Genomic DNA, 56,934 nt, shown 5'->3' with positions numbered 1-56,934 from the left:
GTGGAGGAAGAAGGCTCCCGTTTTGGCGGCGGATTGATGGGTTCCCGAGGCATCACTGGTTTGCTGAGTGAAGCTGATTTTAACAGCTTAAGGGATAGGGATGGCATTTCCGCAGCAGAAGCAATGCAGCGGATAGGCTTAAATCCATCGCTGCCAAAAGGAAGAGATCCAAAAACAATGAAGGCCTTTCTGGAGTTACATATCGAGCAAGGGCCGATTTTGGAAGAAAAGAACATGCAGATCGGCGTAGTAGAGACGATCGTCGGTTTGACTCAATATGAAGTGACAGTGAAAGGACAGGCTGGACATGCAGGAACAACTCCCATGGACCGTCGCGCAGATGCCTTGGTGACTGCAGCGAAAATCATCAGTCAGCTGTCTGGACTGGCCGTTGAAGAGGGGAATGGCACCGTACTTACGACAGGGCGTCTGCATGTATTTCCGAATGGAGCGAACGTCATTCCCGATAAAGTTGTATTTACGGTCGATATCCGAGCAGGGAAAGAAGAAAGTGTTCAAAATGTGATTGCAAAAATGAAGGAATGCTTGGATCTCCATCAAGGGAATGGAATAGAAGTGCAGTCCGAGGAGCAGCTATATATGCAGCCTAAGCTGCTGAATGAAAAAATCCGTACGCTATTAAAGGATAGGAGCAGTGCATGCAATGCTTCCTATTGTTCCATCAATAGCGGAGCTGGACATGATGCAATGGTCTTTTCCGATTTTACGGATGTCGGCATGTTATTCATTCCTAGCAAAGCCGGGCTGAGTCACTGTCCGGAAGAATGGTCGGACTCAAGGGATATAGCTAAGGCGACGGAGATATTTTATGAGGCAGCGAAGGAATTGACGGAGGCCGAATGAAGCGTCAGCATTTGGGCTTCGGGTAAGGCAAGCTCTTTAATGGGAATAGGGATAAGCCGCACCTAAAAAAGAGTTAGGCATCATCTAAGTGATGCCTAACTCTTTTTTAGGTGACTATTGGTGATTAATTCTATGTTCTTACTTCGTACTCATCCATACAAATGCGCTGCGATTCAGCTTTCCAGCTCCAGCTCCATCGGATGAAGTGAGCTGATTCATCAAGTTCGCAGGGTCGTCTGTGCTATAACTGTATGGAAGTTTGCTGAATCCATTCCAGGAGAATGGGATCGCCGGCGCCGGCTCCGGAGCCAGCGGACTGCCGCTGGTTGTACTGTCGCCGCGGAATGTATCACCGTCATTACTGTAGATCGTATCCAGCGCTAGTATTTTTCCGGTATAAGAACTATCGGCGGCATCCTTCTGATTGTTTTTCACCGGCTGTGTGACATCCTTGATTACTGATTTCTCCAAAAGCAAAGCACCGCCTTCTGTGGAGATGGCACCATTACTTGTAACGGTAAAGTGATACCCTTTCGATTTGATGGCTTTACTCATGCTGGAGGTGATTTTGTTTTTGGCCTCCACAAGTCCTGTATTATGCATGACGATATTGTAGGCATGGGCATTGCCGCCCCGTAGGCGTGGTATCCTATCCTGTATATTTTCGTAATAATTATGATGAAGCGTGATTTCCAGATCGGCATTATCAGATGCGAAGGATGATGCTCCAATCAGATGGGATTTCTTTTGCCCGGAAGCAATATCGATGATATCGTCCTTGCTTAGGCCGACTGCACTGCTGCGAAGATAGGCATACATTGGGTAGGATGCTTTATTCTTCTCCATAGCATTGATCTGTTGTGTCACCCAGCTATCGGACCCCTTGTCATCCCCTTTGAATGCGGACCAAGAAATGGTGACACCATTGCTGCCTTTTTTAACATCGACGATGCCATCATAGGCTTTATGGAAGGTACTATGGTCGATCCAGACGCCTTTGCTTGCACCTTCAATCGTGATGTAATCCCAATCGTTCCTATCATAGTCTCCTTTTGTGGATTCATCCCATTCCCAGAGCTCATCAAATTCCAAATTGCGGATGATGATGTTTTTGCTTCGCTTGATAATGATGCCTGCGTGTTTTATCTTGGAGCCATTCTTTGAGAAAATCGTCAAGCCGTCGAAGCCGTCGATTGTAAGCTTGCTTACACCGCTCTCTTTCAACACAGGATGCGTCAGTGGTGCATTATGCTGAGAGAATGGCGATGTCTTGGCAGAAGAAGGAAGTTCATTCCACCCCAGATCAAGATCATTCATGATTTCGATGACTTTTACATCGGAACCTTTCTTAAGTGCTTTGGCAAGATCGGCCGCATTATACACTTTTCTGTATGATGGATCTGTCTCTTCCAGTACACCGCCCCCTGTCGTACCCTGGGCAAAGCCTGTCAGGCTATAGTTGTTTTCTGCATGGGCAGTTGTATTAAATGGCAGCAACCCTAAGATTGCGGCTAGACACGCCCAGGTCATCCACTTGACAACTCTTTTCAATCGAGCCACCTCCCTGTTTATGTAAAAAAATGTAAAATACAAATATTAAGTTATCATAATATCCATCAGCCTCATACTACTTTTTCTAAATTGCATAATGATAAGTAATATAAAATACTTATTTTATTGGTTATTAATTCCAATTATTTAGGATTTTAGAAGTTAACATCTGAATTTTTAAATATTTTCAGATATTCACAATCTCTTCATGATAAATTAATAGTAATTCTCTACACTGATAGGGAAGAGTCGACAAATGCAGCGAGGCGGATTTTGGTATCATCTGTCGGCTTTATTATTTATTTGGGGGTATCTGAAATATGGTGCATAAGAAGCGTTTAAGATTTTCACTTAGTGCTGCTGCAATCATTGCTTTTCTATCATCGATCGTTTTGCCAACTGGTACATATGCAGCCGAGGAGGAAGAAAACTTCTCGTTGACCATCATGCATATGAACGATACGCATGCGCATGTGGAGCCGCTGCCGAATATGATCACTGCGATCAAGGAAGTGCGTGCGGAGCATCCGGATGCATTGCTGTTTAACGCTGGAGATGTTTTTTCCGGCACCCTGTATTTCAATCAGTTCAAGGGACAAGCGGATTTGGCACTTTTAAATATGATGGACATTGATGCGATGACTTTCGGGAACCATGAATTCGATTTGGGTTCCAGTGAAAACGGGCATAAGTCGCTATCCGAATTCATTGCCGGAGCGGACTTCCCTTTCATCTCAGCCAATGTCGATTTTTCTGGGGATGCTTATGTAGGAAGCGAAGTGAGCGACACCTTCACGGAAGATGCACAGGACAGCATGATATATGACGGCATGGTGAAAGAAGTGAATGGGGAGAAGATAGGGATTTTTGGATTGACGACAGAGGAAACGCTGCAAACGTCCAGTCCTGTTAATGCGACAATCTCTAATTATGCTGCGGAAGCAGAGCGGGCAGTGGCTGCTTTTGAGGAAATGGGTGTCGATAAGATTGTGGCACTTACCCATATCGGCTATGACAGCAACCCTGCAGTGGGTAATGATCTGATGCTGGCAGAGCAAGTCGATGGCATCGATGTCATTGTCGGGGGTCATTCCCATACAAAATTGGAGCAGCCAACTGTAGTCGATACGGATGAAAACGGCGAGGCAAAAGATCCCACTGTCATTGTCCAGGCCTATCAATATGCTGAAAACCTCGGGGAATTGGATGTCGAGTTCAATGATCAAGGGCAAGTGGTAGGCTATGAAGGGCGTTTGATCGACGTCACGGAAAAGCAAGCAGATCCGGACGCAGTAAGTGTGCTTGCTTCGTATAAGAATGAAGTCGACCAGGTTTCCAACGAGGAAATAGGCGCTGTTGCCCTGAAACCTCTTACAAATCCAAGACTTTCCGATAGTGACGTGAGTGTCCGGGCCGATGAGACAGAACTAGGCAACTTGATCACGGATGCCATGCTTGCCAAAGCACAGGAGAAAATGCCGGAAGTTGCGATTGCCATGCAAAATGGCGGGGGCATCCGAGCACCGATTGATCAGGGTCCGATCACCGTCGGGGAAGTGATTGCTGTATTACCTTTTGGCAATGATCCTGCTGTGGTGCATTTGAGCGGTGACGAAATCAAGCAGATCCTGGAATATAGCGTTCGTTTGGCCCCGGAAGAAAGCGGCGGCTTCCTGCAGGTTTCAGGCATGAAGTTCACTTATGACAGTACCAAGGAAGCGGGTTCCCGTGTCGTAAGCATGCAAGTGAAACAAGGCGACGTGTATGCAGATATCCAGCCAGATCAGATGTACGCTGTGACAACAAATAACTTCACCGCAAAAGGCGGGGATGGTTATGATGTATTCGCCCAAGCATATGCAGAAGGTCGTGTGCAAGACCTTGGGGAAATAGACTGGGAGCAATTCCGTGATTATATGGTGGAGGATTTGAACGGGGAAGTGAACCCAGTGATTGAAGGACGTATTACGGATCTGGAGGGCAAAGAGCCAGAGGCGTCTGAACCGCCAGAGGAGCCGAAAGACGAAGCTCCGGAATCTCCAGAAACACCAGATCCGAATGAAGAAACACCAGACTCGAATGAAAAGACACCAGATCCGAAGGACAACGGTGATAAAGAGGAGGATCCAGGGGACGATAAGCCGCAGGAAGATCCGGAAGATGACAATGAACCGGCAGACCAAGACAAAAATGATCAAAATGATAAAAGCAATGCACCTTCGCCAAGCGGCCATGATAACGGAGGGAATAATAGCGGCCAGGGCGGCGGCAAAGCCTTTGACGGCGGTGCGGAGCAGGTCAGCGGAAATAAACTGCCTGACACGGCAACGAATATGTATACGTACATGCTGGCCGGGGCGGCATTGCTTGCTGCCGGAGCAGTTCTCTTTATCTTCAAAAGAAGGAAAGCAAAAGCCTGATCAATACAAATAAGGATGCTGCATCACGCAGCATCCTTATTGCTTTATAACTGTTCGGCTTCTTCTTTATTCATTTTATTCACCAAAGCTTCTTCCGCCATTTTAAATCCTTCAATGACAGTATCCTCTTCCACTTCGATCATGATGCAGCGTTTGTTGTTGAACACAACTTGCCGTACGTAACGCAGATCTTCCGGGCTGATGGCGATATTGGCTACCTTTGTTTTGATTTTGATGGATTTGGAGTTGTACTTTGGCAGTACGCTGGTTGCTTTCATTTCATATTTCTCATCGTCGATGACTTTTTGATAGGCGGTCTCCACTTTTTCGGGGGTCACGTCTTCCACACCGCTCATCGTCAGAACGCGTTGAATATCCTGCCGGTCGAGTTTCGGTGGTTCATCTTCTTCATTTTCCTCGACCACACGGTTGATTTCTTCATAGACATTGGCGAGTGTCGAGGTGTTCAGCTGGTCTCCTGTGATATCCTTGACGATTTCCTCGAAAACGCTCTTGTCATCTTTTGCTGTCATGATTTCTTCGGCATTCAATACATTTTCGATGAACGCTGTATCCGGTTCAAAGGCCTTTGCCGTTGAATAAAGGACGTGGTTGACATCAGCCGCGCTGTCATTAAAGCATGGGAAGAGGAAGCCGGATAACGGGGACTGCAGATTGATGACTGGATCGACTGTCACATTATACTTGAACTCCCGCTCCACATAATCGAATTGCAATTCCTTCTTCGGCTCCTGTGTCTTGTTGATGCTGCAAAGCAGGAATTGATGGGAATACATCGTGTCATTGGCGCTTTCCTCTGATTCCTCGCTTTGGCGTTTTTGGGCTTTCAGGTATTCCGCCTTGATGAAACTGATGACAACATCATGCTCATACTGCCTGTCCTGCAGCATTTTGGCAACAAGGCGGAGCATGTCATTGGCCCATTCCTCGACATCATTCGTGAGCAGGCCGCGATGCAGGATGAACTGACTGCTGTCCTCGGCATCCCGTTTGAATTTCAATTCGAATAATTTCTCATCGAGCTGTCCGGCCAGTACCTTCTTGAAATTGCCAAGAAAAAGTTCCTGCTGGTCTTCATCCAGCATATCGAATGGCATACGCTCATGATGATAAATGTCGCTTGATTCTTTCATGATATATACATTGAATATATCCGAGATTTTGAGCTTATCATTGCCTTTTTTGAATTGTCTTCGGATAGTTGCGATATCTTTTTTATTCATATTGATTCCCGTTCCTTATCGATAGAGTGAATTGCGCGTTCACTTATTTTAACATAGACATAGGCTGCGAAACGGCACTTTTATTGTAGAGTTTTGAATTATATTCTTATTGATATGAAGAAATCGATTAGCGATTTAGATGGACAGGGAGCTGTTCATCCCTTGTCTTTATATCATATGTATAGCCTGAAAGCCGACTTGATAAAGACTCCAATGCTGCTGGCTCTTTTGCAACCACCTCGCATCCGCGATCATCATAGATGAAAAAGATGATATCCTTGCTTTTGTTGATAAAAAAGATGTCGGGGTAGCCGGCATGCGCTTTGAATCTCGGTTTAAGGGGAGGGAAATCCTTATTGCATGCAGCTTTCAGCAGCGCTGGAATCCGGATATCAGCTGGTCTGCACTTGAGGGAAAACTGCTGGTATTCGAACAGACTTTCATCTTCAAACGGGTAAGGCAATGTGTGAGCCCGAATCTGATAGAGCAACTTTTTCCTTCTTATAAATGGTCTAAATAGATTTGTCTTCTTTATTCGTCCACGTTTCCCCTTATATAGATTGGCAGCTAGATAAAGCTCATCGTCTGAATCAAATAAATGCCTGAAAATGGTCAATGCTTGATGATAGACGAGATGGAACAGATCCATATTGAGCTGGTCATTGTCCAGTAATTGATGGCTATCTCCGCCGAGCGCTATATGCATGCCAGTATGCCATCGATGATAAATGCTTGGTACCAGTTCAAGATCGGCAAAGCAGACTGCGAGATAGTCTTTTGCATGCATGTCAATCACTCCTTCCTTGGAGAGCTAGTGTAGTATAATGATTATATAATGATATTGTTTGAAAATGGCAGGGGATGAATAATATGGACATTCACTTTACTGTACCACATCGAGAGGATTTAGAAGAACTGATGGATATTGAATATGCTGGCTTCACACCTGATGAAGCGGCGACGAAAGAAGCCATGCTGGAGAGGATTGAGATTATAGCAGATTCATTCATCGTGGCAAGAGATAGCCGCGATAAGATCCTCGGCTATGTCGTCGGTCCAGTCATACCTCAGCATTATATCAATGATGAATTGTTTGAACATACAATCCCTAATCCGCCAAGCGGGGGATTTCAAAGCATACTCAGTTTGGCGGTGCATCCTCACCATAGAGGGAAAGGGATTGCGGTAAAGCTGTTAAATGAATTGGAAAAAATGTGTGTGAGATATCAAAGGCAGGGAATCACCCTGACATGCTTGGATCATTTGGTGCCTTTCTATGAGGCAAGTGGGTACTGTAATGAGGGGGAATCAGCTTCTGAGCATGCGGGTAAAGTTTGGTTCAACTTGGTGAAAAGCTTAAAGTGATTGCTCCTGTGCATAAGTGAACAGCCCACATCAAGTGGGCTGTTTTGCATGTGTCAAAGCTGCTTCCCTTTCACGGACGAGCGGGATGACTTGACGACCGAAGCGCTCCAAATCCTCTTCATAATGGAAGTGGCCGGTCAGGACAAGGTCGACACCGATTTGTTTCAAGCGGATGATTTGGTCGGCTACTTGTTCGGCTGTACCGATCAGACCGGTTTTGAAGCCGTCATTATATTGGACAAGGTCCTCAAAAGAGGAGTCTGCCCACATGCCTTGCTTGCTGCGTGTTGCCTGGCCTGCGTCCTTGACGGATTCCCGGAATCCTTCCACGGCTTCATCATCGGCGTGCGCTACGATGTCACGCAGAAGGGATACGGCTTCTTCTTCTGTGTCCCGGACGATGGCAAAGCCGTTTACGGCGAATTTGACATCCCGTCCTTGTTTGGCTGCTCGGGCTTTTACATCCTGGATTTGCTGCTGGAACCCCTCCAGTGTATTGCCATTCATGAAATAATAATCGGAAACACGGGCAGCCATGTCCCTGGCAACCTCTGAATTACCGCCCTGGAAGATTGGAATCCGATTTTTGGGCTTTGGCTTCAATGGGGCATCCGTCAATCGATAAAAGTCTCCCCGATAGGTAGCTTGTTCTTCTTCCCACAATGCCCGAAGCACGCGGATGAATTCCTCGGAACGACGGTAGCGTTCATCATGATCGAGCCAATGCTCGCCGTAGCTGATGAATTCCTGCTTGAACCAGCCGCTGACGATATTCACAGCAGCACGGCCGCCGCTGATATGATCCAAAGTGGCAAGCATCTTGGCATAGACGCCTGGATGCCAAAGCCCAGGGTGGACAGCCGAAATAAGGTTCAGTTTCTCGGTGACACTGGCAAGGGCCGAGGCGAGTGTTATCGCCTCGAGCTGTTTGTCTGCACCATAGCTTGCGATGAAGCGTGTTTGCAGCAGGGCATATTCAAAGCCATTCTGTTCGGCGATTTGCGCATAGCGTTTATTTGCTTCGAAACTCCAATCCGTCTTTTGCGGCAGCTTGGAAATGACCAATCCGCCGCTCACATTTGGTACCCAATAAGCAAATTTCACATTCTTGGTCATGTTTACACTCCAATCAAGCTTGCTTATCAAGGCGTATACGAAAGCAGCCCTTCTCCATATAAAAGAGAAGGGCTGCCGGGTCTGTAACTATCCGTACACGCTTCTCATCTTCAGGATGCATCATCCTTCTGAAATTGGCACCGTGCTGCTGACAGTCGGTTGCCGAGGCTTCACAGGGTCAGTCCCTCCGCCTCTCTTGATAAGAAAACTATTTTTTTAGTGATTGTATCCAAACTTTTCAGACTTGTCAACCTAGTCTGTGCAATTCTTGATTCGTTCTGTTAAGCTGAAGGAAGATAGACACTTTTGCTTGGATAAGAGGAGGATGACCAATGAAGAAAATCATCAATCGCCCAGAGGATGTTGTCCTGGAAATGTGCCACGGGCTGGTATTGGCGCACCCGGAGCTCGAGTTATTGAAAAAGTATAAAGTGATCAAAAAGAAACGACCGCAAACGGATAAGGTGACGCTGATCAGCGGGGGCGGGAGCGGGCATGAGCCTTCGCATGCCGGTTTTGTCGGGGAAGGCATGCTGGATGCCGCGGTATGCGGTGATATGTTTGCTTCCCCTTCCCAAATCCAGGTGTATCAAGCGATCAAGGAGACAGCTGGTGAGAAGGGTACATTGCTCATCATCAAAAATTACAGCGGGGATATCATGAACTTCAAGAATGCAGCTCACCTGGCCAAGGAAGATGGACTGGAAGTGGATTATGTGAAGGTCGATGATGATATCGCGGTTGAGGATAGTTTATATACGGTCGGGAGGCGAGGTGTTGCCGGTGTCGTCCTTGTACATAAGATTGCCGGTGCAGCAGCAGCCGAGGGGCGCGACCTGCAGCAAGTGAAAGCCGCTGCCGAGAAGGCTGTTTCGCGGACACGCAGTATCGGCGTAGCCTTGACATCCTGCACCCTGCCTGGAGGCGAACCGACTTTCGAACTGGCAGAGGATGAGATGGAATACGGTGTGGGTATTCATGGGGAACCAGGGATAAGACGTGAAAAAGTACTGACAGCGGATGAATTGGCGAAACGTATGGTAGATGACTTACTGAAAGAAGGAGAGCCGGAAGAAGACGCGGCATTGCTGATCAATGGATTCGGCGGGACGCCATTGCAGGAGCTGTATCTGTTCAATCAGTCAGTCAATCGGGAACTGGCAGAGCGTCATATAAAAATAAACCGCATATTCGTCGGCAATTATATGACGAGCATCGATATGTCCGGTGTTTCGGTGACGATCATGTCACTTGATGAGGAGCTGCGCACGCTGCTTTCCAGCCATTCGGATACACCTGCTTTCAAGATCGACGGACCGGTCGAGCAGCCGCCATTTGAAGAGCGGGAAGAATCAGCGGAGGATGCGGTTGCTTCTTTCCGGGTGGAAACGGACAGTTCGTATGCACAAGTAAAAGAAGATTCCATCACGCTGGAAAATATCATCTACTTAGTCGATAAAATGAGTGAAATCATCATTGAGAATGAAGCGGCTTTCAATAAGCTGGATACACACGCGGGAGATGGCGATTTCGGAAATAGTGTGGCAAAAGGCTTCCGTCAATTGAAACGGGAGTGGAAGCAGATTCTCAGTCAAGATGATCTGACAATTGCACGCTTCCTCGACGACGCTTCCATGGTGATCATGGAGCATTGCGGGGGTGCTTCAGGTCCGATTTGGGGCGGAGCGTTCCGAGCTGCGGGTAAAGCGGCAGAAGGGAAAAACGAGCTTTCTGTACCAGCATTCGCTGATACGCTGCAGCGTATCGTCACGGCAATTCAGGATATCGGGGAACGTTCCTTCGGCCGCGGTGCGGAAGTTGGCGATAAGACATTGATCGATGCCCTCGCTCCATGTGCAGACAGCTGGCAGCAGAGTGCCGCAGCAGGTGAAGACGTGAAGGCTGCTTTCCGGAAGGGGGCGGATGCTGCGGTGAACGGAGCTGAAAAGACAAAGGAAATCGTTGCCCGGATGGGACGCGCCGGTACGGTAGGGGAGCGCAGCCTTGGCTATCCGGATGCCGGGGCGCATGCTCTGGGAGTCATCTTTACCAAGTTGGCGGAAAGTCTGGAATGATGGATAAACAGTCAAATTGGAAGAACCGAGATAAATGGAGATTAGAATAGGGCCGTGGAGAAAGTTCCACAGCCTTTTACATACGTCAGAATCAGTCATTCCCGGCAACATCTTTGCAGCATTTTAATTCAGAAGGAACTCTGGTCATTCGAGTTGCTGAAGCCCCTCATGGAAGGGCTTTTGGATTGACCTTATATCATTTGAGGAAGTTCTTTTAAAAATAGATGTCTATTATCATCAGTTGTCAAGTTCACCCTAGAAAAATTAATCCATTTAGTATGTTCGTTTTTAATTCCGAGATCAGCAAGAGTTCGATTTATGAAAACACCTTGAATAGCATTCCCTGCTTCATTTTCAAGATACTCTTTTTCCGATGTAGAAGTGGTGATGACGGTTGTTTTTCTTATGTTGGTCAATAATCCAGTCAAAGCACCTGTTTCTTTATTTTCTAAGATAGCAAAACCCGATAGCATTACTTTATCGATGAAACCTTTTAATATGGCTGGTAAATCCCACCACCAAACAGGAAAAATAAAAATCAACTCAGTTGCTTGGTTTAGTAGTTTTTGATATTGCTTAACTAATTCGTATGGCGTTTCACCCTTATTAAAAAACTTTAATTCTTCTGCGGTAAATGCTGGATTAAATTCATCTTTATACAGATCTATCACTTGGAATGTTTCTTTCTTTGATTCTAAATCTTTTGTGATCGAAGTTAAAATTGCATGGTTAAAGCTACCTTCCCAGGGGTGTGCATAAATAATTGTTTTCATTTCCTATTCCTCCTATATTGTGTTCTTTATATCTGCATTCATTTTATTTCGGGTTTTGACTCTAAACAAGTATGGTAATGAAAGTGCGATACTAACCAAAAGGAGAGTGTGAAATGGATATACGATCATTCGGATATAATGGGGATTTGAAAAATACTGGATTTGGATACACTTTGTCATTGATAGGTGGAAAATATAAAATGATAATTTTATATACCCTATATACAAGTAATGGACCGATTCGTTACAACGAGTTAAAACGTGTGATTGATAAAATCTCATATAAATCCTTGACCAATACGTTAAAGGAATTAGAAAAGGATCAATTGATAGTTAGAAAAGAATATGCGCAAGTTCCTCCAAAAGTAGAATATAGTTTATCAGAACAAGGAAAATCATTGATTCCTGTATTAGATGCGATTTGTTATTGGGGTGAAAAGCAATTGGAAGATAGAAAAATTAACTGAATAAATAATATATCGATACTAAATCATGGTGGGGTATGAATTATATCAGCATTTCTATTTTTAGTTGTTATATTCTGATTATACAATCAAGGAAGGAGTGTTTTATTTGATAGAAGGATTATATGAAGCACATCTGCCAGTAAGTGATTTAAAGGAATCCATTGCATTCTATGAGGGACTGGGACTCGAACTCTCCCATATCCATGAGGATAGATTGGCATTCTTTTGGATAAAAAAGGGCCACAGCTGGCTTGGTCTCTGGGAATCGGACAAGGCAGAGCTTGATTATCATCCATCGATCAGGCATGTCGCATTTCAAGTAAGCTTGGAGAATCTGAAACGTGCCTCGGAGTGGTTGAGGGAAAGAGGATATCGGCCAAGGGAGGCGTTTGGCTTCGGCCCTCATGAGCCTTTTGTGATGGCACATGATGGAATGGCACATGCGAAGATTCATTTCAATGATTTGGATGGGAATAGTCTGGAGCTTATCTCGAAGATGGAAAATCCCAACAATGTAACAGCAAGGATGTATTTGAGTGAATGGGAGAAAGACAATGCCTAGGGCAGGTACCGGGGAAAAGGCGGGATGGCCATTATTTGACGAATCAGCTGGCAGAAGCTCTATGCCAATTCTCCAAGCACCTATGGCATATGGCAGGAGGCAGGACGAAAACGTATCCGAAGCAGGCGGCTCAAGTGTTATCTGGAAGCTGACAGAACCTGCCATCAATCCCCCTTTAGTATCAGCTTATTATTCCGGCACGTTGAAAATCTGCAGCAGCGCAAGACAATGCTGGAGAAACAATGTATTTATGATGCGGGCAGCACCCAAATTCCGAAAGAGCCATCACTATTCAGGAACAGAAGCATAAACTAGTGGACGAAGCATAAATAAGATTACGGATGATAGGTGATAGTCTTGGAAAAATGGTTGGAATGGGCCAGGAGGATACAGGCAATTTCCCAGGCAGGGCTGCATTTTTCAAAGGATGTATTCAATCGGGAGAGATACGAGGAGCTGCAGCAGCTCAGCGCGGAAATCATTGCTGATTATAGTGTGCAGTCAAAAGAACAAGTCAGGGGGATGCTCGCAGCCGAAAAAGGTTATCCCACACCTAAGCTGGATATACGAGGAGTCGTGTTCCGGGATGGAAAACTGCTGTTGGTGAAGGAGAAGATGGACGATCGCTGGTCGCTGCCTGGCGGATTTTGTGAGGTGGGATTATCGGCTGGTGAAAATGCGGTAAAGGAAATCAAAGAGGAGTCTGGATACGACGTGATGCCAAAGAAACTTTTAGCAGTGCTGGATTCAGATAAACATACCGACAAACCGCAAATGTTCCATTACTACAAAATCTTCCTGCAATGCGAGATTGTCGGCGGGGGAGCGCAGGGAAGCGCGGAGACAAGCGAAGTCGGATTCTTTGACGAAACCAAGCTCCCGCCATTGTCGCTGAAAAGAAATACGGAGGCGCAGGTTCAAATGCTGTTTGGATTTCTGCGTAACCCTGACAAACTGAGCGTGTTTGATTAGACTGGATTTTGTCTGTGAAAATGAGGATCAGGGGTGTAAATATAACTACCATCATTTATGTGATAAGGCATGGCGAATCTCCCAAGGAAGGTAATCAAAGAACGAGAGCTTTGACTGATAAAGGTAGGCGGGATGCTTTAAAGGTTGCCAAATCCTTGAAGGGTGATGGGATGGAACTTTTTGTTTCCAGTCCATACACACGTGCAGTTGAAACAATCCGTTGCTTGGCGGAATATGCGGAAAAAGAAGTGGATGAAATCGAGGATCTGCGGGAACGCGTCTTTGCTCCGAGTGATACGCGGATCTTCGATAAGGAATTATCTCCTTCGTTAAAGGAATCTTTTGCCGACCCAAACTCCTCCTTTCCAGGAGGCGAGTCGAATGCAGACTGTCAAAAAAGGGCTTATGGCAGTATGGAGGATTTACTGAGAATCTATCAGGGATCTAAAAATAGGTACACATGGCGCTGTCACGACACTGATGATGGGCTATTATGATAGTCGGTATGGTTTGGATTTTTTATTACAATCAACTAAGCCAGATATATAATGAAATTCGAAGGTCGGGAATTGATGGGGATAGAAAGAGTGTGGAGCTGATCCGGGAAAAATGGTAAGGGTACATAAAAAGCAACCTGCACGTGCAGGTTGCTTTTCTTATAATGTAATCCTGGCATTCTCCTCCGCACCGACTGGAAAGAAGCAAGCTACTTCCTGTCCAGGAACACCGCGTTCTTCCGGGGCGGGTATGTTGGTTTTGCAGAATTCCGTCGCTTTCGGGCAGCGGGTATGGAACACGCAGCCGGATGGCGGGTTGGCAGGGGAAGGCAGTTCGCCTTTCAACACAATGCGTTCCCGTGCCCGTTCTTTATCGGGATCCGGCAAAGGCACAGCAGATAGCAGCGCATTTGTATAGGGATGCTGTGCATGCGTCTGGAATGTTTCGCGATTGGATTTTTCCATCACTTTGCCTAGATACATGACAGCGACGCGGTCAGCGATATGATTGATCACGGAAAGATCGTGTGCAATGAAGACATAGGTCAAATCCAATTTCTTCTGAAGATCCTGGAATAAATTGATGACCTGGGCCTGGACGGATACATCCAGTGCACTGACAGGCTCGTCGCAGACAATCAGCTTTGGCTCCAGGGCGATGGCGCGGGCGATTCCGATCCGCTGGCGCTGCCCGCCGGAGAATTCATGCGGCAGCCGGTGATAATGATCATCGGGATTCAATCCGACGAGCTCCATCAGCTCTTTTACCCGGGATTCCAGATTTTTTGTCTTTTTGTACGCCTTCAGCGGAGCGGCAATGCTTTCGCTCACTTTCATGCGCGGATTCAGGCTGGTATATGGATCCTGGAAAACCATTTGCATATTGCGGCGCAGCTCGTAAAGCTCCTTGGAAGACGCATCTGTATACGTTTTTCCGTTAAAGAGGATATCGCCGGAAGTGGGCTTTTGCAATCCGACGATGCTTCTGGCAAGTGTGCTTTTCCCGCAGCCTGATTCCCCTACAATCCCCAAGGTTTCTCCTTTATTGACAGTCAAATCGATACCATTCAAAGCCTTCACATGACCTGTCGTTTTCTGCAGGACTCCATTCTTGATCGGGAAATGGACGTGTAAATCCTTGATTTCCAATAATGCGGTCAAGATAGCAGCACTCCTTTCTGCTCTGCTACAGCTTGTTTTTCTTCATCGAATTGCGGCTTGCTGAGAACACAAGCGGCCCAGTGGTCTGTTCCGCGTTCTATGAGCGCAGGATCGGTTTGCAGACAAGCATCCCGTGCGAATGGGCATCGGGGATGGAAATTGCATCCTTTTGGCGGATGAATCAGATTAGGCGGATTCCCCTCGATATGCAGCAGCCGTTCGGAACCTGCCGCATCCAGTCTTGGAATCGAGCGCAGCAGCGACCATGTATATGGCATGGCCGTATCATAAAAAATATTTGCTGTACTGCCGGACTCGACGATTTTGCCGGCATACATGACAAGGATCCGATCTGCCAGATTTGCCACGACTCCAAGATCATGGGTAATCATGATGATGGCTGTTCCATATTTCTTTTGGATGTTTTTCAATAGTTCAATGATCTGGGCTTGGATCGTCACATCCAATGCTGTTGTCGGTTCATCCGCGATGAGCAGCTTCGGTCTGGCGGCGAGTGCAATGGCAATCAGGACGCGCTGGCGCATCCCTCCGGAAAATTGATGCGGATAATTATGCATCCGGCGTTCCGGGTCTGGGATACCGACATCTGCCAGCAGTTCGAGCGCTTTTTGGCGCGCTTCTTTTTTGGGAAGCTTTTGATGGGTCTGGATGGCTTCCATCAGCTGTCTGCCGATTTTGAAAACGGGATTCAGGCTCGACATCGGATCTTGGAAAATCATCGCGATTTCTTTCCCGCGCAGGTTGCGCAGGCGCTTTTTATCCATTGTCAGGATGTTTTCTCCTTCGAAGAGGATTTCTCCTTCAGGGTAGGTGGCTGGTGGTTCAGGGTTCAGCTTTGTCAGTGAATGAGCAAGGACGCTTTTTCCGCTGCCCGATTCCCCGACGATGCCGATGGTCTGCCCAGCTTCCAGCCGGAATGATACACCATCAACCGCTTTGACGAGGCCGGCTGGTGTATCCAGGTGGACATGCAGATTCTTTACTTCTAGCATAATGTAACCTCCTCTAGGCAGCTGGTGCTGTTTGTTTTGGTTTCCGTTTCCGCTTTCTCTTGATGCTATGCGGATCGAAGGCATCCCGGAGTCCGTCGCCAAGTATGTTCAGCGACAAGACGGTAATCACGATTGCGATGCCAGGGAAAATCGAGAACCAGGGAGCGATCGTAATATAAATCTGTGATTCCTGCAGCATATTTCCCCAAGTCGGCGTGGATGGATTGACACCGACACCGAGAAAGCTGAGTGCAGCTTCTGCTAGTATGGCTTTGGCAAAAATGAATGTACTTTGCACAATGATGGGGGAGAGTACATTCGGCAGTATATATTTAAATAAAATGACGATATTTCCAGTCCCTGTTGTCCGCGCTGCTTCGATATATTGTGCGTTGTTGATTTGCAGTACGGCAGAGCGGACCACTCGTGACATGACCGGGAAGAAAGCAATCGTCAGGGCGATGACGATATTCGTGATGCTTCCGCCAAGCGCCGCTACGAGCGCCAATGCCAAAAGCAGGGCAGGAAAAGCGAGAAATCCGTCCACAATCCGCATCAGGATAAAATCCGTTTTACGGAAATAGCCGGATACAAGACCGATCAATGTACCGATGACTGTCGCTATGATGGCTACAATGACACCGACAGCTAAAGACACACGGGCGGCGACGACCACGCGGGCAAAAATGTCACGGCCGAAATCATCGGTGCCGAACCAATGAGCGCCAGATGGTGCAAGCAGTCGCTGGTTGGCATCCATTGCCGCAGGGGAGACCGGCAGCCACCAATTGGCGGTGATCGTTGCCAAGGCAATCAATAAGAAAATCGTCAGGGCGATAATGTTTCGTTTCTTGGACATCATCGTTTATGTACCTCCTTTGGCTTCAGTCATAGCGGATCCTTGGATCCAGGAATGCATACAAGAGATCGACGACAAGGTTGACTAACACATAGATAGCAGCAATGAATAGCACGACACCTTGAATCACTGGATAATCCCGTCGGTGAATCGAATCGATCAGCAGCTGTCCGATTCCTGGGATGGTGAACAGCGTTTCGATGATGACCGTTCCGCCGAGCAGTCCCGCAACAGTGGCACCAAGGACAGTCGTTGTCGGGATGAGTGCATTGGCGAAAACATGTTTCATCAATACATCGCGTTCACGGACGCCTTTTGCCCGTGCCGTCTTTGTATAATCCTGGTTCACGGAATCCAGCATGCTGTCCCGGAGCATTCTTGCGATGATGCCGATTTCTACAAGCGCAAGCACAAAAGCAGGCAGAAGCAAATGATAAAGCCAGGCTCCGAAACCTTCAGAAAGTGGGATATAACCGGCGACCGGGAATATCGGGAACGTCACCCCAAACGCCAGCACAAGCAAGATGGCGAGCCAGAATTCCGGAACCGACACACCGAGCAGGGATGCGTTTGTGAATAATGGATCCAGGATCGTCTTGTGTAAAGATACAATCAGGATCGCAATCGGAATGGAGATGACCAAGATAAAGAGCAGGGACAAGGCCATCAAACTGAAAGTGGGGCCAAAATTGGCAAAAATCAGTTCCGTGACCGGCTGGGAGGAATACACACTTGTTCCAAGGTCGCCAGTGATGACTTGTTTGAGCCAGTCGAAAAATTGTATGTACAGTGGCTCATTCAGGCCAAGCTGTTCTTCCAGCTGCGCGACGGCTTCAGGTGAGGCATCTTCACCAAGGATGATGAAAGCCGGATTGCCAGGTGTCAGGTGAACGAGCAGGAATACGATGATACTGACCACGAGCATGACAGGTATGACAGACAGCAGCCTGCGGATTGTATAGTTAAGCACAAGCGTCACTCCTTTATTTGGAAATGGAAGAAAATCGCCAGCGGTAACGCAGGCGATTTTCTCGGGGCATTACTGGGATTTCCATGTATTCCAAAAGCGCGGACCATACCAATCTTCATAATCCTGCAGCTTGGAAGTACGTGCATCCAAAGTGGAAAGGTTGCTTACTTTTTCGAATGGAAGCTCATCATAGATTGTCTTGTTCAATTCAGCAAGGATTTCTTTTTGGGCTGCTTCATCTTCTGCCTCGCCCCATTGTGCGACAAGCTCCTGCCAGCGTTCGCTGTTATACCAGCCGCTGCTGTTGGAATCCTGGCTCACCATTCCGGCTTGGTTTGGCGAGAAGAACGGAGACCAGCCAACCACTACCATATCCCAGTTAGCACCATCGCTCCATTTTTCCAAGTAAGTTGCCCATTCATAGGACTCGAGCTCGACATTGAAACCGACCGCTTCCAGCTGCTGCTCGGCAATCTCCGCGATTTTCTTATACTCTGCATGGTCATTGGAGAAGATGATTTTCACTGGCTGCCCATCATAAGAGCTGTCCTCCAGCAGCTTTTTCGCCTCATCCGGATCATAGGCCTCGAAGTCATCGATGTTTTGATCTGAGTAAAGAGCTGTTTGATCCGGAGTGAACAAGGCACCATCCAGATTGTAGAATTCACTGTTGCTATAAGTTGCCTTGGCGATGGCTTCTTTATCAAGCGCGGCATGAAGTGCTTCGCGGACTTTGATATCATCAAATGGCGCTTCGGATTTATCCGGTGTGATGACGGAATAGCCATTGCTTGAGATGGCAGGTTCGACGTTCGGTGTCGTATCGACTACATCATACAAATCAAGCGGAATGGACTGTACATAATCATATAAATCTGTCTTCAATCCATTGAGCATGACTTGAGGGTCTTTGACGATCTTGAAATGAATCGTATCCAGATAAGCTGTCTTCTTACCTGTCAAACCGCCCCAGTCTTCCTCTTTACGAGATTGATAATCTTTGAATTTGGAAAGGACGATTTCATTTCCGCGCTTCCAGGAATCGAATTTGAAGGGACCTGTACCGATCAGCTGTTCATTTGTCAGCGGCTGTTCACCAGCGGCTTCTGCTATGTCGGCAGGAATGATGACAGCAGATGCTTTCGGAGCAGCCAGATCGGTGAGCAAAGCGGCATACGGGTCTTTCAGCGTGATGACCAATGTCAAGTCATCTGTTGCTTCGACAGCATCCACATGTGTTGCTGTGATCTTACCGACGGAAGAGACCTTGAGCCAGCGTTCGATCGATGCTTTGGCATCCTCAGCAGTCACGTCCTGGCCGTTGTGGAATTTCAGTCCATCACGCAGGGTGATCGTGTATGTTTTCTTGTCATCGCTGACGGTATAGTCGTCGGCTAGTAAAGGACGAGCCTGGTAATCCTTATCGAGGGCGAACAGGCCTTCATAGATATGCCAGCCTATTTTTCTCGCAGCGCTTTCACCGGAATACATCCAGTCCAGTGTGTCGGGATCCGCTGTCATGGCAACGTTCAAGTCGCCGCCTTCCACGGGTTCTCCGCCGCTTGCGCCGGAACTGCTGCTGGAATTGCCGGAGCATCCGAACAGTGCGATGGTAGCCGCCAAGCCTAATGATATAAGTGCAAATCTCTTCTTCAAGACATTTCCTCCTTAGCTTCCCAATAACGAGAATACGATTTTCGTGAACGCTTTTTCGGTGATGAGCAATGCGCGCTCATCGATGTCGAATTTCGGATGATGATGCGGATAGTGTGTGCCTGTATCCTCGTTGCGGGAGCCAACTTTAAAAAAGCTGCCGGGTTTTTCCTGCAGGTAATAAGCGAAATCTTCCGCTCCCATCCCGGTTTCAAGCTCTATTACCTGTTCTTCGCCGAATTGCTCGGAGAACAGCCTCTGCAAAAGAGCAGTCTCCTCAGGATGATTATAAAGCGCAGGATAGCCGTGCAGGTAATCGATGGAATAGGTTGCGCCGAATCCGCTCGTGATCCCCGAAACGATTGCTTCTATCTGCTGTCTGACCTGCTTGCGGATGTCGGCATTGAATGTCCGGACCGTGCCTTCCAATTTGGCTGTATCCGGAATGACATTGAACGCATTGCCGGACTGGAAGACACCCAGTGTCACAACCGCGGATTCCAGCGGGCTGACTCTGCGGCTGACAATCTTCTGCAAGGCGCTTACGATATCACTGCCGATGACGATTGGATCGACAGCTTCCTGAGGAGCGGCGCCATGCCCCCCTTTTCCTTGGATGGTGATCGAAAATTTATCCACTGCGGCCATTTTGAATCCTTCGCCGACACCGATTTTCCCGACAGGGGCAGCAGAGTTAAGATGTGCGCCGTAGACATAATCGACGCCGTCGAGTGCTCCATCTTCAATCATCGCCTTGGCACCGCCGGGCGGTACTTCCTCAGCAGGCTGGAACAGGAAGACGACTTTGCCTTTCAGGCTGTCCTTATGCTTGATCAATGCTTTGGCAGTCCCGAGCAGTGCAGCCGTATGACCGTCATGCCCGCAAGCATGCATCACACCAGGTATCTGGGAGCGATAGGCTGTTTCTTTCTCGTCCTCTATCGGCAGGGCATCGAAATCAGCCCTGAGGGCAATCGTCGGCCCAGTCTCTTTCCCTGACAGCGCTGCGACAATGCCGTAGCCGCCGATATTTGTCTGGATATCCTCATATCCGAAGCTGTGCAGCTTATCAGCGATGAAACGGGCTGTTTCTGTCTCTTGAAAACTCAATTCAGGATGCTGATGCAGATATCGTCTCCATTCGACGACTTCTGCGAAATCCTGTTCCAATTCCTTATGTACCTCCGCAAGGGTCTGCTTTGTGGTCTCCATCCTATAGCCTCCTGTAATAATCTTGATATCTCCAATGAAATTAATCGGATTTTGTCTTAAAAAAAGGCCCCTTCCACAAGAAGAGGGCCATTTTTCAAGCTTCCGCTCTTCTTATCTTCAGTGTCAAACACCTGGAATTAGCACAGTACTGCGGCTTGCAGCCTGTTGCTTTGGTTTCTTAGGGCCATTCCCTCCACCAATCTGGATAAGAAATATCAGTTGTAAGGAAAAGGATAGACCGAAAAGTACTGGGTGTCAATCCTATTTTTTTACTTTGACTGCCATCAAAAACGGCTTTGCCTAAAAAAATCAACAGAAATAATTGTATTTGATGGAAAATTATCAAAAATATCTTGACTGGATTTTCCTGTATGTTAACATGGCTATAATATAAAAAATGAATAGTGATTTTTCTTATCAAGAGAGACGGAGGGAATTGGCCCTATGATGTCTCAGCAACCAGTCTGTCCAGACACGGTGCTAATTCCAAAAGGTATCCGCCTTAAAGATAAGAAGCTGATTCGGTTATGACTGGACCTTCTTCCTTTTTGGGGAGAAGGTTCTTTTTTTTATATAGAAGGGTGAGAATCGATATGGGAAGTAGCTTAGAGACAACATTTGTACAGATAGGAAACCGAAGTGATGAAGTGACAGGTGCTGTCAATCCGCCGGTTTATCTTTCCACTGCTTATGCACATGGCGGAATCGGGGAATCGACTGGTTATGATTATACCCGGACGAAGAACCCGACTCGGGCTGTTCTGGAGGAAGGATTCGCAAAGCTTGAAAAAGGTGACCGGGCTTTTGCCTGCAGCTCGGGCATGGCAGCGATCCAACTCGTATTATCACTTTTCCGATCCGGAGACTCCCTGCTCGTGCCGGAGGATATTTATGGCGGCACCTATCGACTGTTCGATTTCTATTCGGAATCATACGGAGTGACGCCGATTTACGCTCCATTTCGGACAGTGGGAGAAACAGCAGCGATGATTACGGATGAGACAAAAGCGATCTTCCTGGAGACACCTACAAATCCACTGATGCAGGAAATCGATATGGATGCATATGCGCAACTGGCGAAAGCACACGGTCTGTTGCTGATTGTCGACAATACATTCCTGACGCCTTATCTCCAGCAGCCAATTACACATGGGGCAGATATCGTCATCCATAGTGCGACGAAATATATCGGCGGACATAATGATGTACTGGCTGGACTGGTCGTGAGTAAGGGCGTAGAGCTGTCAGAGCGCCTGTCTGTACTCCATAACGGCATCGGTGCCGTGTTATCCCCGCTCGATTCCTGGCTTCTCATCCGTGGCTTGAAGACGCTGCCGCTCCGAATGCGGCAGCATCAAACCAATGCCAAGCGCATCGCGGCATATTTGAAAGAGCAGCCAAAGGTGGAGGATGTCCTATACGCAGGCAAGGGCGGCATGCTTTCTTTCCGGGTCAAGGACAGTAAATGGGTCGATCCGTTCCTGCGCAGCCTGAAGACCATTACATTTGCAGAAAGCCTTGGCGGAGTGGAGAGTTTCATTACATATCCAACGACACAGACCCATGCCGATATCCCTCTTGAAGAAAGGGAAGCCAGGGGAATATGCGATCGGCTGCTCCGTTTCTCGGTCGGGATCGAAGAAGCGGATGATTTGATCGGAGATTTGCAGCAAGCATTCCAAAGAGTGGATCAGGAGGTCATCTTATGAGCGAACAGCATTTGGAAACGGCGTGTATCCAAGGCCGGCATAAGGAACAGCGGACAGGTGCGGTGAACGTGCCGATTTATCTTTCCTCCACTTACCATCAGGAAGGCTTCGATGCTTTCGGTCCGTTCGACTATAGCCGTTCCGGCAATCCGACACGGGAAGCGCTCGAGCAAAAGGCGGCAGAACTTGAGGGAGGGACATGTGCTTTCGCTTTTTCATCGGGCATGGCAGCGATATCTTCTGCATTCATGCTGCTGTCTGCGGGCGATCATGTGGTAGTGACCGAAGATGTGTATGGCGGTACGTACCGTTTTGTGACAGAGATCCTTCCTAAGTTCCAGATCAGCCATTCCTTTGTGGATCTAACCGATCTGGATGCGGTTGAAGCGGCCATCCAGCCAAACACGAAGGTCATTTATCTGGAATCACCCTCCAATCCTCGTTTGAAGGTGACGGATATCCGTGCGGTTGTACGGTTGGCCAAGCAGAATGGGTGCTTGACTTTTTTGGATAATACGTTTTTGACGCCATTGTATCAGCAGCCGCTTTCACTCGGTGTGGATGTAGCCATCCATAGTGCGACCAAGTTCCTTTCCGGGCATAGCGATATCATCGCCGGGCTCCTGATCACCAGGGACAACGATCTGGGAGAGCGGCTTGCCTTCATCCAGAATACATTCGGGGCCATCCTTGGTGCCCAGGATAGCTATTTGCTGCTCCAAGGCATCAAGACGCTGGGAGCAAGGCTGCGTCAGTCGACGGAGACAGCGGGAAGGATAGCATCCTACTTGCTGGAGCATCCGCTTGTGGAAGATGTCTTCTACCCGGGTTTGCCAACCCATAAAGGCCGCGATATACATACCGGGCAAGCCAGCGGGAACGGAGCGGTATTATCTTTCATCCTGCCGAGCAGGGAGCATGCGAAGGTATTCGTTGAACAGCTTCGCATTCCGGTTTTCGCCGTCAGTCTTGGCGCGGTGGAATCCATCCTCTCGTATCCTGCTGCGATGTCGCATGCGGCCATGCCGGAGGATGAGCGGAGAAAACGCGGCATCACAGATGGCCTCTTGCGTTTATCTGTCGGTTTGGAGCATGCAGAAGATCTTATCGGGGATCTGCACCAGGCTTTGGAGGCTGCTGGGCGATCAACAGAGATAGTGAAAAATTAAAATGGGAGAGATGAACATGACAATCAAGACAAAAACGGCACCATTCAGAGCAGATCACGTAGGGAGCTTGCTTCGTCCCGATGTACTGCACAAAGCAAGACAGCAATTCAACAATGGACAAATCACCAAACAAGAGCTGCGGGAAATCGAGACATCGGAAATCAAAAGAATTGTCGACAAACAGATTGAAGTCGGACTGGAACTGGTGACGGACGGGGAATTCCGGAGAAGATTCTGGCACACTGATTTTCTCGAACACCTTAATGGAATCACGGGGTATGTCCCGGAGACAGGTTATCTGTTCAAGGGCGAGGAAACAGAACGCTATAACATAAAAAATACAGGCAAAGTATCGTTCAATCCAGATCATCCATTCCTTGAGGATTATAAAGTATTCCAAGATATCGTCGCTGGCAGGGCAGTAGCCAAACAGACGATTCCAAGTCCGAATCAGCTCTTCCATACAGATATTCGAGATCATTCGATTTATCCGGATATCGAGGACTTCGCAGCTGATGTCATCCAGGCATACAGAGATGCCATCCAGGCATTCTATGACGCAGGTGTACGCTATTTGCAGCTCGATGATGTGTATATTGCCACATTATCTTCTCCTGATACGAAATTCGATGGGGAGCACTCCCGTGAATTCTTGATCGATCTGGCACGCCGTGTCATCAATGGTGTGTTGGAAGGAAAGCCGGAGGATCTTACCGTGACAACGCATCTCTGTCGCGGAAATTACCGCTCCACGTATATGTTCGGAGGCAGCTATGATTTGATTGCCCAGGACTTATTGGCAAAAGAGAAGGTGGATGGTTTCTTCCTGGAATACGATGACGAACGATCCGGAACATTCGAACCACTGAAGTATATTCCAAAAGATGGTCCAAGAGTCGTATTGGGCGTGGTGACTTCCAAGTTCGGGGAATTGGAGGATAAGGAAGCAGTGATCAACCGGATTAAAGAAGCGACGAAATATATCCCGCTTGATCAAATCTGTCTCAGTCCCCAATGCGGTTTTGCTTCCACGCATCACGGCAACAAATTGACAGAAGAAGAGCAATGGGAAAAACTGCGCTTCATCGTTGATGTAGCGAAGACTGTTTGGCCGAACCAATGAGAAAAAGCCGTCATTTTTGACGGCTTTTTTTATTCTATATCCTTTATATGTTTTGCCGGATTGCCAGCCACAATCGTATTCGCCGGCACATCTTTCGTTACGACAGACCCTGCTGCCACGATGGAGTTCTCACCGATTGTGACACAGGCAAGTATCGTACAGCTTCCGCTTATCCAGACATCATTCCCTATCGTGACAGGAATGGAAATTCCTTTTTGCCCTCCCTGTTGGCTGGATGGAATGACCAGCGGTATAAATCCCGACATTAGGTCGAAATGATAACCCATTGGGAAAAAGAGTAATATATCCTAGTATGATAGTCGGTTTTTTAGAAAGCGGTTGCGTACGTCGTAAGAAGAGGTCTAGAATAAAATTGTTAAGATTATTTGAACTTTCAAAAGAGAAGGTGACAGCTTGAGGAATTGGGTTTTCTGGGACGACGGTGATCATACCCCAGCCTTTAATATGGCGGCGGATGAAATGCTGATGCAATGGCACCGTGAGGGACGGATCGCCCCTGTATTACGTTTTTATGGCTGGAATCCTGGCGGCTTTTCCGTCGGCTATTTCCAAAAGACAAAGAAACGTTTCAATCTGGATGAAATCGAAAAGCGAGGCTTCGAGCTGGTGCGCAGGCCAACTGGCGGCCAGGCAGTGCTCCATCATCAGGAACTGACTTACAGCATCATTGTAAAAGAGGATCATCCTGGGATACCGTCAACGATCAAAGAGGCGTATAAGGTATTATCCGAGGGGCTGCTGCTAGGTTTTGAGAATCTGGGCATCCAAGCGGAATTCGCCATACCTGCTGACTCGAAGCCGAAGGGTACTGCCAATTGCTTTGAGGAAGCTTCTTGGTATGAAATCAATGTGGATGGAAAGAAAGCAGCTGGCAGTGCCCAAACCAGGCAAAAAGGTATCATACTCCAGCATGGTTCGATTCCGGTCTGGCTGAATCGCGAGGATCTGCTGGAATTATTCCTCTATCCAAGTGATCGTGTAAAAGAACGTGCTTACCAAAGCTTCGCAAACAAAGCGACCAGTCTGCAGGAATTCATTCCTGCGCAGACAACGATGGAGGATATACGGGCTGCCTTTTATGATGGTTTCCAAAAAGGACTTGATGTGACATTTGAAAGACTTGAACTGGATGAAGAACAGCTGGAAGCAATCGAACAGCTGGCCAAGGAGAAATATCGGGATGATGAATTCTTATATGCTCGTTAGGGAGGAACGAAAATGGTAAAGAAAACGATGGCACAACGACGGGAAGGAATGCTCCGCAAACCGGAGTGGCTGAAGATCGACTTCAATACGAATGAGGATTACATGGATTTGAAGAAAATGATGCGGGAAATGAATCTCCATACCGTATGCGAAGAAGCAAAATGCCCTAATATCTATGAATGCTGGTCAGTACGGAAAACAGCGACTTTCATGATACTTGGCTCCATTTGTACAAGGGGCTGCCGTTTCTGTGCTGTGACTTCAGGCAAACCGACAGAGCTTGATTGGGCAGAGCCGGAACGAGTCGCCGATTCCGTTGCGAAAATGGGACTGCGCCATGCCGTTGTGACAGCGGTGGCCCGGGATGATCTGGAGGATGGCGGATCTGCTGTTTTTGCTGAAACAGTCCGTGCGATTCACCGCCGGATGCCAAATACGACGGTTGAGGTGCTGCCTTCGGATATGAAAGGTACATATGAAAGCATCAAGACACTGATGGATGCCAAGCCGGATATTTTCAATCATAATATCGAAACCGTCAGACGCCTGACTCCAACGGTCCGCCACCGTGCAACCTATGACCGTTCACTCGAATTATTGAAACGTGTCAAAACCATTTCTCCGGACACGCCTACGAAATCCAGCATCATGCTGGGACTAGGGGAAACGAAGGAAGAAATCCTGCAGGCCATGGATGATTTGCTGGAACACCAGGTCGATATCATGACGATCGGACAATACCTGCAGCCGTCCTTCAAGCACTTGAAAGTACAAAAGTATTATCATCCGGACGAATTCGCCGAGCTGAAGGAAATCGCCCTGCAAAAAGGTTTCCGGCACTGCGAATCAGGCCCGATGGTCCGCTCCTCCTATCATGCGGACGAACAAGTGAATCCAGAAGCGAGACAGCGCCAGTTCGGCGGCTGCTCATAAGCGGGAAGGGGTCATGCTGATCAGGCATGACCTCTTTTATCAAAGCTGAAATTTTATCAAGACAACTTCACAGTCAAGGATCTAAAATTAATCGTTATACAATTTCAATAGTACTGAGGAGGAGCCTTGTTGAAACAAAATCAAACTGCCATTCTACTGCTTATATCCATCATTGCCATATCCTTTGCAGCCATCTTCGTCAAATGGTCCGATGCTCCTGCAACGATCCTCAGTATGAACCGGATGTATCTGGCTTGTTTGTTGCTGGCGCCGATTGTATGGATGAAAAGAAAGGAGTTCAAAAAAATCGGCAGGCGGGAAGCCCTTGCCTTTGTATTATCAGGAGCTTGTTTAGCAGCGCATTTCGCGCTATGGTTCAGTTCCCTTAAGCTGACGACTGTAGCGAGCTCGACCATCATCCTTTCGCTCCAGCCGATCGTCGCCATGATCGGCGGATTCCTGCTTTATAAAGAGAGGGCTTCCAGAGCCGTCATCATCACCATCGGCATTTCCATCATCGGAGTTGTCATGGTGGGGTGGGGAGACCTTGGATTGGATGATCCCTCTGCCCTCATCGGGGACCTATTATCCTTCTTATGTGTCATCGCGGTTGTCGGCTATCTGCTGATTGGACAAAACAATGTCAGGAAAGTGTCTCATTGGGTATACAGCTTCTGTGTCTTCCTGTCAGCGGGTGTATGGCTGAACATTTATAATCTCGCAGCCGGGGTGCCAATCAGCGGATACGGATTTGACGAATGGAAGATCTTTCTCCTGCTGGCTGTCTTTCCGACGCTGGCGCACGTCATATTCAATATGCTCCTGAACCATGTCAATACGACCACGATTTCGATGAGTGTATTGGGAGAGCCGGTCGGTGCGACCCTTCTCGCAGTCTGGCTGCTAGGGGAGAAAATAGCTCCTCTGCAGATAGTCGGGGGTGTGATTGCATTGATGGGAGTTCTCCTGTTTTTAATCCGGCAAAGCAGTGAGTATCGTGTATTGGAAGCAGAGAAGAAGGGACAGATTGAATGAGGAAATAACGGAAGGAACATACCTGGGTATGTTCCTTCATAAAGGATAAATTTATTTTTTTACAGCATGAATATAATGGATTGTCTCAAAAGCAGATAAGTAGTCTTTCCGGTCCGCAAAATAGAGCTCATTTATTCTGGATGGTGATAAATGTTCATATATCAACAAGCCTGATCGTTCCAACATACTCTCCATTTCTTCATAGGAAAAGCAGCCCTTCATCGTTTCCCCGCTGGCGGCAGCCATCTTCACCATGTTTTCGACTCTGGTCGAAATTCCTTTTTCTTCGAAGAGTTTTTCATCGGCATAATCGAAGACAATGGAACTACCAGGCGGAACATAGCTAAATAGATGATCGATTAAGTAAAAAAATTCCTCCTTCGCCAAGTAATAAGATACCCCCAGCAGACTGAAGAAAGTTTTTTTACCAGTATTAAATCCGGCCTTTATCAGATGATGGAAGGAAAATTTTTTCGACAAATCCATCGAAACAAAATGGAGGTTGGAAGGAATCTCAAAGTTGGCTTCAGCTAACCTTTTTCTTTTGAACGTTTGTGCTTCAGGAAGGTCGACCTCGAAAATATGCAGGCTTTTTTGTAATTCTGGATGACGGAAGCTGAATGTATCCAGCCCGGCACCTAGTATGACATATTGTATTGCTCCTAAGGCAATTTCATTATGAAGTACTTGTTCACAGTACGCAGCACGCGCTAACGGAGTCGGCGAAAGCTGGATCTGTATTATCCATTTGAGAATTTCTGCTGTATCATTATTGAGTTTAGCTGCGATATGTTCGTTAAAGAAATGAACGCCTTTTAGCATATTTGCCTTGATGGCCTCGATTTCCTCGGGAAGAATTAACTCTTTGGCAATGTAATCATCGAAGATCTTCGGTGTATCGTGCTGACTGTGATATGCCCGACTAAAAGCAGATATTAGCGAAGTTAAACTGGATTCCTTCTTATTCAACAAGACACACTCCTTAAACAAAAATAGGGTTCCCTGGCCAGGGAACCCTATTTTATACAATAAATAAATAATTGTAAATTATAGCATAAATAGATTTTTTTGTCAAATATTTATCGGTTTTTAGTTGTGTTGCCTTAACTGGATCGCAGGGCAGATTGTTATACTGAATCCTTGCGTGTTATACCCTATCCATATGTACAATATCCTCATCGAACTTTTCAGATAATAAAAGCAGGAGGAGTCAATATGGCGAAAACAGGTACCGATTTAGTTAAACGGGGTATGGCGGAAATGCAGAAGGGCGGCGTCATCATGGATGTCGTGAACGCAGAGCAGGCGAAGATCGCGGAGGAAGCCGGTGCAGTAGCGGTTATGGCACTTGAGTGTGTACCTTCTGATATCCGGGCTGCCGGGGGAGTTGCACGGATGGCGGATCCGACAATCGTAGAAGAGGTATTGAATGCTGTTTCCATTCCGGTGATGGCGAAAGCTCGAATCGGACATATTGTCGAAGCACGCGTGCTGGAATCCATGGGTGTCGATTATATCGATGAAAGTGAAGTACTGACACCGGCAGATGAAGAGTATCATTTGAACAAGCGGGAATTCACAGTACCTTTCGTGTGCGGAAGCCGTGATTTAGGTGAAGCTGCCCGCCGCATCGGGGAAGGTGCTTCCATGCTCCGTACAAAAGGAGAGCCTGGAACCGGTAATATCGTCGAAGCGGTTCGTCACATGCGTAAGGTGCAGTCTCAAGTACGAAAGCTTCTTTCCATGGATTTGGATGAAGTGATGACATTTGCCAAAGAGCTGGGCGCACCATATGAAGTCCTGCTTCAGATCCGTGAAGCAGGCAAGCTTCCAGTCGTGAATTTTGCAGCAGGGGGTGTGGCAACGCCAGCAGATGCTGCGCTGATGATGCAGCTTGGAGCGGATGGTGTCTTTGTCGGCTCTGGTATCTTTAAATCTGATAATCCAGCGAAATTTGCCAAAGCCATCGTGGAAGCAACGACGCATTACCAGGATTACAAACTGATTGCAGAGCTTTCCAAAGGACTTGGCACGCCGATGAAGGGAATCGACATCACAAGCCTCTCTCCGGAAAACAGAATGCAGGAGCGCGGCTGGTAAGAAAGGGGATTTGCTCGATGAAAATCGGTGTATTGGCCCTTCAAGGTGCGGTGGCTGAGCATGCACGAACAGTGGAGGCGGTCGGCGCAAAAGCTGTCTTGGTCAAACGTGTGGAACAGCTGGCTGACTTGGATGGATTGATTTTGCCTGGCGGTGAGAGTACTGCAATGAGAAGACTGATTGATCGGTATCATTTCCTGGAGCCATTACGGGCTTTCGGTGCATCCGGAAAACCGATTTTCGGCACTTGTGCCGGAATGATTTTGTTGGCAAAACGTATCAATAATCAGGAAACGAGCCATCTGGGCCTGATGGATGTGACTGTGGAGCGGAACGCGTTCGGGCGCCAGGTTGATAGCTTTGAGACGGGCCTTGAAATAAAGGGAGTGGCAGATGATTTTCCTGCAGTTTTCATTCGGGCGCCTTATATTCTGGAAGCCGGACCTGATGTCGAGGTGCTGAGTGAAGATGCAGGGCGTATCGTCGCGGCAAGAGATGGACATTATCTGGCAACAGCCTTCCACCCGGAACTTACCGATGATACCAGATTGATTGCTTATTTCCGCGATATGGTCGGGGAAGCTGCGAAAGCTAGGCTATGAAAGAAGGAAGCTGTCCCTGGGGCAGCTTCCTTCTTTGTCTGTCCCATTTTATAAAATATCAGCTCAGCTTGATACCGAGCTCTGGATAGATTAAAAATGAAACCTGCAAGATGCTGTCTTCGTATGAATGATAGAAAAAGAAAAAGGGAGCGTCGTTTATGCAACAGAGTGGCTGTATAAAATGCGGAGGTACAGATGTTTCACAAAAAGAAGTGGCAATGACGGGCACTGGCCTGTCGAAGTTATTCGATGTGCAGCATAATCAATTCCTGGTCATTTCTTGTACACAATGCGGGTATTCGGAATTATATAATAAGGAATCATCTAAAGGCAGTAATTTGCTGGATTTATTTTTTGGTTAAAAAGCTATCCCAAGAGGATGGCTTTTTTGCGTTTACTGAGATGATGGAAGTGAAATGAAGTCAGAAGGCTTTAGCAGGATTTCCGCATGCTAAAGCCTCCATTGTTTCCGATCTGATTACAAACTGGATCCCGAGTCAGAAGGTAGGCGAAGAAGAGCTGGATGGCTGCATCGCCTGCATGATATCACAAAGGATCTGAACACCTTCTTGCAATCGTTTTTCATTGGCATAGGAGTAGCTCAGCCGGAATGTGCTATGTTCATTTTCAATGGCAAAACAAGCAGAGCCAGTGAGGAAAGAGACATGACGCTTGTTTGCTTCATATAGCAGGGCGTTGCTGTCCAGCCAAGCAGGCAGCTGTATCCAGACATTCAAGCCACCCTTGGGATTCAGCCATGTCACACCGTCGGGGGCATGCTCTGCCAGGACTTTCAGCACCGTATCACGGCGGCTCTTCAAGGCAGCCCGAAGCCGCTTGGTGTGCTGTTCCATCTTGGTGGAATCGAGGAGCGGCAGAATCACCTTTTGCGGCAGCAATGGGCTGCCGAGATCCATATTCGCTTTTGCTGCATAAAGCCGCTTGAAGATCGAACCGGAAGCTGCTATCAGGCCGATACGGCAGCCAGGCGCAATCGTCTTGCTCAACCCTTTCAAGTAGATGACATGCCCTGTCTTATCCATGCTCTTGATCGGCAGCGGCGGCTTTCGGTCAAAGTAGATATCGCTGAATGGATCATCTTCCATGATCAGGCAATGATGGCTTTCAGCGATATCAAGCAATACTTTTCGACGCTGCAGCGGCATGATGGTTCCCGTTGGATTATGGAAAGTAGGTGTTGTATAAATCAATTTTGGTTTATGTTTCTCGCATAAGCCATGCAGCATATCCACTTGCATGCCATCTTGATCAATCGGAACAGTAAGGATGGTGGCGCCACGGCTGCGGAAAACATCGATAGCACCAGGATATGTCGGTGCTTCCATGATCACGACATCACCAGGACCGATGAATGTACGAGCAACAAGGTCGATACCTTGCTGGGAACCGCTAGTGATCAGCAGGTTTTCCGGTGCAGTGTTGATTTTTGATTTTTGCAGATTTTGTACCATTTTCTCACGTAATGCCAGGTCACCCTGAATGCCGCCGTATTGCGACAGTATGCGCGGATTCTGCATGAATACTTGTGCAATCAGCTGATCCATGTATTGATTCGGGAACAAAGCCGGATCGATCATGGAGGAAGAGAAATGGTAACTCGCATCCGAATCCTGAAAACGCGCATATTGGGAACGGTGCAGGTAATCAGGAATGCTCAGCTGCCAATCCAAATCGGATCCTGCAGGAAGGCTTTCCGGCTGCTGCTGGGCTTTGACATAAGTTCCTTTGCCTTTGCTCATTTCCAAAAAACCATCTTCTTCTAGCTGTTTGTAAGCCTTCATGACCGTGACGAGGCTAACTTCGAGATCTTTGGACAGCTGCCTTACTGTTGGGAGTTTTGTTCCGCCTATCAATAAACCGGAGCGGATTTTATCCACGAATGACATATATATTTGCTTGGAAAGCGGAATTGCTTCGTTTTTATTAATTGTGATCATCAGCTTGCTCCTATTTGTTATACATTGTTATATTATGATGCCAGTATAGCATCTTCTTGTATACTATGTGTAAGATGAACGAAGAAGCAGGTGAACAAATGACACAGAAACATTATCTGGCAGCCGGCAAGAGACTGAAGCAAGGAGAGCATGGAAGCAACTCGATATGGATGCGAGCTGAGGATATAGACGATTATATGCTTGAAAATGCTTACTTTAAACAAATGCATGAAATCAAGGGGGAAAAATACTGGCGTATCTGTCAAACTAAAAAAGATCATTCGAGCATTGTCATTGAGCGCCGGAAGGAATGCTACATACCTCATATTGCCAATGCATTCCTTTATGAGCTGGAATGTGAGGATGATGGGGCAGCCTATGAAGCATTATTTCGATTTGTGGATGAGCAGCTGGATGATGGAGATAAGATAGAGATGTACACATGCTGGGATGGGGAAGAAAATGCTGCCCGCCTGGAAGCATGTGATACGTTGATTCTTCTGGGAGCTGGCAGCTATCAATCTGGAGGAGCTTCTTTTCCGATCAGCCGGGAAAATCCCATCGCAGATCTGGCTCGCAAATTCCGCTGGTGTGATCGCCAGTATGTTGTGATACAGCGCTGATACAAATCATCATCTATATTTCAAGTCAAAAATCCTATTGATTGTCTTTACACCCTCCAAATGATCCGTAATTGCTTCCATGGCCTGTATCTCATCTATCCCATCTGCTCTGATCGTAAAGGAACTGTGTATACTGATGCCAAGATTCATAATCTGCAGGATGCAATCCGGGACATGCTTTACATCTACAGATTTTCCTTGGTGCATCATGATAATGGCAGATGAGAACCTTCCCGCAATATGGACCAATGCGGCCGCATAACGTGCAAACCCTGTTTCAACTGTCATACGGAAGTTTTTTTCAAGCATCCTTATCGGCTCCAATCCAAGGAGATTGATCTGGCAGAATGATGCAGCTGGAAATATGATGCTGTAGCTCCGAATTCATTAGATGACATCCTTTCCAAGATTGGTATGTCTTTCATTATGCGATGATTCGATAGGAGAGCGTTATCTTATTCGTATCATAAATTTGCCTGATCCTGCCACGCGGGAGGAAATGATTTATACTATTTAAGATGACATGGAGAAGGAGGAGGTTTTATAGTGAAAGCAGCTCCAGATAAGCAATCGACACTTGCCGAGGTGATCAAGCGCTTTGCCCCGAAAGAGGGAATCTGTGAAACAAGCATCCCTTCCTTATTTTTCATTCGGCATTCAAGTGCTTACGGACCTGTACACAGTGTCTACAAACCGTCTGTCTGTATCATCGTGCAAGGAGAGAAAGAACTCCTTTTAGGGCAGGAGCGTCTACTCTATGGACCAAATCATTATTTGGTGGCTTCGGTGGATTTACCAGTTTCCGGTCAGATTTTGGAAGCATCTGATTCTGCCCCCTATTTGGCTATGAAAATGGAATTTACACCAGCTGAAATATTAGAGGTGATGGAAGAAGGCACTTTGCAGTTCACTACAGATGAGGACCCGAAGCGAGGGATGTATGTGAGTGAAGTCGAGCATCCGATATTGGATGTTGCAGTTCGGCTGACAGATCTGCTTGCATCACCGGAGGATATCCCAGTGCTCGCCCCTTTGATCAAAAAGGAGATCCTTTATCGTGTACTGCAAGGAAAACATGGCAGTGCCCTGGCACAGATGGCTATCCAGGGGAGCTATGCACAGCGTATCCGGGATGTAATCCATTACATAAGAAGGGAATTTAATCAATCCTTCCGTATCGAGGAGCTTGCTGACATTGCAGGGATGAGTGTTTCGACGCTACATCGGCATTTCAGGGAAGTCACCGCGATGAGCCCGATTCAATTTCAAAAGCAAATAAGGCTGCAGGAGGCTCGCCATCTATTGCTGTATGAGGATGCAGATATAATGGAAGCGGCGCTTCATGTGGGATATGAAAGTGTGTCCCAATTCAGCAGGGAGTATGCCAGGCTGTTCGGTTTGCCTCCGCGCAGGGACATCAATCGTTTAAAAGAGGAATGGAGCGGCGTGACTGAGGACTGATGGATTCGGATGAATGAACGAGAAAGGATGGGGCCTTTCTCGTTTTTTTGTTTGCGAGCTGCGCTTGGTGATCATACTGCAGTCTCTTGCAATTCGTACTATCACCGGTTAGGGCTCATGGTGTATATAGAAGGTGACGTTCTTTCCTTTGTACCAGCATTTATGATGAAAAATTGGTAAACTAAGTACAGGACAGTATGAAGTCACTATCGCCGATCGGAAAGGAAATCAGATGATGCAGCCACTGACACAAGAGAATCTGACGCAGCTTAAACAATTGAGGACGGAACTGACAAGATTCACAGCCGTTTATAAGTTCGCCCTGGATGAAGTGAATACAAAAATCAACATTCTGAAAGATGAATTCTCCTATATTCATGATTATAATCCGATAGAGCATTGCAGCTCCCGGTTAAAATCACCAGAAAGTATCCTGAAGAAAATCTATAAGAAAAATATTGAATTTTCATTGGGTTCCATAAAGGAAAATATCAAAGATATTGCCGGTATCAGGATCATTTGTTCTTTTAAATCGGATATCTATGCATTAAGCGAAATGATCCAGAATCAGAAGGATATCGAGCTGATAGAACGGAAAGATTATATACAGAATCCAAAACCGAACGGCTATCAGAGCCTGCATCTGATCGTTAAGGTACCGGTATTCTTATCCGACAGGGAAGAAAAAGTATGTGTGGAAATCCAAATCAGGACAATAGCGATGGATTTCTGGGCCAGTTTGGAGCATAAGATTTACTACAAATATGACAAGGAAATCCCAAACCGGCTGGCAACTGAACTGAAAGAAGCTGCAGATTCAGCAGCTGCACTGGACGAGAAGATGGAAAAAATCCATAGTGAAGTAAAAGAGCTGAAAAATAAACAATTAAATGAACTGGATGAGGTATTTGATGTAAGCAGCATGACGGCGACCCGGGACAAGTTTATGCAGGGAATCATCCAGCAGTTGGTCAAAGAGCCGAAAAAACTTGAATAGATTCAGCATGATAATGGATAGAACCGTTCAGGCAAGGTGATGGACGGTTCTTGTTTTTTTAGGGGGGATTATAGTTACCTATTGCCATTTAAATAACGGATATACCTAGTAAAGGATAAAATGAATCTTTATATGGATGATGCCTCAATTAATGCACAGCAGCATGCTATACTCCCAAAAGTGTATCGCGATATTTGGGCAAAAATACAAAAACAAAATTGAAAGCGTTTACATAAACTGCTGTAAATCCGTTAAGGGGGTACAGCGATGAGTAAGGTGAACCAGTTCTTGGAAGGGAAAGTTATGCCCATAGCTGCAAAAGTTGCACAGCAGCGCCATTTGAATGCACTTCGTGATGGACTGATATTATCGATGCCGCTTATCATCATCGGCTCGTTCTTTTTGATACTTGCCAATTTCCCCATTCAGTCATATATGGACTTCTTAGCCGATCGTCCCCAGCTAAAGGAGAGCTTGCTTTATCCGTATCGGGGGACGTTTGAATTGATGACCTTGACTGCGGTCTTTGGGATCGGTTATCGGCTGGCGGAGTCATATAAGGTTGATCCGCTTGCGGCAGGAGCTGTATCTTTATCGGCTTATTTTGTCGGGACGCCGTATGTAACATACGTAATAGGGAAGACGCCGGAAGGATTGGATATTACAGAGACGGCTTATCAGACGGCGATGTTCACCAGCAAAGGTTTGTTCGTCGGAATGTTGATTGCCTTGATATGTACAGAAATATATCGTTTCATTGTACAGCGCAATATCGTCATCAAGCTGCCGGATGGGGTCCCGCCAGCGGTTGCCCGCTCCTTTACTGCTCTGATACCAGGTTTTTTTGCCATCATCGTAATCTGGGGCATCAGGCTGTTAGTCGAGAATGTCGGTTCTTTTGGAAGCATTCATAATGTCATCACTGTACTGCTGCAAAAACCGCTCACATCGATCGGCACGAGTCTTGCTGGTACAATGATCATTTTCTTATTGATCACATTGCTTTGGAGTACTGGTTTGCATGGTGCGACCATTGTCGGGGCAGTGACAGGTCCGATTTGGCTGACGTTGACAGCCGAGAATGCCAAATCCTTTGAGCTTGGCGAACCTGTACAGCATATCGTCACGAATGAAATCAATGATATCGTCTTTATCGGAGGTTCCGGTACGACGCTCGGGCTGGTGCTGGCAATGCTATTATTTGCGAAAAGCCAGCAGATGAAGCAGCTTGGTAGATTGAGTATCGGGCCAGGTATTTTCAATATCAATGAACCAGTATTGTTCGGTATGCCAATCGTCATGAACCCGCTTTTGATCGTTCCCTTCATCGTGACACCGCTTATTTCGGTATTGATTACGTATTTGGCCATGGACTGGGGCTTTGTTGCAAAGCCGATCGGGATCGTGCCACCCTGGACTATGCCGCCGATTTTGCAGGGATATATGATTACCGGCAGCATTTCGGGTGCGATATTACAAATCATCATCCTTGTCTTATCGTTTCTGGTTTACTATCCATTTTTCCGGCTATGGGATAAACAAAAAGCAGCTGAAGAATCGGGAGGAGAAGAGCAATGATTGCTCTTCTTCATACATAGAAAAGCACTATGTTAAGAAGGTGTGAAAAGATAAGGATGGTGGAATGATGACTATATAAATCTTTCAATATAGAAAAATTGAAATTCATGCAGGAAATAGTGCGAATAATAGAGAAACAAATAGAAAAAGGCTATGGGAGGGGAATCATGACGACATCTTACGAAGAACTAGTGGTGGAAATGGAACGTATATCGACAGTGATACAGAAGTTCCCGGAGAATCTGCAGGGCAAGGTTTTCGATATCATGGTGAAAAGCTATCTTGGGGAGCATGCCTTTGAAACGGCAGCTGCGGAAGAACCGGAGACAGAAAATGTACAGCATATTTCGGTTGCCGACTCCAATCGGGTTCAATCCATCAAAAAACGTCCGATTCGCCGGAACAAGGACTCCTATAGCATGGTGAAAGATCTGGATCTCCTGGGCAAGAGCGGTGTGGAACCATTCCGCGACTTCCTGGAACGATATGAAGTGAACTCCAATATCAAGTTCAACACAGTGGCAGTCTACTATCTGAAGAACGTCCTGCATATACCAGATGTGACGATTGATCATATCTATACTTGCTACAAGAATGGCGAGCGTAAGGTGCCGGGTAATCTCCGCCAGAGCATCACGGATACATCGAGCTCGAAATATGGCTATATCAATATGAGTGATAATCATATCACGCTCAGTGTCCTAGGGGAGAACCTTGTCGAGTTTGAATTGAAGCAGGAAGCTTGATGGTTTGAAGAAAGCGCAAACAAGGAATATAGGATGAAAACGGCATTGAACACAAATGAGTGGAGGGGAAGTGACAAGATGAAGAAAAATATCGGATGGATCGCAGGAGGGACAGTCGCAATAGCAGCAGCAGGCACCTTTTCTTATTTGAAACGGAAGAAGGATGACGATCAGAAGGTGACAGGATCGAATCTGCAGGATAAAGAGAGGGAGGACAAGCTCCCTAGCCCCGATGCCAAAACAGATGATGCGGAAAAGGGTTTGAGTGCATTGGATCATGCCTATCGGGAAGAATGGGTGGCAAACACAATCACCCCGACGGAAGAAGAGATTAAGCAAGCGGAAGAAAAAGTGAAAGAATGATCGAAACCCGGCGGTGGCCGGGTTTTTCCAATAAGTATATATTTATTCATTTCATTCCCGGAATGAACAAGAGGTTGAAGAAAATTATGAAAGTTGTGCTTGGTCTGCCATGTGGTTTCTATCTATAATGGAAGTAATTACATGAAGAAGGAGAAACAACTTATGACTGCGTTATCCTTTTACACCGTTGCCATCACCGCACTCATTCTGCTGATAGTGATAGGTGTGACGGTCGGTATCTATCTTGTGTTCCGGAGATACAATCGAATACGTGAACAAAAGATCATGGATGAATGGCAGGCGGCGAGGAAGGAGCATGAATGACCGTGTATCAAATCGTACCAATGACGCAAAGCCAGGCTGAAACGATTGCGGAAACTTGGAAATATGATGGGGCATACAGCTTTTATGATATGGATCAGGATGAAGAAGATATGGCTGAATTCCTCAATCCGGCAGCAAGGGAAGGAAAGGTTTTTGCTGTTAAACAGAAGGAAAAGCTTGTGGGTTTCCTGTCAGTGACGTATGAAAAAGCAGAAGCAGAAATAGGATTTGGGATTCGGCCTGATTTGACAGGTCAAGGATTGGGACAGTCCTTTGTTTCTTTTTTGGTGGAAACCGTGCAACAAATGCATCAGCCCGAGACGATTTCCCTTAGAGTAGCAGCTTTCAATCAGCGGGCGATCACTGTCTATGAAAGAGTCGGGTTCCAACAGATGGAGCAATTTGACCAGATTACCAATGGTGATGTTTATCCATTTATCCGAATGGTCTTGAAATGTAACATCTAATGATATTACTTTAGAAACGAATTAAACACGCATAGATATGGGGCATGGATATGGAAAGAAGAATAGTATCGGCAATCGAAGTTGCAAAACTGGCAAATGTATCACAATCGACGGTATCCAGGGTTTTTACACCAGGTGCAAGTGTATCGGAAAAAACAAGGAAAAAAGTAATGAAGGCTGCCGAAGAGTTAAAGTACCAGCCAAATGCTTTGGCTCGCGGCTTGATCACTAAAAAAACGAACATGATCGGTCTGGCGATGAAGGACATCCAAAATCCCTTTTACCATGAAGTATTGGGGTTATTCACTCGAAAACTGAAGGAAAAAGGATATTCGGTATTATTTGTTTATACGGAAAATGAGGAGATTCAACAAGAAGAAATCAATCACTTCCTGGAATACAATGTAGAAGCAATCATTGTGACAGATGCACTCTTATCCTCGAACGTTGTCACCAGGCTTACTGCAAATAACATACCTGTTATTTTGTTTAATCGCCATGATAAGGAACTGATGTGCCATTCAGTTGTTTGCGATAATGTCAATGCAGCAAAAAGGATAGGTTCTTACGTATATGGCCAGGGAGTCCGGGATGCAGTTTTTATCACAGGAAAAGTGAATACATCGACCAGCCGTGACAGGCAAAATGGATTTATTGATTTCTTTCGTGACAAGGACACTGATATCACAATCCAGGAAGGTGATTACACTTACGAAAAGTCTTTCCATCTGACTAGGAACATGATTCAAAAAGGCCATATCCCGGAAGTGATATTTGGTGCAAATGATATTACGGCCTTGGGAGCTTTGGATGCTTTGAAGGAATGTAAGGTAGAAATACCTGAAAAAACGATGGTCATTGGGTTTGACGACATCAAAATGTCCTCTTGGCCCAATTACTCGTTATCTACGTGGGCTCAGCCTATTAATGAAATGGTAGAGAAAGCGATTGATTTGGTTACGCTGAAAGACCGAATACAAGAGCCGGAATTAATTAAACTGGAAGGCAAGTTCATCCACCGGGCTACAACAAGATAAAATTATTTGACAAATGAAAGCGTTTCAATTATTATCTAGACATAATTAAATTTGCATACGTATGCAAATTTAATCGATCTGTTTTTGCATACGTATGCAAAAACTATGGAGGGGATAATGTGGCTGTTTATTTCAAAAAAGGTAAAGTGGATGAAGATATCAAGCGTGACGATGAGAAAGTCGCGAGCATAGTAAGATCCACAATCCAAAAAATCGAAGATGAAGGTGACAAAGCAATCAGGGAATTGTCTCTTCAATTTGACAAGTGGTCGCCAGAAAGTTTCCGGCTTACAGAAGAAAAAATCAATGAAATCTGCGCATCCATTCCAGAACAGACAAAGCAGGATATTGAATTTGCTCAAAATAACATCAGGCGTTTTGCAGAGGAACAAAGAAAATCAATGAAAGATATAGAAGTGGAGACAATGCCGGGAGTCATTCTGGGACACAAGAATATTCCGGTTGGAAGTGTTGGCTGCTATATTCCCGGTGGACGATATCCAATGGTTGCATCCGCTCACATGAGTGTATTGACGGCTAAAGTTGCCGGTGTTAAAAGAGTGATAGCTTGCACACCCCCGATCAATGGTGAGATTCCGGCGGCCACGGTTTATGCCATGCACAAGGCTGGGGCGGATGAGATTTATATTTTAGGCGGTATTCAAGCAATGGCCGGAATGGCGATTGGTACGGAAACTATTGCACCAGTCGATATGATTGTTGGACCAGGTAACGCTTTTGTAGCTGAAGCGAAGAGACAGCTTTATGGTCGCGTGGGGATCGATCTTTTTGCGGGGCCGACTGAAACACTGGTAGTTGCAGATGAAACAAGCGATCCTGAATTTATCGCTACAGATTTGCTTGGTCAAGGCGAGCATGGACCAACATCTCCTGGTGCCTTGATCACCACTTCGAAAGAAATAGCGGAAAGGACAGTCGAAGAGATCGAGAGACAATTAAAGATTCTTCCTACTGCAGATGTAGCTAGTGTATCCTGGAATGATTACGGACAGATCATCATCGCAGAAGATGAGAAAGAAGCGCTGGAAGAAGCAGATAAATTAGCGTTTGAGCATGTTGAAATACTCACTAAGAATCCTGACTTCTTTTTAGAGAACATGACAAATTATGGATGCCTGTTCCTTGGACCAGAAACAAATGTTGCATACGGCGATAAAGTGATAGGAACGAACCACACATTGCCGACAAAAGGCGCGGCGAGATATACCGGGGGACTTTGGGTCGGCAAGTTTTTGAAAACGGTTACCTATCAGAAAGTTACTTCCAAGGAGCAAAGTGCTTATATCGGGGAATATGCTGCTAGACTTTGCCAGCTGGAGAATTTCTCTGGTCATGCAGAGCAAGCGTTGCTTCGTGTAAGGAAGTACAAGGGTGAGTCGGAGAATGAATAGAGTTTAACTTCTTTTATGGAAGTAGGTGCATTATGTTAAGTATGATTGGTCTGATCGGCGGTCTGGTTTTACTGACAGTTCTTGTGATGAGAGGCATGAATCTGTTGGTGGTCGCGCCTATATCAGCATTATTCGTCGCAGTATTGAATGGTATCCCGTTATTCCCGCAGTTTGCTGAAGATGGACAGGTAGATTTCATTACTGGTTATATGGACGGGTTCGCTGGATTCATCACCTCTTGGTACCTTATGTTCTTGGCGGGAGCAATCTTCGGAAAAGTAATGGAAGATAGCGGGGCTGCTGATAGTGTCTCCCATTGGATCGTCACCAAGGTAGGAATCAAGCACGCCGTACTCGCCATCGTACTGGCATCTGCCGTGCTGACTTATGGCGGGGTCAGTTTATTCGTTGTGGCATTTGCCGTATATCCGATGGCCGTCAGCTTGTTTAAGGAAGCTGACTTACCAAGAAGATTCATTCCCGCAGCGTTGGCTTTCGGTTCCACGACATTTACCATGACGTCTGCCGGATCACCTGAAATTCAGAACTGGATTCCGATTCCCTATCTTGGAACAAGTCCTTATGCAGGCTGGGAAGTAAGTTTAGTTACAGCAGTCTTCATGATTATCTTTGGGTACTGGTGGTTAATGAGGATGATTAAAAAGGCGGCTGAAAAAGGCGAACATTTCATCGCCAGGGATACGGATGAAACGAAAATAAGAAAGGACCTGCCGCATCCGCTGAAAAGCTTGATTCCTTTGCTGATTGTATTGATCATTGCCTTTGTCTTCCATGACTCGTTGGCACAATCAGCGTTGATACTTGCTTTGTTGGGCGGGATAATCTCTACATGGCTGCTCAATAGGAAGTATTTCAGGGATTTCTGGGATGCTGTAGGTGAAGGTACCACCGGAGCAATTATTGCAATAGGTAACACTGCGGCGGTAGTCGGTTTTGGCGGAGTTGCCAAAATAACACCTGCTTTCGATGATGCCGTGAATTTTATGACAAGTATTCCTGGATCCCCATTGATAGGAGGCGCACTAGCTGTAATGGTCATAGCAGGTCTCACTGGTTCATCGTCAGGCGGACAATCGATAGCCTTGCCTATCTTGGCGCCGCACTATCTGGATATGGGAGTGGATCCGGAAGCTCTTCACCGGACGGTTTCCATCTCTTCAGGCACATTGGATTCCCTGCCGCATGGAGGTTACGCTGTCACCACTATACGGGCCATTGCTGGGGAGACGCACCGGGATGCATATCCGGCCTTTGGGGCGATGACAGTATGCGTTCCGTTGGCTGCAGTCATTCTGGCAGTATTATTATTCAGTTTTGGATTGGGTATCTAATCTATAGTGATAGCCCCCTTTTAAGGGGGCTATCACTGTTAAATGATCTGTTTTCCCATTTGTCCTAAAGCATAATGGATTCCGTGCTGCAGTGTTTGGAAGCAATCGAAGGAGGCGAGTGAAATCCCGGAGTTGGATATGTGCAGACTGAGCTCGGGGGAAATACCTACAAGCAATGTCTTTGTTCCGATCATGGATGCAGCGGACCCAACCTTGCTGATCAGATTGGCTGTGTACTGGCTGACGTCCTTATCCAGTCCTGTCAAATCAAGCAGCATGTATCTTGCTTTATGTGCTGGCAGGTTTTCCAGTGTTTTAAAGAGCAGCTCCTTAGATCGATCCTCGTCATATTTCCCGATCAGCGGAACGACAACGACATGATCCAGTACCGGAATGATCGGAGATGACAGCTCGCTTACAAGATTCTTCAAATCCCTGGTTTTATCTTCGACAATCGCTTCCAATTCCATGATATGCTGTGATTCTTTTTTACGGGCCAGCTGATGGATATTCTCTGTAACAGTTATCTCCGAAGGAAAGTAGTGGATGATGGTACTTTCATGACCTTCCAATTGATAATGCTCTACCTCGTACCAGATGTTTGTTTCGAACATGCCGCTGAAGATACCGGCATAATGCGCAGGAAGGAAGGAGCCGCCTTCGGTTTTTCCTTGCGCGACATTTATCTTGTGCTCCCAGCTGTCGATCAGCTCAGCTGTCAGCGTATGTTTTTCAAGATCAAGATTCGTGATTTTCGTTCTGCCCCATCCTGCTGATGCATACGTATTCGTAATCAGTTCGGCAGCTTTATGAAGATCGACATCAGGCTTGTCCTGAAAATATTTACCTACGACCAGTCCCTGCCGATATCCAGACGTTTCAAAAACAAGATTGGAGACTTCCATCCCTGATATTTCCTCTATCGTATCAAAAAATTCCCGCATGGCACTGGAAATCCAAAACAGTACCGCATCTTCATTTTCATATGTGAATTTGCCTTTTTCCAGTTCCCAACCAAACTGAAGGCCGCCGATCTCTATCTTGTCCAATGATCTCGTACTCCTTCTTGGTGCATTTTATTATCCAACTCTCATTATAAAATTTCTTGGCATACAATGCCAGTCCTTTGCCAAGGCATGGAACCTCAAAAAAACAAAAAAGCGAACCCAGATTCCCTTGGGTTCGCTTCGATTTATTTGGTGATATCCATGAATCCTTCACCAAATACATCGCGTACATCGTACAAGGTGATGAATGCTTTTGTATCGATGGATCGGACAATTTTCTTCAGTGGGAGCAATTCCTGTTTATTTATGACGACATAGAGTATCTCTTTCTGGTTCTGCGTATAATACCCGCGTCCTTCCAGCAGTGTGACGCCTCTGTCAAGCTGTGTGGAAATCGTTTTGGCAATCGTATCTTTTTGATTGGAAATGATGAAGACTGCTTTCTTCGGATTCAATCCCTCGATGACGAATTCCATAACCTTGGTAGCGATATAAAGCATGATTACCGTGATGAGCAGTTTTTCCGTTCCGATGATGAACCAGGAGGCTGCCACGACAATCAAATCGAAAAACAGCAAAGCGAAGCTTGTATTCCAGTCCAGATATTTATTTGCCAGCCGGGCAAGGATTGCGGTGCCTGCTGTCGTTCCCCCGACTTTGAGGACAAGCCCGATCCCGACTCCGGCAAATACTCCGCCGAAAATGGCATTCACAAGCACTTGGTCTGAAGCAATCTCCCAGCTCTCGGTTAGATGAAGGAAGAAAGAATTCAATAGAATGACAATGATTGTATAGAAGACGGTTTGCTTATCGAGAAAACGGTAGCCTATGATGAGCAAAAGTCCATTCAGGATCAGGTTCATGATACTTGGCGCCCATCCCAATGCATAGAACAAGATGATGGTGATACCTGTGACACCGCCTTCACCAAGTTCACTCGGGATGGCAAAGAGGTTCACTGCCAGCGCGAACAGAAAGGAACCGGCCGCCAGGAATGCCAGGTCTCTAAGGAAATGCTGCTTCATCTGTTTCATCTGTTAACCCCCTTCAAGTAGTAGTTTCTTCTCTGATAGACCACGAGATTATATCATACAGTGCCCATGACTTGCCATATCACTTGACAAGATTTTGATAGAATATCTTCCGGTTTTATTTGGGATGTAAAAGGGGTATACGAAAATGATTGAGGAACGAATGCGCATAAATTGTGTCTGGATATGAAAAAGACTAGTATGGGATATATAAATAGGAGGGTTTTGCAGATGAAAGAGTCATTCAAAGCATTGGTTGCAGAAAAACAAGGCGAAGATTTTTCCGTACAGGTGAAAGATCTGACAGTCGATCAATTGCCGGAAGGGGAAGTACTGATCAAGGTCCATTATTCCGGTGTCAACTATAAGGATAGTCTTGCGACGATTCCAAATGGAAATGTCGTCAAGACTTACCCGATCGTTCCGGGAATCGATTTGGCTGGGGAAGTTGTATCTTCTGAAGACGAGCGCTTCAAGCAGGGGGATCACGTCATTGCGACAAGCTATGAAATCGGAGTTTCCCGTCACGGAGGTTATAGCGAGTATGCCAAGGTGCCAGCAGATTATATCGTACCGCTGCCGGCAGGGATGACCACAAGGGAAGCGATGATCATTGGTACTGCCGGTTTTACAGCTGCACTTTCTGTCCAGCGCCTATTGGAAAACGGGCTTGATAAAGGGGATGGCCCGGTGCTCGTTACCGGATCGACCGGCGGAGTAGGCAGCTTTGCTGTAGCCATTCTTCACAAACTTGGTTTCGAGGTGGAAGCCAGTACCGGTAAACAGGAGGAAGAGGACTATCTTAAAGGACTTGGAGCTGCCCGGATCATCTCCCGGGATGAAGTGTATGATGGAAATCTCAAGCAGATTGCCAGTCAGAGATGGGCAGCTGCAGTCGATCCGGTAGGCGGGGAACCGCTCGCATCGGTCCTCAGCCAGCTCAAGTATAACGGTTCCGCCGCTGTGAGCGGTTTGACAGGCGGGGGCAAGGTGCCGACGACTGTCTATCCGTTCATCCTGCGCGGTATTAATTTGCTTGGCATCGATTCGGTTTATTGCCCGAAACCAACTCGCGAAAAGATTTGGATGCAGCTGGCTACTGCTTTCAAGCCTAGTGATTTAGAGCGTTTCGTACTGGAAGAATTGACGCTGGACCAATTACCGGAAGCATTGCCTAATTTATTGGAAGGCAATGCCAGAGGCAGATATTTGGTTAAAATAAGCGGCTGATTGTGACAGGAATGTGACCGCTAAATTTGTAAGATTTGTGAATAAAATCACAAATGCTTTCTCTCTGTGCAAATCCGTGACATAATCGTAATCAAATGATTATGTGAGGTGCACAAATGATTTATCTATTGATTGTGTTCGCAGTGGCTTGTGTTGTTGGCTGCTTTACAGCCTGGATGAAAATGGTCAAAAAAGACGAACAGCAATTTGCACACGGAACAGAAACCGAAACGGTAGCATATAAAAAAGCGAATTGATATGGAAAGCGTGCTGGTGCCAGCACGCTTTTTTTATTCTGACTTTTCTTCGGAAGGATGTTATAACATAACCTGGTTAGGGTAAAGGAATACCATTCGAATTATGTTTAGGAAGAAAGGTACGGGGAAATGAAAACAGTTACAGAGATGGCTAAGAATGTCAGGGCTTTTGATAATTTCGAGGAAGCAGCACAAGGGGTGCTGGAGATCATCAGCGAATTCGTGAAGATCAATACACTATTCATCGCCAAAAATGACAAAGTCCAAAATGAAATAATCACAGTCATCAATCAGAAGGAAGAGCTGCTGCAACAGGGGGAAATACTGCCTTTTGATGAGACATTATGCAAGCTGAGTGTCGATCATGGGAAAGAAATATTGATCATCCCCGACTTATCCAAAAGTGAACTATCTCAATCGCTTGATGTCGTAAAGGGTTTAGGTGGCGGCAGCTTTATCGGAATCCCCATTTATTTTGAAAATGGGGAGATTTATGGGACCATCTGCGGGCTGGACACACATATCTTTCCGTTTACCGAAGAACATATCCGTCTCTTTGAAACGATGGCTTCACTTTTGACTTTTGTACTGGAGCTTGATAATGCCAATCAGCAGATTCAGAATTTATCAGCGCCATTTGTTCCAATTACGTCAGGAGTCGCTGTGCTTCCGATTATAGGATTCATCAATAAAGAGAGAGCTGAGAAAATAATCCAGCTATCTCTGCAAAAAAGTCAAGAGATGAATCTTGATTACCTTGTGATAGATTTGTCGGGTATTTCGCAGATTGATCATGTTGTGAGCAATTCCTTACTGAAGATAGCCACCTTATTAAAGCTGACCGGCGTGACACCGATCTTGACCGGCTTTCACCCGGATTTGGCTCTGAAGGCCCTATCTTTGCAGATGGAATTGAAGGAAATCATCATAGAAGCCAATTTGGAGCGTGCGCTCCATAAAATAGGTCTCCATTTGGAAAAGCGGGAGACACTGTAAACCAGACATCACACTGATATGTCTGGTTTTTTTTGTATCCATTTTTGATGGTAAAATAAGGTGGGAATTAAATGAAGAAAACGCTCGTTCATAAAATGAGGATAGCTGCTTTATGGTTCTGTACGTATTCGTGGATGACACCGCTTCTGGAAGTACACGGAGGAGGCAGAGCTTGTCCATGCGGCATGGAAATCAATGGGCTTGGGATTCTATCAGAAGCATGGCTATATAGTGTTCGGTAAGGTGGAGGATCACCCAATCGGCTGTACCCAATCCTATTTGGTGAAGAGGCTGTAGGAAACTTTTTGGCAGACTAAACCGTAATAGAGGAAAAGGGGGAACAGATATGATGACATATGCGTTTGAAACAATTGAGATGAAAGCATTAACCGGGAAGATGAAGAAGGATTATCGGAAAGTTGTCCAAGAATATGCCCGGGATGGCTGGCGTTTACATAGCATGAACCCAATTCCGGGTTATGATGGGATGGCACTCAGCATCGAACTGATCTTTGAAAGGGAAGCTTAAGGGGTGGAAAGATGAACATCAGAGAAATAGCTGAGAGAGATAATCAGCCAGTCGAGCAGCTGATTCGGACTTGCTTGAAAGAATTCGGAGCCGATAAGCCAGGAACAGCCTGGAGTGATCCCGATCTTGGCCGTTTCCATTCCCTGTATCAGAAGCCAGGCTCGAGATATTGGGTGGTGGAGCAGGAAGGTAAGATCGTTGCGGGCTGCGGAATCGGGCCCATTCCCGGACATCCGGAAGTTTGTGAGCTTCAAAAGATGTATGCGGCCAAAGATACGCGCGGAACAGGTATAGCCCATGATTTATTGCAGACAGCCCTTACCTTTGCCCGCCGGCATTATCGTCGCTGTTATCTTGAAACGTTAAGCAGTATGGCCGCTGCAAACCGCTTTTATCTGAAGAATGGATTTCGGCGTATGGACAAGCCATTAAGTGAAACGGAGCATTACGCATGTGATGTTTGGTATATCAAAGACTTATAATACACTGGAAGGAAGACGATGCATTGCATTTCAAACCAGTTTTGGAATTACTGGAAGCCCGCGGTATCTCCTATGCTATCGGCGGTTCGCTCCTCCTGTATCTGAAAGGACTGCCTGTATGCCCGAATGATGTCGATATACTAGTTGAAAGAGAGTGCTTTGCTTGCGCGAAGGAAGTGCTTCAGGCAAGTGCTGTCACATATGAAGATAAACCTGCCCAAGGTATCTTTTTAACAAGAGCTTGCATAACCTTCGGGATGTCGGATGGTTTGCAGGTGGATTTGATGACTGACTTTGCAATTCTATATGAAACCAATGTCATCCAAATGCCATTCACTGCCATCAAGGAACAAACAAAGGATGGCTTGCTGCCGCTGGGCAGTATGGAAGCTTGGTATGTGATGTATTGGCTATTGCCAGGCAAGGAAAAAAAGCGAGCTTTGATGGAAGACTATTTTCATAGCAATGGCCTTGCAGATCCTTCATACTTAAAGCAGGCTCTCACGCTTGGTTTGCCAGAAGCTGCAAACTTCGCGATCAGCCGTTTATTAGCGGATGCATCAAGGAATTAATTACCTACGATCATTTTATATGAACTACTAGAAAATCCCTTTCCAAAGGGATTTTTTTATTTGTTAACAAAGCTGTGACGATTACGCCACAATTTGTTCAATATTTCACAATCACAAATAGGAATAGGGGAGTATACTAAACGTAACAGGACAATGTGACTAATTTCACATAGTTTCCGATAAAATATGACAAAGAAAGAAGGCGGCAAAATGGATGTTGTAGAGCTTTCGCGAATCCAGTTTGCATCAACGACATTGTTCCATTTCCTATTCGTTCCATTGAGTATAGGATTGGCATTCATCATAGCAATCATGGAAACTCTGTACGTTGTCAAAAAAGATGATAAGTACAAAAAAATGGCGAAGTTCTGGGGACATTTATTCCTGATCAACTTTGCAGTCGGTGTCGTGACCGGTATACTGCAGGAATTCCAATTTGGAATGAACTGGTCGGAATATTCCCGTTTCGTAGGGGATGTCTTCGGTGCACCGCTTGCAATAGAAGCATTATTGGCATTCTTCATGGAATCCACCTTCCTTGGTTTGTGGATTTTCGGCTGGGATCGTCTGCCGAAATGGGTGCATGCCCTATGTATTTGGCTTGTTTCCTTAGGTACGATTTTCTCCGCATTCTTCATCCTGTCAGCCAACTCATTCATGCAGCATCCAGTAGGGGAAGTACTGCAAAATGGCAGATTGGAAATGAATGATTTCTTGGCAATCCTGACAAATGGCCAGCTTTGGGTTGAATTCCCGCATACTATCTTGGGATCATTTGCAACCGGAGCCTTGTTCATCACCGGTATAAGTGCCATCGCATTCCTGCGTAAGAAGCATGTGGAATTCTATAAAGGTTCCTTTAAAGTGGCGATCATCGTCGGTTTGATCAGCGGTATCGGTATTGCGCTGTCCGGGCACGAACAGGCACTATATCTTGTGGAAACACAGCCGATGAAAATGGCTGCCAGTGAAGGCCTTTGGGAAGACAGTGCCGATCCGGCTCCATGGACTGTTTTCGCCAATATCGATACAGAAGCGAAAGAAAATTCGGGCGAGCTAAAAATTCCGTACCTGTTGAGTTTCTTATCTTATGGGGAATTCAAAGGTTCGGTCGAAGGTATGAATACACTTCAGGAACGTTATGAAGATCTATATGGACCTGGCAATTACATGCCGCCGGTCAAAACGACATTCTGGAGTTTCCGTGTCATGTCTGTACTTGGCGGTGCAATAGCTGCCCTTACCATCTGGGGAGCGTACTTGTATGCACGTAAAAAACTTATCAATAGTAAATGGTATCTGCGTTTGATGATCATAGCCATCAGCTTCCCATTCATCGGAAGTTCGGCAGGCTGGATCATGACGGAAATTGGTCGTCAGCCATGGGTTGTATTCGGTTATATGAAAACAGAGGATGCAGTCAGCGCAGGGGTGACTGCAGGAGAAGTATTATTCTCCCTCATCACTTTCTCTGTTTTGTATCTGATCTTGTTTGCGGTCATGATCACTTTGTTCGTCCGTGAAATCAAGAAAGGGCCGGACCACGATATCGAGAAGACAGACCCGATTGCAGATCCGTTCACGAAGGAGGGTCAACATGCTTTCTCTTAATGAATTCTGGTTCATTCTCGTTGCTGTCTTGTTCGTTGGCTTCTTCTTCCTGGAAGGCTTCGACTTCGGAGTCGGAATGGCAAGTAAGTTTGTAGCCAAAAATGATTTGGAAAGACGCGCGTTCATCAATTCAATCGGTCCATACTGGGATGCCAATGAAGTATGGCTGATCACAGCGATCGGTGCGATGTTCGCTGCATTCCCAAATTGGTATGCATCCATGCTGAGCGGATTTTATCTCTGTTTCGCGTTCATTCTCTTCGGATTGATCGGGCGCGGTGTTGCGTTCGAGTTCCGCGGCAAAGCGGAGCATCCGACTTGGCGAAAAACATGGGACTGGGTGATTCTGTTTGGCAGCATCATCCCGCCGCTTACTTTCGGCATCATGTTCACAGCCTTGATTCAAGGAGTGCCGATTGACGAAAATATGACAATGCATGCCGGAGTATCCGATGTCATCAACTTTTATACCGTTCTTGGCGGTGTGACACTCACCATGCTTTGTGCATGGCATGGCCTTATCTTCGGTACACTACGGTTGATGGACACATTGCGTGAACGCTGCCGCAAAGCAGCGAAGAGCTTGCTGCCCATCAACGCGATTTTACTGGTGGCATTCCTTGGTATGACATTCTTCAAAACGGACATGTTCAGTGTCCATGGCAATATTTTGGAGTATCTATTCATGGTCGGTGTTCTCGTTTACATCGCATCGGGTTATTTCATCACACGCAAACGAGATGGCTGGGCATTTTTGATGTCAGGCTTGATCATGATCCTGCTGATCGCTTCCGTGTTTATCGGTCTGTTCCCACGGGTAATGATTAGTTCCATCAGTGAAGCATATAGTTTGACGGTGCAATCAGCGTCTTCAGGAGATTACTCTTTGAAAGTCATAACCTATATCAGTTTGGCATTGCTGCCATTCGTATTAGGCTATCAAATCTGGAGCTACTACGTTTTCCGTAAACGAGTGGATCATAAGGAGCATATGGAATACTAATGGGCAGAAATTTAATGGCTTATAAAGGAATAAAAACGGTGCTGCTAGGGCTCTCCGCATTGACGCTTGCGCAAGCTGTGGCCATTATCTTTCAGGCGAAATGGCTTGCGGAGACCATTACGCACCTATTCCATGGTGAAAGTTTTCAATCTCAAATCCCACTTATAGGCTGCTTTATAGCAGCCTTTCTTGCTAGACAGCTATTGCAGCTGATCATCAAGAAAGTGTGTTTCCGCTTTGCAGAGGCAACTGTCGAGGATATGCGAAAGGCATTCCTGGAGAGTGTATTCAAACTTGGACCCCGCTATACAAGACAGGAAGGTACCGGGAATCTGGTCACTTTCTTGTTGGAGGGAGCAGGAAAATTGCGCGATTATCTGGAGCTGTTCCTGCCAAAGCTTGTGTCCAATATGATCACGCCATGGCTTGTATTGATTTATATTTGGATGCACGATGACATTTCAGCGATCATCCTGCTGGTCACCATTCCTATTTTGATTGCTTTCATGATCCTGCTCGGCTTGGCTGCCCAGAAGAAGATGGACAGTCAGTGGAAGGCATATCGTATGCTATCCAATCACTTCGTGGATTCACTGCGAGGATTGGAAACATTGAAATTCCTCGGGCGGAGCAAGGCGCATGGGGAGACGATCGAGAAGGTGAGCGGGCAGTATCGCAAATCCACCTTGGGTACATTGCGGATCGCGTTCCTTTCCACGTTTGCACTGGATCTATTCACACAGCTGGCAATTGCTTTCGTTGCGGTGACATTGGGGCTTCGATTGATCGATGGGACGCTCCTGCTCGAACCGGCATTGATGATTTTACTGCTGGCGCCAGAGTATTTCCTGCCGATTCGCGAGGTGGGGAATGATTATCATGCAACGCTCGATGGCAAGGATGCTGGCGATCAAATGCTTTCTGTCATCAAGCTGGCCGATGAAAAGCACCAAGGGAAAGAAGCAGGTATTTGGAAAGAAAACAGTGAACTTGCCTTACAGGATGTGACGGTTATGTATGACAATGATCGTCCTGCTCTGTCAGACATCATGTTAAGGATCAAGGGAAATCAGAAAATCGGATTGATTGGAGCGAGCGGTGCAGGAAAATCGACTTTCATTGATTTGCTCAGTGGTTTTATCGATCCTGCAGCCGGTCGGATGGAGCTGGATGGAAAGCCTGTGGATTTCACCGCCGATACGTGGCAGAAACAAACGGCCTACATCCCGCAGCATCCATTCATCTTCCAAGGAAGCATCAAGGATAATGTGCGATTCTATGCGCCGGAGGCTTCGGACGACCAAGTGGAAAAAGCGATTGATCATGCCGGGCTGCGTGATGTAGTAGATAAGCTGCCTGAAGGTTCCGATACCTTGATTGGTGAAGGAGCCCGCTCCTTGAGCGGCGGGCAGGCACAGCGTGTTGTGCTGGCCAGGGCATTTTTGAGTGACCGCCCCATCGTCCTCTTGGATGAACCGACAGCGCAGCTTGATATCGAAACGGAATATGAATTGAAGGAAGTAATCAAGGAGCTCGCTTCGGATAAATTGTTGTTCTTCGCATCGCATCGATTGCATTGGATGCAGGAAATGGATGTGATCGTCGTCATGGAAAACGGCAGAATAGCTGAGAGCGGCACACATGAACAATTGATGGCAAACCGCGGCTTATATGTCCGTTTGCTGCAAGCACAAATGGGGGATAATCATGAAGCATCGTGACTGGATCATGCCATATGTCAAACGTTATAAATATCGTATGCTGACCATTCTGCTGCTCAGTATGCTGACTGTGGGATCAGCTGCGGCGCTGATGTTCACATCTGGCTATCTGATTTCAAAATCATCGCTTCGGCCGGAGAATATCCTGCTCGTGTATGTGCCGATTGTCCTTGTCCGGGCATTCGGGCTCGGACGATCGGTATTCCGCTATTCCGAACGATTGGTCAGTCATGATTTCATCCTCCGTGTGCTGGCGAAGATGCGGACGCGTCTGTATCATCTGGTCGAGCCGAAAGCAGCGACGAGTAAGTCGTTGAAAACAGGCGAAGTGCTCGGCATTTTGGCCGAGGATATCGAAAGTCTGCAGGATCTTTATTTACGCACGGTTCTTCCGACTGCATCTGCCGTCCTCCTGTATGTCATCAGTATCTGTGCACTCGGGTTTTTCAGTCCTGGCTTTGCAGTGCTAATGGCGATATATTTCTTTGTATTGGTTGTCGTGATGCCGATTTTCTCCCTTTTGCATATGCGTGCGGTGAACCAGGCATACAAGAAGGATAAGGATGAGCTCTATCAATATGTGACGGATGGTTTCCTCGGTATCCATGATTGGCTGCTGAGCGGTCAGAAGAAGCAATTCTTCAGCCGGTTCTATAAGCGTCAGGGTACACAGGATATGCTTGATAAACGGTCGAAGAACTGGTCTTATTACCGTGAATTCATCGGGCAGGTGATCGTTGCTGCCATGCTTGTCACGATGCTGGCTTTCGGCGCCAGCCTTTTTGCGGATGGAAGGATTGCGGGTGTATTCATTGCTGCATTCGTCCTTGTCGTCATACCGCTGTCAGAGGCGATTCTGCCAGTTTCCAATGCGGTGGAGAAGTATCCTCGCTATGAAGAATCCCTGAACCGCGTCACCAAGCTGGAAGCGGATCAGGAAACAGCTGCTGAGCCTGAGTCCTATGAGGGCTCATTGGAAAATGTGCAGCTGACGATGGATGATGTGAGCTTCGGTTATGAGCAGCAGGGAAGGGTCATCAAAAATCTGTCACTCGAACTGACTCAAGGTAAAAAGATTGCCATCATCGGTAAAAGCGGTGCCGGTAAATCGACATTGCTCAAGCTGCTGCAAGGGATGCTTGTCCCCGATGCGGGATCTGTTCAACTCAATGGATACAAAGCAGCTGCAATCCGAAGGGATATGACAAAGCTTGTATCGGTTTTGAATCAAAATCCATATCTTTTCTATACAAGTGTTGCCAATAATCTGCTGCTGGCAAATGAATCGGCAACGGAAGCAGAAGTGAAAGCAGTGATGAAACAAGTCAAGCTCCATGATTTAGTCGCCAGTCAGCCGGAAGGATATCAGACATCGATGCAGGAAACAGGTCAGCGTTTCTCTGGCGGCGAACGGCAGCGAATTGCTTTGGCGCGTGTCCTGCTTCAGGATACACCGATTGTCATGCTGGATGAGCCGACTGTAGGACTTGATCCGATTACCGAACGGGACTTGCTGGATACGATTTTTACCAGCTTGGCTGGTAAATCCTTGATCTGGGTGACACATCATCTCGTGGGGATGGAGCAAATGGATGAAATCATCTTCCTGGAAGAAGGGAAAATAAAAATGCGCGGAACACATGCACGACTGCTTCAGGAATCCTCGCATTATCGGAGACTATATGAGCTGGACCGCCCGGAGGTGCTTCAGCGTGCTTGATCCAAAGCGATTACGCTTTGGATTTTTTTTATGCATAAAATGCCAGTCAGCCCGTCATACTACGGGTAAGCATAATCGAAATGGAGTGACGTGATGGATATCTTTCTTGCCGTCCTGCCCGCATTGTTTTGGGGCAGTATCGTATTATTCAATGTCAAGCTCGGAGGAAGCCCTTATCACCAGATTCTGGGTACAACGATCGGGGCCCTGCTGCTTTCCATCGTTTTGTATTTCTTTGTGCGTCCGGAACTGACGGGATTCATCTTTTTAATTGGATTCTTATCCGGGGTGTTCTGGTCGCTTGGCCAAACCTTCCAGCTGAAGAGCATCCATGCGATTGGCGTTTCAAGGACAATGCCGATTTCTACAGGCGCACAGCTTGTTTCCACATCATTGTTTGGTGTGATCGTATTCGGAGAATGGAACACGACCCGTTCTGTCATTCTTGGAATCCTGGCGCTGGTGCTGATCATCGTTGGAGCGATCCTTACTTCCAAACGCGCCAAGGGAGAGAAAGAGGACGAGGAGAGCAGGGGAGCTTTCCGCAAAGGGCTGGTGTTCCTTGCCATCTCGACAATAGGCTATCTCGTCTATGTGGTCATCGCCAGATTGTTCGGGGTGGATGGATGGACTGCCTTATTCCCGCAGGCTGTCGGCATGGTGGCAGGCGGCATCATACTCACCGTGAAATACAGACCGTATGACATGTACACAGTGAAGAATATACTTCCTGGCCTGATTTGGGCCACCGGGAATATGTTCCTGTTCATTTCGCAGCCGCGTGTCGGGGTTGCGACAAGCTTTTCATTATCCCAGATGGGCATCGTCATTTCCACATTGGGCGGTATTTTCATTTTAGGGGAGAAGAAAACCAGGGGACAGCTGATCAGTATCAGTATCGGGATTGTCTTGATCGTTGTGGCCGGGTTCCTCTTAGGTTATACGAAATCATGAAAAAGGAGTGTTTCTTATGTATCCAAGTTTGCAAGGGAAAGTAGTTGTCATCACAGGGGCGTCGACTGGTCTGGGAAGGTCAATGGCGCTTCGTTTCGGCCAGGAAGGCGCAAAGGTTGTCGTGAATTATTACAATAATGGGGAAAAGGCGGATGAGGTTGTCCGTGAAATCAAAGATGGCGGCAGCGATGCAATAGCCATCCAGGGTAATGTCATGAAAGAAGAGGATGTGAAGAAACTCGTCCAGACGGCTATCGATTCTTTCGGGAAGCTTGATATCATGATAAACAATGCGGGTGTTGAAAATCCTGTCCCATCCCATGAACTGTCATTGAAAGACTGGGATCGTGTCATCGGGACGAACCTGACAGGCGCTTTCTTGGGATCGAGAGAGGCATTGAAGTATTTTGTCGAAAATAATGTCAAAGGAAATATCATCAATATGTCCAGCGTCCATGAAGTGATTCCTTGGCCATTGTTTGCGCATTATGCGGCGAGTAAAGGCGGGGTGAAGCTTTTGACGGAAACCTTGGCGCTTGAATATGCCCCTAGGCAGATCCGTGTGAACAATATTGGTCCAGGTGCCATCAATACCCCGATCAATGCAGAAAAGTTCGCAGATCCAAAACAGAAAGCCGACGTGGAGAGCATGATCCCAATGGGATATATCGGCAAGCCTGAGGAAATTGCGGCAGTGGCAGCCTGGCTCGCTTCCGATGAATCCAGCTATGTAACAGGTATTACACTGTTTGCCGATGGCGGGATGACCAAATATCCGAGCTTCCAAGCAGGAAGAGGCTAAAAAAGAAGACAATGCCCGAGGGCATTGTC

The 56,934-nt window shown here is 46.6% G+C and carries 58 protein-coding genes, 1 pseudogene and 3 riboswitches (1 of these 62 only partly in view); of the genes and pseudogenes, 42 read left to right on the top strand and 17 right to left on the bottom strand.

Translation table 11 applies throughout. From position 1 onward, the window contains the following. Positions 1 to 864 carry the 3' portion of a Zn-dependent hydrolase gene (locus tag CHH53_RS14465; RefSeq protein ID WP_095216842.1) on the top strand. Its footprint begins 366 nt before the window's first position, so the window shows 864 of its 1,230 coding nt (coding positions 367-1,230); its start codon lies beyond the left edge, outside the window; it ends in the stop codon at positions 862 to 864. Between the two features lie 138 nt (positions 865 to 1,002). On the opposite strand, the gene CHH53_RS14460 is transcribed toward CHH53_RS14465, so the two are convergent. Next, positions 1,003 to 2,394 (bottom strand): pectate lyase family protein, encoded by a 1,392-nt coding sequence (locus tag CHH53_RS14460; RefSeq protein WP_095216849.1) that lies wholly within the window; start codon positions 2,392 to 2,394, stop codon positions 1,003 to 1,005. A gap of 341 nt (positions 2,395 to 2,735) precedes the next feature. Here CHH53_RS14460 and CHH53_RS14455 point away from each other — a divergent pair, with 341 nt between their 5' ends. After that, positions 2,736 to 4,835: a bifunctional metallophosphatase/5'-nucleotidase gene (locus CHH53_RS14455; protein WP_095216841.1), complete on the top strand. Its 2,100-nt coding sequence runs from the start codon at positions 2,736 to 2,738 to the stop codon at positions 4,833 to 4,835. A gap of 44 nt (positions 4,836 to 4,879) precedes the next feature. Here CHH53_RS14455 and CHH53_RS14450 read toward each other — a convergent pair whose 3' ends face one another. Both CHH53_RS14450 and CHH53_RS14445 read right to left on the bottom strand, forming a co-directional pair. Further along, on the bottom strand, positions 4,880 to 6,079 hold the full coding sequence (locus CHH53_RS14450; protein ID WP_095216840.1) for a DUF4317 domain-containing protein: 1,200 nt from the start codon (positions 6,077 to 6,079) through the stop codon (positions 4,880 to 4,882). Between the two features lie 127 nt (positions 6,080 to 6,206). Then, positions 6,207 to 6,866: a DUF3885 domain-containing protein gene (locus tag CHH53_RS14445; protein ID WP_095216839.1), complete on the bottom strand. Its 660-nt coding sequence runs from the start codon at positions 6,864 to 6,866 to the stop codon at positions 6,207 to 6,209. Between the two features lie 83 nt (positions 6,867 to 6,949). Here CHH53_RS14445 and CHH53_RS14440 point away from each other — a divergent pair, with 83 nt between their 5' ends. Further along, on the top strand, positions 6,950 to 7,444 hold the full coding sequence (locus tag CHH53_RS14440) for a GNAT family N-acetyltransferase (RefSeq protein ID WP_095216838.1): 495 nt from the start codon (positions 6,950 to 6,952) through the stop codon (positions 7,442 to 7,444). A gap of 30 nt (positions 7,445 to 7,474) precedes the next feature. Here the strand turns inward: CHH53_RS14440 and sfnG are convergent, their stop codons facing one another. Beyond that, a complete protein-coding gene (sfnG, locus tag CHH53_RS14435; protein WP_095216837.1) occupies positions 7,475 to 8,560 on the bottom strand; it encodes a dimethylsulfone monooxygenase SfnG in 1,086 nt (361 codons plus the stop codon). 101 nt (positions 8,561 to 8,661) lie between these two features. Beyond that, positions 8,662 to 8,766, bottom strand: a riboswitch (SAM riboswitch). A gap of 126 nt (positions 8,767 to 8,892) precedes the next feature. On the opposite strand from sfnG, the gene dhaK reads away from it, so the two are divergent. Beyond that, entirely contained in the window at positions 8,893 to 10,635 is a 1,743-nt protein-coding gene (gene dhaK / locus CHH53_RS14430) for a dihydroxyacetone kinase subunit DhaK (protein WP_095216836.1), read from the top strand. Between the two features lie 191 nt (positions 10,636 to 10,826). Here the strand turns inward: dhaK and CHH53_RS14425 are convergent, their stop codons facing one another. After that, positions 10,827 to 11,408 (bottom strand): NAD(P)H-dependent oxidoreductase, encoded by a 582-nt coding sequence (locus tag CHH53_RS14425; RefSeq protein ID WP_095216835.1) that lies wholly within the window; start codon positions 11,406 to 11,408, stop codon positions 10,827 to 10,829. Positions 11,409 to 11,521: 113 nt separating this feature from the next. On the opposite strand from CHH53_RS14425, the gene CHH53_RS14420 reads away from it, so the two are divergent. The 5 genes and pseudogenes from CHH53_RS14420 (at position 11,522) to CHH53_RS14400 (ending at position 14,008) form a co-directional block, all read left to right on the top strand. Beyond that, a complete protein-coding gene (locus CHH53_RS14420) occupies positions 11,522 to 11,875 on the top strand; it encodes a winged helix-turn-helix transcriptional regulator (RefSeq protein WP_095216834.1) in 354 nt (117 codons plus the stop codon). A gap of 106 nt (positions 11,876 to 11,981) precedes the next feature. Then, positions 11,982 to 12,437 (top strand): VOC family protein, encoded by a 456-nt coding sequence (locus tag CHH53_RS14415; RefSeq protein ID WP_095216833.1) that lies wholly within the window; start codon positions 11,982 to 11,984, stop codon positions 12,435 to 12,437. After that, a complete protein-coding gene (locus CHH53_RS17425; protein WP_158221573.1) occupies positions 12,416 to 12,589 on the top strand; it encodes a hypothetical protein in 174 nt (57 codons plus the stop codon). The genes CHH53_RS14415 and CHH53_RS17425 overlap by 22 nt, the downstream gene beginning before the upstream one ends. A gap of 205 nt (positions 12,590 to 12,794) precedes the next feature. Further along, the gene (locus tag CHH53_RS14405) at positions 12,795 to 13,409 is read left to right on the top strand and encodes an NUDIX hydrolase (RefSeq protein WP_369819895.1); all 615 of its coding nucleotides are present in this window, start codon (positions 12,795 to 12,797) and stop codon (positions 13,407 to 13,409) included. Between the two features lie 20 nt (positions 13,410 to 13,429). Beyond that, a pseudogene (locus tag CHH53_RS14400) lies at positions 13,430 to 14,008 on the top strand (histidine phosphatase family protein). Positions 14,009 to 14,065: 57 nt separating this feature from the next. On the opposite strand, the gene CHH53_RS14395 reads toward CHH53_RS14400, so the two are convergent. The 6 genes from CHH53_RS14395 to CHH53_RS14370 all read right to left on the bottom strand — a co-directional run bounded on the left by CHH53_RS14395 (position 14,066) and on the right by CHH53_RS14370 (position 20,774). Continuing rightward, on the bottom strand, positions 14,066 to 15,070 hold the full coding sequence (locus CHH53_RS14395) for an ABC transporter ATP-binding protein (protein WP_095216830.1): 1,005 nt from the start codon (positions 15,068 to 15,070) through the stop codon (positions 14,066 to 14,068). Next, positions 15,064 to 16,080, bottom strand: a complete 1,017-nt coding sequence (locus CHH53_RS14390) for an ABC transporter ATP-binding protein (RefSeq protein ID WP_095216829.1) — start codon at positions 16,078 to 16,080, stop codon at positions 15,064 to 15,066. Before CHH53_RS14390 ends, CHH53_RS14395 begins: the two co-directional genes overlap by 7 nt. Before the next feature lie 13 nt (positions 16,081 to 16,093). Continuing rightward, positions 16,094 to 16,942, bottom strand: a complete 849-nt coding sequence (locus CHH53_RS14385; RefSeq protein ID WP_095216828.1) for an ABC transporter permease — start codon at positions 16,940 to 16,942, stop codon at positions 16,094 to 16,096. A 22-nt stretch (positions 16,943 to 16,964) separates the two neighbouring features. Then, a complete protein-coding gene (locus CHH53_RS14380; protein ID WP_095216827.1) occupies positions 16,965 to 17,909 on the bottom strand; it encodes an ABC transporter permease in 945 nt (314 codons plus the stop codon). A 69-nt stretch (positions 17,910 to 17,978) separates the two neighbouring features. Beyond that, positions 17,979 to 19,565: an ABC transporter substrate-binding protein gene (locus CHH53_RS14375; protein WP_095216826.1), complete on the bottom strand. Its 1,587-nt coding sequence runs from the start codon at positions 19,563 to 19,565 to the stop codon at positions 17,979 to 17,981. Positions 19,566 to 19,577: 12 nt separating this feature from the next. After that, a complete protein-coding gene (locus CHH53_RS14370) occupies positions 19,578 to 20,774 on the bottom strand; it encodes a M20 family metallopeptidase (protein ID WP_095216825.1) in 1,197 nt (398 codons plus the stop codon). A 108-nt stretch (positions 20,775 to 20,882) separates the two neighbouring features. Beyond that, positions 20,883 to 20,986, bottom strand: a riboswitch (SAM riboswitch). Positions 20,987 to 21,185: 199 nt separating this feature from the next. After that, positions 21,186 to 21,289, top strand: a riboswitch (SAM riboswitch). 78 nt (positions 21,290 to 21,367) lie between these two features. On the opposite strand from CHH53_RS14370, the gene CHH53_RS14365 reads away from it, so the two are divergent. The 3 genes from CHH53_RS14365 to CHH53_RS14355 are packed head-to-tail and all read left to right on the top strand — an operon-like array spanning position 21,368 to position 24,775. Beyond that, positions 21,368 to 22,483: a methionine biosynthesis PLP-dependent protein gene (locus tag CHH53_RS14365; RefSeq protein ID WP_095216824.1), complete on the top strand. Its 1,116-nt coding sequence runs from the start codon at positions 21,368 to 21,370 to the stop codon at positions 22,481 to 22,483. Then, on the top strand, positions 22,480 to 23,652 hold the full coding sequence (locus tag CHH53_RS14360) for an aminotransferase class I/II-fold pyridoxal phosphate-dependent enzyme (protein ID WP_095216823.1): 1,173 nt from the start codon (positions 22,480 to 22,482) through the stop codon (positions 23,650 to 23,652). The genes CHH53_RS14365 and CHH53_RS14360 overlap by 4 nt, the downstream gene beginning before the upstream one ends. A gap of 16 nt (positions 23,653 to 23,668) precedes the next feature. Continuing rightward, complete coding sequence (locus tag CHH53_RS14355; protein ID WP_095216822.1) at positions 23,669 to 24,775, top strand: 5-methyltetrahydropteroyltriglutamate--homocysteine S-methyltransferase; 1,107 nt, start codon at positions 23,669 to 23,671, stop codon at positions 24,773 to 24,775. Between the two features lie 29 nt (positions 24,776 to 24,804). Here the strand turns inward: CHH53_RS14355 and CHH53_RS14350 are convergent, their stop codons facing one another. Beyond that, positions 24,805 to 25,041, bottom strand: coding sequence for a DapH/DapD/GlmU-related protein (locus CHH53_RS14350; RefSeq protein ID WP_233135119.1), 237 nt, complete (start codon positions 25,039 to 25,041; stop codon positions 24,805 to 24,807). 199 nt (positions 25,042 to 25,240) lie between these two features. Between CHH53_RS14350 and CHH53_RS14345 the strand changes: the two genes are divergently transcribed. The 3 genes from CHH53_RS14345 (at position 25,241) to CHH53_RS14335 (ending at position 27,970) form a co-directional block, all read left to right on the top strand. Further along, positions 25,241 to 26,002, top strand: coding sequence for a lipoate--protein ligase family protein (locus CHH53_RS14345; RefSeq protein ID WP_095216848.1), 762 nt, complete (start codon positions 25,241 to 25,243; stop codon positions 26,000 to 26,002). Positions 26,003 to 26,014: 12 nt separating this feature from the next. Continuing rightward, positions 26,015 to 26,935, top strand: coding sequence for a lipoyl synthase (gene lipA / locus CHH53_RS14340; RefSeq protein WP_095216820.1), 921 nt, complete (start codon positions 26,015 to 26,017; stop codon positions 26,933 to 26,935). Between the two features lie 129 nt (positions 26,936 to 27,064). Further along, positions 27,065 to 27,970: a DMT family transporter gene (locus CHH53_RS14335; RefSeq protein ID WP_095216819.1), complete on the top strand. Its 906-nt coding sequence runs from the start codon at positions 27,065 to 27,067 to the stop codon at positions 27,968 to 27,970. A gap of 51 nt (positions 27,971 to 28,021) precedes the next feature. On the opposite strand, the gene CHH53_RS14330 is transcribed toward CHH53_RS14335, so the two are convergent. Beyond that, positions 28,022 to 28,939, bottom strand: coding sequence for a class I SAM-dependent methyltransferase (locus CHH53_RS14330; protein ID WP_095216818.1), 918 nt, complete (start codon positions 28,937 to 28,939; stop codon positions 28,022 to 28,024). 246 nt (positions 28,940 to 29,185) lie between these two features. On the opposite strand from CHH53_RS14330, the gene pdxS reads away from it, so the two are divergent. From pdxS to CHH53_RS14315, 3 genes are all read left to right on the top strand, one after another. After that, positions 29,186 to 30,070: a pyridoxal 5'-phosphate synthase lyase subunit PdxS gene (gene pdxS / locus CHH53_RS14325; protein WP_095216817.1), complete on the top strand. Its 885-nt coding sequence runs from the start codon at positions 29,186 to 29,188 to the stop codon at positions 30,068 to 30,070. Between the two features lie 17 nt (positions 30,071 to 30,087). Further along, complete coding sequence (pdxT, locus tag CHH53_RS14320) at positions 30,088 to 30,672, top strand: pyridoxal 5'-phosphate synthase glutaminase subunit PdxT (protein WP_095216816.1); 585 nt, start codon at positions 30,088 to 30,090, stop codon at positions 30,670 to 30,672. 158 nt (positions 30,673 to 30,830) lie between these two features. Beyond that, positions 30,831 to 31,034, top strand: a complete 204-nt coding sequence (locus CHH53_RS14315) for a zinc ribbon domain-containing protein (RefSeq protein WP_095216815.1) — start codon at positions 30,831 to 30,833, stop codon at positions 31,032 to 31,034. Positions 31,035 to 31,169: 135 nt separating this feature from the next. Here the strand turns inward: CHH53_RS14315 and pdxR are convergent, their stop codons facing one another. Further along, entirely contained in the window at positions 31,170 to 32,633 is a 1,464-nt protein-coding gene (gene pdxR, locus CHH53_RS14310; protein ID WP_095216814.1) for a MocR-like pyridoxine biosynthesis transcription factor PdxR, read from the bottom strand. A gap of 95 nt (positions 32,634 to 32,728) precedes the next feature. Between pdxR and CHH53_RS14305 the strand changes: the two genes are divergently transcribed. Next, positions 32,729 to 33,253: a hypothetical protein gene (locus CHH53_RS14305; protein ID WP_095216813.1), complete on the top strand. Its 525-nt coding sequence runs from the start codon at positions 32,729 to 32,731 to the stop codon at positions 33,251 to 33,253. A 9-nt stretch (positions 33,254 to 33,262) separates the two neighbouring features. Here CHH53_RS14305 and CHH53_RS14300 read toward each other — a convergent pair whose 3' ends face one another. Further along, positions 33,263 to 33,562 (bottom strand): HPr family phosphocarrier protein, encoded by a 300-nt coding sequence (locus CHH53_RS14300; protein ID WP_095216812.1) that lies wholly within the window; start codon positions 33,560 to 33,562, stop codon positions 33,263 to 33,265. A gap of 237 nt (positions 33,563 to 33,799) precedes the next feature. Between CHH53_RS14300 and CHH53_RS14295 the strand changes: the two genes are divergently transcribed. The 10 genes from CHH53_RS14295 to CHH53_RS14250 all read left to right on the top strand — a co-directional run bounded on the left by CHH53_RS14295 (position 33,800) and on the right by CHH53_RS14250 (position 42,990). After that, positions 33,800 to 34,714, top strand: coding sequence for an AraC family transcriptional regulator (locus tag CHH53_RS14295; RefSeq protein ID WP_233135118.1), 915 nt, complete (start codon positions 33,800 to 33,802; stop codon positions 34,712 to 34,714). A gap of 235 nt (positions 34,715 to 34,949) precedes the next feature. Further along, positions 34,950 to 35,711, top strand: a complete 762-nt coding sequence (locus CHH53_RS14290) for a GTP pyrophosphokinase (protein WP_095216810.1) — start codon at positions 34,950 to 34,952, stop codon at positions 35,709 to 35,711. Between the two features lie 267 nt (positions 35,712 to 35,978). Further along, complete coding sequence (gene celB, locus CHH53_RS14285) at positions 35,979 to 37,289, top strand: PTS cellobiose transporter subunit IIC (RefSeq protein ID WP_095216809.1); 1,311 nt, start codon at positions 35,979 to 35,981, stop codon at positions 37,287 to 37,289. A 167-nt stretch (positions 37,290 to 37,456) separates the two neighbouring features. Continuing rightward, positions 37,457 to 38,035 carry a hypothetical protein gene (locus tag CHH53_RS14280; protein WP_095216808.1) on the top strand — a complete coding sequence of 193 codons (579 nt, stop codon included), beginning with the start codon at positions 37,457 to 37,459 and terminating at the stop codon, positions 38,033 to 38,035. A 78-nt stretch (positions 38,036 to 38,113) separates the two neighbouring features. Next, positions 38,114 to 38,398 carry a hypothetical protein gene (locus CHH53_RS14275; protein WP_095216807.1) on the top strand — a complete coding sequence of 95 codons (285 nt, stop codon included), beginning with the start codon at positions 38,114 to 38,116 and terminating at the stop codon, positions 38,396 to 38,398. 162 nt (positions 38,399 to 38,560) lie between these two features. Then, complete coding sequence (locus tag CHH53_RS17420) at positions 38,561 to 38,722, top strand: hypothetical protein (protein ID WP_158221572.1); 162 nt, start codon at positions 38,561 to 38,563, stop codon at positions 38,720 to 38,722. Continuing rightward, a complete protein-coding gene (locus CHH53_RS14265; protein WP_233135117.1) occupies positions 38,719 to 39,189 on the top strand; it encodes a GNAT family N-acetyltransferase in 471 nt (156 codons plus the stop codon). Before CHH53_RS17420 ends, CHH53_RS14265 begins: the two co-directional genes overlap by 4 nt. Positions 39,190 to 39,239: 50 nt before the next feature. Beyond that, on the top strand, positions 39,240 to 40,226 hold the full coding sequence (locus tag CHH53_RS14260) for a LacI family DNA-binding transcriptional regulator (RefSeq protein WP_095216805.1): 987 nt from the start codon (positions 39,240 to 39,242) through the stop codon (positions 40,224 to 40,226). 119 nt (positions 40,227 to 40,345) lie between these two features. Beyond that, positions 40,346 to 41,638 carry a histidinol dehydrogenase gene (hisD, locus tag CHH53_RS14255; protein ID WP_095216804.1) on the top strand — a complete coding sequence of 431 codons (1,293 nt, stop codon included), beginning with the start codon at positions 40,346 to 40,348 and terminating at the stop codon, positions 41,636 to 41,638. Positions 41,639 to 41,670: 32 nt separating this feature from the next. Beyond that, a complete protein-coding gene (locus CHH53_RS14250; RefSeq protein WP_095216803.1) occupies positions 41,671 to 42,990 on the top strand; it encodes a GntP family permease in 1,320 nt (439 codons plus the stop codon). Positions 42,991 to 43,028: 38 nt separating this feature from the next. On the opposite strand, the gene CHH53_RS14245 is transcribed toward CHH53_RS14250, so the two are convergent. Both CHH53_RS14245 and CHH53_RS14240 read right to left on the bottom strand, forming a co-directional pair. Next, the gene (locus tag CHH53_RS14245; protein ID WP_095216802.1) at positions 43,029 to 44,039 is read right to left on the bottom strand and encodes an STAS domain-containing protein; all 1,011 of its coding nucleotides are present in this window, start codon (positions 44,037 to 44,039) and stop codon (positions 43,029 to 43,031) included. A 143-nt stretch (positions 44,040 to 44,182) separates the two neighbouring features. Further along, entirely contained in the window at positions 44,183 to 45,022 is an 840-nt protein-coding gene (locus CHH53_RS14240; protein WP_095216846.1) for a YitT family protein, read from the bottom strand. Between the two features lie 237 nt (positions 45,023 to 45,259). On the opposite strand from CHH53_RS14240, the gene CHH53_RS14235 reads away from it, so the two are divergent. The 13 genes from CHH53_RS14235 to gdh all read left to right on the top strand — a co-directional run bounded on the left by CHH53_RS14235 (position 45,260) and on the right by gdh (position 56,905). Next, a complete protein-coding gene (locus CHH53_RS14235) occupies positions 45,260 to 46,258 on the top strand; it encodes an acrylyl-CoA reductase family protein (RefSeq protein WP_095216801.1) in 999 nt (332 codons plus the stop codon). A gap of 116 nt (positions 46,259 to 46,374) precedes the next feature. Beyond that, entirely contained in the window at positions 46,375 to 46,515 is a 141-nt protein-coding gene (locus CHH53_RS17415; RefSeq protein ID WP_158221571.1) for a hypothetical protein, read from the top strand. A 129-nt stretch (positions 46,516 to 46,644) separates the two neighbouring features. Beyond that, positions 46,645 to 47,511, top strand: a complete 867-nt coding sequence (locus CHH53_RS14230; protein ID WP_233135116.1) for a GAF domain-containing protein — start codon at positions 46,645 to 46,647, stop codon at positions 47,509 to 47,511. Positions 47,512 to 47,582: 71 nt separating this feature from the next. Beyond that, a complete protein-coding gene (locus tag CHH53_RS17410) occupies positions 47,583 to 47,753 on the top strand; it encodes a hypothetical protein (protein WP_158221570.1) in 171 nt (56 codons plus the stop codon). Between the two features lie 104 nt (positions 47,754 to 47,857). After that, a complete protein-coding gene (locus CHH53_RS14225; protein ID WP_095216800.1) occupies positions 47,858 to 48,040 on the top strand; it encodes a DUF4177 domain-containing protein in 183 nt (60 codons plus the stop codon). An 11-nt stretch (positions 48,041 to 48,051) separates the two neighbouring features. Then, positions 48,052 to 48,522 carry a GNAT family N-acetyltransferase gene (locus tag CHH53_RS14220; protein WP_095216799.1) on the top strand — a complete coding sequence of 157 codons (471 nt, stop codon included), beginning with the start codon at positions 48,052 to 48,054 and terminating at the stop codon, positions 48,520 to 48,522. Between the two features lie 23 nt (positions 48,523 to 48,545). Then, complete coding sequence (locus tag CHH53_RS14215) at positions 48,546 to 49,094, top strand: nucleotidyltransferase family protein (protein WP_095216798.1); 549 nt, start codon at positions 48,546 to 48,548, stop codon at positions 49,092 to 49,094. Between the two features lie 210 nt (positions 49,095 to 49,304). Then, the gene (locus CHH53_RS14210; protein ID WP_095216797.1) at positions 49,305 to 50,705 is read left to right on the top strand and encodes a cytochrome ubiquinol oxidase subunit I; all 1,401 of its coding nucleotides are present in this window, start codon (positions 49,305 to 49,307) and stop codon (positions 50,703 to 50,705) included. After that, positions 50,692 to 51,708, top strand: coding sequence for a cytochrome d ubiquinol oxidase subunit II (gene cydB / locus CHH53_RS14205; protein WP_095216796.1), 1,017 nt, complete (start codon positions 50,692 to 50,694; stop codon positions 51,706 to 51,708). The genes CHH53_RS14210 and cydB overlap by 14 nt, the downstream gene beginning before the upstream one ends. Continuing rightward, positions 51,708 to 53,429, top strand: a complete 1,722-nt coding sequence (gene cydD, locus CHH53_RS14200; protein WP_095216795.1) for a thiol reductant ABC exporter subunit CydD — start codon at positions 51,708 to 51,710, stop codon at positions 53,427 to 53,429. The genes cydB and cydD overlap by 1 nt, the downstream gene beginning before the upstream one ends. After that, positions 53,416 to 55,149 (top strand): thiol reductant ABC exporter subunit CydC, encoded by a 1,734-nt coding sequence (cydC, locus tag CHH53_RS14195; RefSeq protein ID WP_095216794.1) that lies wholly within the window; start codon positions 53,416 to 53,418, stop codon positions 55,147 to 55,149. Before cydD ends, cydC begins: the two co-directional genes overlap by 14 nt. A gap of 93 nt (positions 55,150 to 55,242) precedes the next feature. Further along, positions 55,243 to 56,103 (top strand): GRP family sugar transporter, encoded by an 861-nt coding sequence (locus CHH53_RS14190; protein WP_095216793.1) that lies wholly within the window; start codon positions 55,243 to 55,245, stop codon positions 56,101 to 56,103. 16 nt (positions 56,104 to 56,119) lie between these two features. Next, the gene (gene gdh, locus CHH53_RS14185; RefSeq protein ID WP_095216792.1) at positions 56,120 to 56,905 is read left to right on the top strand and encodes a glucose 1-dehydrogenase; all 786 of its coding nucleotides are present in this window, start codon (positions 56,120 to 56,122) and stop codon (positions 56,903 to 56,905) included. The last annotated feature ends 29 nt before the right edge of the window (positions 56,906 to 56,934 follow it).

The organism is Terribacillus sp. 7520-G (genome assembly GCF_002271665.1).
GTDB lineage: Bacteria > Bacillota > Bacilli > Bacillales > Amphibacillaceae > Terribacillus.
This window is presented reverse-complemented; position numbering and strand designations above follow the sequence as displayed.

Excerpts from the sequence above, each read along its gene's own strand:
- CHH53_RS14460 (WP_095216849.1), bottom strand. The coding sequence starts at position 2,394 with ATGACCTGGGCGTGTCTAGCCGCAATCTTAGGGTTGCTGCCATTTAAT.
- CHH53_RS14455 (WP_095216841.1), top strand. The coding sequence starts at position 2,736 with ATGGTGCATAAGAAGCGTTTAAGATTTTCACTTAGTGCTGCTGCAATC.
- CHH53_RS14450 (WP_095216840.1), bottom strand. The coding sequence starts at position 6,079 with ATGAATAAAAAAGATATCGCAACTATCCGAAGACAATTCAAAAAAGGC.
- CHH53_RS14445 (WP_095216839.1), bottom strand. The coding sequence starts at position 6,866 with ATGCATGCAAAAGACTATCTCGCAGTCTGCTTTGCCGATCTTGAACTG.
- CHH53_RS14440 (WP_095216838.1), top strand. The coding sequence starts at position 6,950 with ATGGACATTCACTTTACTGTACCACATCGAGAGGATTTAGAAGAACTG.
- sfnG (WP_095216837.1), bottom strand. The coding sequence starts at position 8,560 with ATGACCAAGAATGTGAAATTTGCTTATTGGGTACCAAATGTGAGCGGC.
- dhaK (WP_095216836.1), top strand. The coding sequence starts at position 8,893 with ATGAAGAAAATCATCAATCGCCCAGAGGATGTTGTCCTGGAAATGTGC.
- CHH53_RS14425 (WP_095216835.1), bottom strand. The coding sequence starts at position 11,408 with ATGAAAACAATTATTTATGCACACCCCTGGGAAGGTAGCTTTAACCAT.
- CHH53_RS14420 (WP_095216834.1), top strand. The coding sequence starts at position 11,522 with ATGGATATACGATCATTCGGATATAATGGGGATTTGAAAAATACTGGA.
- CHH53_RS17425 (WP_158221573.1), top strand. The coding sequence starts at position 12,416 with ATGGGAGAAAGACAATGCCTAGGGCAGGTACCGGGGAAAAGGCGGGAT.
- CHH53_RS14390 (WP_095216829.1), bottom strand. The coding sequence starts at position 16,080 with ATGCTAGAAGTAAAGAATCTGCATGTCCACCTGGATACACCAGCCGGC.
- CHH53_RS14385 (WP_095216828.1), bottom strand. The coding sequence starts at position 16,942 with ATGATGTCCAAGAAACGAAACATTATCGCCCTGACGATTTTCTTATTG.
- CHH53_RS14370 (WP_095216825.1), bottom strand. The coding sequence starts at position 20,774 with ATGGAGACCACAAAGCAGACCCTTGCGGAGGTACATAAGGAATTGGAA.
- CHH53_RS14365 (WP_095216824.1), top strand. The coding sequence starts at position 21,368 with ATGGGAAGTAGCTTAGAGACAACATTTGTACAGATAGGAAACCGAAGT.
- CHH53_RS14360 (WP_095216823.1), top strand. The coding sequence starts at position 22,480 with ATGAGCGAACAGCATTTGGAAACGGCGTGTATCCAAGGCCGGCATAAG.
- CHH53_RS14355 (WP_095216822.1), top strand. The coding sequence starts at position 23,669 with ATGACAATCAAGACAAAAACGGCACCATTCAGAGCAGATCACGTAGGG.
- CHH53_RS14350 (WP_233135119.1), bottom strand. The coding sequence starts at position 25,041 with ATGTCGGGATTTATACCGCTGGTCATTCCATCCAGCCAACAGGGAGGG.
- CHH53_RS14345 (WP_095216848.1), top strand. The coding sequence starts at position 25,241 with ATGGCGGCGGATGAAATGCTGATGCAATGGCACCGTGAGGGACGGATC.
- lipA (WP_095216820.1), top strand. The coding sequence starts at position 26,015 with ATGGTAAAGAAAACGATGGCACAACGACGGGAAGGAATGCTCCGCAAA.
- pdxS (WP_095216817.1), top strand. The coding sequence starts at position 29,186 with ATGGCGAAAACAGGTACCGATTTAGTTAAACGGGGTATGGCGGAAATG.
- pdxT (WP_095216816.1), top strand. The coding sequence starts at position 30,088 with ATGAAAATCGGTGTATTGGCCCTTCAAGGTGCGGTGGCTGAGCATGCA.
- CHH53_RS14315 (WP_095216815.1), top strand. The coding sequence starts at position 30,831 with ATGCAACAGAGTGGCTGTATAAAATGCGGAGGTACAGATGTTTCACAA.
- CHH53_RS14305 (WP_095216813.1), top strand. The coding sequence starts at position 32,729 with ATGACACAGAAACATTATCTGGCAGCCGGCAAGAGACTGAAGCAAGGA.
- CHH53_RS14300 (WP_095216812.1), bottom strand. The coding sequence starts at position 33,562 with ATGCTTGAAAAAAACTTCCGTATGACAGTTGAAACAGGGTTTGCACGT.
- CHH53_RS14290 (WP_095216810.1), top strand. The coding sequence starts at position 34,950 with ATGCAGCCACTGACACAAGAGAATCTGACGCAGCTTAAACAATTGAGG.
- celB (WP_095216809.1), top strand. The coding sequence starts at position 35,979 with ATGAGTAAGGTGAACCAGTTCTTGGAAGGGAAAGTTATGCCCATAGCT.
- CHH53_RS14280 (WP_095216808.1), top strand. The coding sequence starts at position 37,457 with ATGACGACATCTTACGAAGAACTAGTGGTGGAAATGGAACGTATATCG.
- CHH53_RS14275 (WP_095216807.1), top strand. The coding sequence starts at position 38,114 with ATGAAGAAAAATATCGGATGGATCGCAGGAGGGACAGTCGCAATAGCA.
- CHH53_RS17420 (WP_158221572.1), top strand. The coding sequence starts at position 38,561 with ATGACTGCGTTATCCTTTTACACCGTTGCCATCACCGCACTCATTCTG.
- CHH53_RS14265 (WP_233135117.1), top strand. The coding sequence starts at position 38,719 with ATGACCGTGTATCAAATCGTACCAATGACGCAAAGCCAGGCTGAAACG.
- CHH53_RS14260 (WP_095216805.1), top strand. The coding sequence starts at position 39,240 with ATGGAAAGAAGAATAGTATCGGCAATCGAAGTTGCAAAACTGGCAAAT.
- CHH53_RS14250 (WP_095216803.1), top strand. The coding sequence starts at position 41,671 with ATGTTAAGTATGATTGGTCTGATCGGCGGTCTGGTTTTACTGACAGTT.
- CHH53_RS14240 (WP_095216846.1), bottom strand. The coding sequence starts at position 45,022 with ATGAAGCAGCATTTCCTTAGAGACCTGGCATTCCTGGCGGCCGGTTCC.
- CHH53_RS14235 (WP_095216801.1), top strand. The coding sequence starts at position 45,260 with ATGAAAGAGTCATTCAAAGCATTGGTTGCAGAAAAACAAGGCGAAGAT.
- CHH53_RS17415 (WP_158221571.1), top strand. The coding sequence starts at position 46,375 with ATGATTTATCTATTGATTGTGTTCGCAGTGGCTTGTGTTGTTGGCTGC.
- CHH53_RS14230 (WP_233135116.1), top strand. The coding sequence starts at position 46,645 with ATGAAAACAGTTACAGAGATGGCTAAGAATGTCAGGGCTTTTGATAAT.
- CHH53_RS17410 (WP_158221570.1), top strand. The coding sequence starts at position 47,583 with ATGAAGAAAACGCTCGTTCATAAAATGAGGATAGCTGCTTTATGGTTC.
- CHH53_RS14225 (WP_095216800.1), top strand. The coding sequence starts at position 47,858 with ATGATGACATATGCGTTTGAAACAATTGAGATGAAAGCATTAACCGGG.
- CHH53_RS14220 (WP_095216799.1), top strand. The coding sequence starts at position 48,052 with ATGAACATCAGAGAAATAGCTGAGAGAGATAATCAGCCAGTCGAGCAG.
- CHH53_RS14210 (WP_095216797.1), top strand. The coding sequence starts at position 49,305 with ATGGATGTTGTAGAGCTTTCGCGAATCCAGTTTGCATCAACGACATTG.
- cydB (WP_095216796.1), top strand. The coding sequence starts at position 50,692 with ATGCTTTCTCTTAATGAATTCTGGTTCATTCTCGTTGCTGTCTTGTTC.
- cydD (WP_095216795.1), top strand. The coding sequence starts at position 51,708 with ATGGGCAGAAATTTAATGGCTTATAAAGGAATAAAAACGGTGCTGCTA.
- cydC (WP_095216794.1), top strand. The coding sequence starts at position 53,416 with ATGAAGCATCGTGACTGGATCATGCCATATGTCAAACGTTATAAATAT.
- CHH53_RS14190 (WP_095216793.1), top strand. The coding sequence starts at position 55,243 with ATGGATATCTTTCTTGCCGTCCTGCCCGCATTGTTTTGGGGCAGTATC.
- gdh (WP_095216792.1), top strand. The coding sequence starts at position 56,120 with ATGTATCCAAGTTTGCAAGGGAAAGTAGTTGTCATCACAGGGGCGTCG.